Here is a 57,671-nt window from a genome sequence, read left to right as displayed (position 1 = left end):
TCATTGTGGGTACGCGTGCAGAACTTGTCGCTAGCGCAATGCGTGATGTATTAACACAAGGCCCAGTTGCTGCTTATGAAGGAGCGTCTGGTTCAACCGTATCCACTGAAAAAACACCTGTAAAACAAGCTAATGCTAATGCAAAAGTATTACTTGAAATGATTGCGCCTTTTGATGGTGAAGTTGTGGCATTAAAAGATGTGCCTGATGAAGCTTTCTCAAGTGGTATTGTAGGGGATGGCCTTGCGATTAAACCAAACTCTAATATTGTGATGGCACCTGCAACAGGCTCGGTCGTTAAGATTTTTGATACTAACCATGCATTTTGTATTGAAACTGATAATGGCGTTGAAATCATCGTTCATATGGGGATTGATACTGTTGCATTAGGCGGTAAAGGCTTTAAGCGTTTAGTCGAAGAAGGTGCGGACGTTAAAGTCGGTCAACCTATCTTAGAATTAGATCTTGAATATCTGAACGCTAATGCTAAATCGATGATAAGCCCTGTGATTGTTAGCAATATCGATGATTTTGATAAAATTGCTGAACAAGTTACGGGTGAAGTAGTTGGAAATAAAACCGTTATCTACAAAGTATTAAAATAATTTCTATACAGATATTTAATCCTCTATAAAGAGATGGTTAAATGAGACGATAAAACGGGGAGTCTTTTAAACTTCCCGTTTTTTTATCTCTATTTTGATAAATATCTCAGGGGTGTATTTAGCTAAGGTATTTATGAAACCTGCTTATTGGATTATAGTGGGTTAATTATGCGTTTTGCTTTGAGGAAAAAATGACCATGAATGAGGCAGATGCCCGCCCAACTAACTTTATTCGTCAAATAATTGACGAAGATCTGGCAACAGGGAAACATGATAGCGTGCATACGCGTTTCCCACCTGAACCTAATGGCTACCTTCATATCGGCCATGCGAAATCAATTTGTCTGAATTTTGGTATTGCTAAAGATTACCAGGGTAAATGTAATTTACGTTTTGATGATACCAATCCAGTAAAAGAAGATATTGAGTACATCAACTCAATTCAAAAAGATGTTCAGTGGTTAGGTTTCCAATGGGAAGGTAGCGTTCATTACTCCTCGGATTATTTTGATCAACTTTATCAATATGCGATTGAGTTGATTAATAAAGGCTTAGCTTATGTCGATGAGTTGAGCGCTGAAGAAATTCGTGAATATCGCGGCACTTTAAAAGAACCAGGCAGAAACAGTCCTTATCGTTCACGTAGCGTAGAGGAGAACTTAGCGCTATTTGAAAAAATGCGTGCGGGTGGCTTTGAAGAAGGTAAAGCGTGCTTACGCGCGAAAATTGATATGGCATCACCATTTATTGTTATGCGTGATCCTGTGCTTTATCGTATTAAATTCGCTGAACACCACCAAACTGGAAATAAATGGTGCATTTATCCAATGTATGATTTTACCCACTGTATCTCAGATGCTCTGGAAAATATCACTCATTCTTTATGTACGTTAGAATTCCAAGATAACCGTCGTTTATATGATTGGGTGCTGGATAATATCACTATCCCTTGTCATCCTCGTCAATATGAATTCTCTCGTCTTAACCTTGAATACACCGTGATGTCAAAGCGTAAGCTGAATCAGCTTGTGACAGAAAACATCGTCAATGGTTGGGATGATCCTCGTATGCCAACGATTTCAGGCTTACGTCGTCGTGGTTATACTGCTGACTCTATTCGTGAGTTCTGTTTACGTATTGGTGTAACGAAACAAGAAAATAATGTTGAAATGGCTGCATTAGAATCTTGTATTCGTGATGATTTAAACGAAAATGCACCTCGTGCAATGGCTGTTATCGATCCCGTTCGTTTAGTTATTGAAAATATGCCAGAAGGCGAAGAGATTTTAACTGCGCCGAATCACCCAAATAAACCGGAAATGGGTACGCGTGAAGTACCATTTAGCCGTGAAATTTATATTGATCGTGCTGACTTTAAAGAAGAAGCAAATCGTCAATATAAACGTTTGGTGCTAGGTAAAGAAGTTCGTTTACGTAATGCTTATGTTATTAAAGCTGAGCGTGTTGAAAAAGACGAGCAAGGTGAAATCACTACCATTTACTGTACTTATGACGCAGAAACATTAAATAAAGATCCTGCTGATGGGCGTAAAGTAAAAGGTGTTATTCATTGGGTAAGCATTCCACATGCTATTCCTGCTGAAATTCGTCTTTATGACCGTCTATTTAGCGTGCCAAATCCTGGTGCAGAAGATGATTTCTTATCAACAATTAATCCTGAGTCTTTAGTTATTCGTGAAGGTTTTGTTGAACGTAGCTTAAAAGATGCGACTATTGAAAAAGCGTATCAATTTGAGCGTGAAGGCTACTTCTGTGCTGATAAGCTATCAACAGCGGATAAGTTGGTATTTAACCGTACTGTAGGCTTACGTGACACTTGGGCAAAGATTTCTCAACAAGGTTAATTTGAATCATATTTTGATTTGTATTAAGTGCCAAAATTAATAGAATGCTCGGTAATTATTTATCGAGCATTTTTTATCTGTTTTCTTTTTAATATTGTATAATTTTCCATCTATTGATATTCAGTATTTATTTTTTTGGTATCAATCAAGCCCAATTTTTTTCATTTCAAACAATAACTTTTTATTTATTTCATTTGAAATAATTAACTTATTATCACTTTATTCTTCTATTTTTTCATGACATCACACTAAATAAGACTGTAGTAAGGAAAGTGTGATTTAAAGCACATATTTCACACCATTAAAAAAGATTATTTATAAGTACTACTTATTATTCCTTTTAATAAAAACGAAATCTAATATCGTTTAAAGATTGGTCTAAAAAGACATTTTAAATCAATTATTTATATTTATTTTCAATGGATCCTTATAAAAGTAAGAAAATGAAACGATCATTTAGTTATGTGCCCTTGGTCATATTTTGATAAAAATTCTTTTTTTTTGGTTGATAATTCGCGTCGCGAAAAATATGCTGTTTCTAACCTAATTTAGGTTTTTTCCCCACTTGGGGTTTTATATTTGGAAATAAGCATTGTGCTTATTTCTTTTTTAGTCAAAGTCAAAGAGGAAACAATGCTATGGTTATGCAACATGCTAAACCAGGCAGGGTGGCACTTGCCGTTATGGGCGCATTGCTTGTAACTGCACTACCTGCAAAAATGTCTTATGCCGAAGGGTTTATTGATGACTCAACTTTAACGGGTGGTCTTTTTTATTGGCAACGTGATCGTGACAGAAAAGAGTTAACACCTAATAGTCCTGATTACGGCAAATACAAAGCTAACCTACACCATTCTACATTCAACGCTAATTTAGATTTTTCATCAGGTTATTTAGGTGATTTTATTGGTATTGATTTAGCTGCTTTTGGTGCGGCTGAACTTAATAACAGTGGTCCTGCAGCTCCTAATGAAATCGGCTTTAGTGATGCTAAAAGTCGCTGGGATGAAAAATGGACAGGCGATCGCAGTGGTATGAGCGTGTATAAAGCCGCTGCAAAATTCAAATTAGGTAATTTCTGGGCACAAGGTGGATATATTCAACCTAAAGGCCAGAGTTTATTACGTCCACACTGGAGTTTCTTACCGGGAACTTATCGCGGGGCGGAAGTCGGAGCAGTTTTTGATTTCGATAAAAGTGGTGAGTTATCTTTCTCATATATGTGGACAGATGAATATAAAGCACCGTGGTATCGGAATATGTACAACTTCCGTAAAGCTGATCTAGAAACTAATATCAGCTATCTTCACTCTTTTGGCGCTAAATATGACTTTAAAAATAGCTTAGTGTTAGAAGCCGCATTTGGTCAGGCCGATGGTTATATCGACCAATATTTTGGCAAAGTTTCCTATGATTTCCCAATTGCTGATAATGCATTAAGAACGTCTTACCAATTCTATGGTGCTAAAGATAAAGTTACTGGTGGTGGCGTTAATGACGTTTATGATGGGCTGGCATGGCTACAAGCATTAACTTTCGGTTATACCTATAATGTCTTTGATTTCAAAGTAGAAGGAACATGGGTTAAGGCGGAAGGAAATCAAGGGTATTTCCTACAACGCATGACTCCGGGTTGGGCGACATCAAATGGTCGTCTTGATGTTTGGTGGGATGGTCGTTCTGACTTTAACGCCAATGGTGAAAAAGCACTTTATGCGGGTGTGATGTACGATCTGAAAAATTGGGATCTATCTGGCTGGGCGGTAGGTACTTCTTATGTTTATGCATGGGATGCTAAGCCAAGTGGTAAAGCAATTTATGATCAAGGCCAGCGCATCAGAGAAAGTGCATGGAATGCGGATATTATGTATACGGTTCAAGAAGGTCGTGCTAAAGGAACCCTCTTTAAGCTTCATTATACCCGTTATGATAACCATTCTGATATTCCAAGTTATGAGGGTGGTTTTGGTAATATCTTCCAAGATGAAAAAGACGTTAAATTTAACGTAATTATGCCATTTACTATTTTCTAATATCAGTGTGAGGATAAAGTGTATTAATTGCACTTTATCCTGAATAAAAATAAAAAGTTAAATACGATTACGGTAAGTAAAAATAAGTAATAGAAAGAGTGGGAATAAATTAAAAAGAATAAATATTATTCTCATAAATTAGCCTCATTAATAAAGTGAAGTTGTCAGCAGTAGTAAGAAGTAAAAGAGTAGAAGTAAAAAGTAGTAAAGAGTTATTTTAAAATCGCAGTATGTAGTTAAAAGTAATGAAGTAAAGTCGTCATGTCATGTCGTCTGAGATAAATGTGAGTGGGTTATATTTATCTCTTGTGCTTCAGTTATTTCGCAAAATTTGCGTAAGGTATTTACCCTAAAAGGCAGTCAGAGTGGGTATCGTAGTGGGGGGTAAATACCTTTATTTTTAAATCCTTTCTTTTTCGTCCTTTTCGTCCTTGTGCGTTTTTTCATTCTATGGCAAATTTCTTCTCATCAATTTTATCTCTCCTTATTTATTATTCTGCATTTAATACTATTTAATAATGCACGTTTTCAGGAAGAAGCATGTTAAAACGATTGGATGATTTTTTATTAGAACCACCATTAAGGCCTTTTAAAGGTATAAAACGATTTATTGTTGAATTTCTTTTTTTTGGTGTGAAAGAGGCGCGATCTTGTTTATTTGCGGGATTTTTCTTTTTTATTTTATTTGCGACACCAAGCAAAGGAATATTAGGAATACCTCGTTATGACGTTTTACTTATTCTCGCTATTGCTTTCCAATTATGGATGGTATGGGGAAAACTCGAAACATGGGATGAATTAAAAGCGATCTGTTTTTTCCATATTGTAGGTTTTGTTATGGAATTATTTAAAACCTCGGCTGCAATTGGCTCGTGGAAATACCCTGATTTTGCTTATACGAAGTTGTGGGAAGTGCCTTTATTTACAGGATTTATGTATTCTGCTGTGGGGAGTTATTTAATTCAGGCATGGCGCTTTTTAAAAGTACGAATTGAGCATTATCCACCTTATTGGATGGCAACTTTGGTTGCACTTGCGATCTATATTAATTTCTTTTCTCATCATTTTATTGGTGATTATCGTTGGTATTTAACCGCATTTATTTTAGGCCTTTATGCGCGCAGTGTGGTCTATTTTACGCCTTATGATACAGAGCGAAAAATGCCACTATTATTGGCTTTTGTTCTGATTGGTTTCTTTATTTGGCTTGCTGAGAATTTCGGTACATTTTTTGGTGTTTGGCAATATCCTAATCAAATTGGTGCTTGGTCTGCAGTACATGCAGGAAAATGGGGTTCTTGGTCACTGTTGGTTATTGTTACATTTACTATCGTGGTTCATTTAAAACATATTAAACACAGTATCAGCGTGGCTAAGTAGAGTTATTTCATCCTCAAATTTAAGGCAATAAAAAAGGAACTGTGAACAGTTCCTTTTTTTTACTGAGAGATTATCCAGAATGAATTATTTCTCATCATGTGCGTGGCTATCTTCTTTACAATTGCCTTCAGCGCAGTGGCCGTATAAATAAAGGCTATGATTGGAAAGTTTTATACCATGGCGTTCAGCGATGTTTCTTTGGCGCACTTCAATCGCATCATCTGTAAACTCGATAACTTTACCACAATCAAGGCAAATTAAATGATCGTGATGGTGTTGTTGAGTTAATTCAAATACTGATTTACCACCTTCAAAATTATGTCGGGTAACAATACCAGCATCGTCAAATTGGTTTAAGACGCGATACACGGTTGCCAGACCAATCTCTTCACCGATATCGATGAGTTTTTTATAGAGATCTTCAGCACTGACATGATGGCACTCAGGATCCTGGAGCACTTCCAAGATCTTTAAGCGAGGAAGTGTAACTTTTAACCCAGCATTTTTTAACGCTTTATTATTGTCGGTCATGCGGATTTAATCCTGTTGCTAATGGTGAATTTAATTTTTGTGCTCACTAATAGGGTTTATTCATTAACACTCGGGTGAATAAATAACCTTATTGATTATAGGCATGATATTTAAAAATAAACACCCCTACCTATCACACTATCTTAGCACACCATTGAATAATTATCATTCTCAATATTGAGTATTTATTTATCCCAGAATTTCATCTAGGCTCATTTCTTCTTTGATTTGAGCAACCCAAGCATCAACACGCTCTTCGGTTAATTCTGGTTGGCGGTCTTCGTCAATCGCCAAACCGATAAAGTGATTATCATCTGCAAGCCCTTTAGAGGCTTCAAAATGGTAACCTTCTGTTGGCCAGTGACCCACAATCACAGCACCACGAGGTTCGATAATATCGCGGATTGTGCCCATTGCATCACAGAAGTATTCTGCATAGTCCTCTTGGTCGCCACAACCGAACAGTGCAACCAGCTTACCTTCAAAATTAATATCTTCTAGAGTTGGGAAAAAGTCATCCCAATCGCATTGTGCTTCACCATAATACCAAGTAGGAATACCTAGTAACAGAATATCAAATGCTTCGATATCTTCTTTACTGGATTTTGCGATATCATGAACTTCGGCATTATCAGCGCCCAGTCTTTCTTGAAGCATTTTGGCAATATTTTCAGTGTTGCCGGTATCACTGCCGAAGAATATACCTATGATTGCCATAAAGTGAGATAACCTCTTTTATTCTATATTCGTTATACTTCAAATTGTTGCGTTGTTGACTACGTTGATTCGTACTAATCACATACTTTTATATGTGCCAGTAACTCCTTTACTTGCCACCTAGCCACACTTTGAAATAGTTAGAGTATATTTGTCTGTGTTTGAACAATTACTAGTGAAAAATAAGCATCTTGTTTTCATAATAGAAAACTAAAAAACGTATTTTGACGAAAATAGCAGGGTAATTCTGTCGAATTTGTGTGGTTTAGTTGCTAGCTATTCTCATTTTGATGTATTTTCAAGGCGTGATTTTGCGCCAATTGTTCTAGTAATATTTCTTCAATAAGCTCGCTACGGCTAACATTTCTTGCTGTCGCCAACTCATTAAGTGCATTCACAGCGTCTTCATTTAATTTCAACTCAACTCGACGTAAACCATTGACTCTGTCTCGTCTTAATTGGTTGCGTTTATTAATTCTAAGCTGTTCATCCCGAGAAAGCGGGTTTGTTTTAGGTCGCCCAGGTCTGCGTTCATCTGCGAACAAATCCAGTGTGGTGCGATCAGTTTGTTCTTTTGCCATAAATTTTGCTGTGAAAGGGCGTATACCAATGACTAAATTGCGAAACGCCCAATAATACCCCACATAGTGGCGTCCTGCCACTGCTTCCTGAGTTTAACCTATTGTCATTTGGTCTTTTTATCGACAGATTGCGTGATTAAGTACAATAATTATACATTCATAAAAATTATTACTTTATTAATGACGCCACTTTAGGCAATAAATTAAGCTTTGGATAAAAAACGACGAATAGCGTTAATAACAGTGCTAGGTTTTTCTGAATGTACCCAGTGCCCAGTGTTTGCTACGACAAAAGCGCTAGCTTGTGGAAATTGGCGTGCAATATCATTACGATATTCATCTAATATGTAAGGTGATAAACCACCACGAATAAATAGCACTGGATAATTCCAAGCAGGGATTTCTTGCCAGCCAATAATCTCTGAATAGGCATTTTTGATTGCAGATAAATTAAATAGCCATTCACCACTTTTGAATGATTTAAGTAAAAACTGAATAACCCCCTCTTCTTTAATAAAAGGGCTCATAATTTTTACCGCATCTTGACGTCGTGTAACTTGAGCTTTAGTAACGGCTTCAAGTGCCGCAAAAATGTTATCGTGGCGACGAACATTGTAAGCTACTGGTGACATATCTATTACGACAATGCGAGCAATTCGCTCTGGTGCTAATGCCGTCATTGCCATTGCAATTTTCCCCCCCATGGAGTGCCCGATAATGATGGCTTTTGAGATATGTAAACTATCAAGTAATGTGAGGACATCTTGTGCCATATCTTGATAATTCATACTTTCACTATGAGGGGAATGTCCATGATTACGTACATCAATTTGTATCACGGTGTGGTCTTGGCGTAAATCACGTCCTAATACGCCTAAATTATTTAAGTCACCAAAAAGACCGTGGATCAAAACAATAGGTAAATCGGATGCAGGTGCTGTTTCAGGCTGATGTAATTGATAATTTAATAATGTATTGAGTTTCATGTTAATGACCAAAAAAATAAGTGCGATTTTTTCTATGATGACATGCACAAGGTACTAAGCCAACTTATCGTAATAATATGCATGAGTGATTAAGAGTAGAAATAATTGATAAGGGGAATTTATAAAAACCTATATAAATAACATTATATAGATATTTATTCTAAAGTTATTTAAAAAGTTGAAATCTTGATATTGCTCAAAAATAAATATTTAGAATTTTATATTATTCAATGGTTGGTGTGGTGTGAGAAGGCGGTATTTGAAGCAGGCTTTGTTTGAATAAGTTCAAAGAATAGAAGATGATACCGAGATAAACAATAGGATAAATACCAAGCTTAGTTATTGAAATGGCTGGATCTTGTATAGATCTTCTTTAAGTTATTGAAATTTTACCTATTTTGTTTTTAAAGATTATATCTTATAATCCTAATTACTTTTTTTTGAAAACAGTACTGGGTAGCAATGAAAAAGATAGAAATTGATGACGAACTTTACCGCTATATTGCTAGCGAAACTAGACATATCGGTGAAAGCGCTTCAGATATTTTAAGGCGTCTACTGAAGCTTGATGCCAAACAGCCCGTACAACCAGTCGTTGTCACTGAGTCAGTACAAGCACCTGTTATTAAACAGGAAGCTGAACCTAAATCGATTACACCAGCAAAAAATCCGGTCCGTGAAATGCGAGAACTGTTGTTATCTGACAGCTATGCAGAAAAAACAAAATCAGTTGATCGTTTTTTACAGATCCTTTCTACATTATATAGCCTAGATAGCGCTACTTTTACTCAATCTGCTGAAACAGTACATGGACGAACACGCATCTATTTTGCTGGTGATGAACAAACATTACTCGATAGTGGACGTCATACAAAACCGCGCCATATTTCAGGCACGCCATTTTGGGTGATTACTAACTCCAATACAGAGCGTAAAAGAACAATGGTACAAAGCATCATGCAGGATATGCAATTTCCTGCGAATGAGATTGATAAGGTGTGTGGAACTATCTAACCACTATTGTTAATTGATGCATTGCAAAGGCTTTTGTTTAAAGCGTGCTTGTGATGTCAAATAGGAGAAGATTTGTGGCAATTCATCCAAGAGCAGGGCAGCATACTCGCCAAAGTGATCTGATTAATGTGGCGCAATTAACGTCTCAATATTATTCACTTAAACCACAAGCTAGCATTAATGCTCATCGTGTGAAATTCGGTACATCTGGCCATCGCGGAAGTGCAAATCGCCATAGCTTCAATGAAGCCCATATTTTGGCAATTGCACAAGCTATTGCTGAAGTACGTGCAAAAAATGGAGTAACAGGGCCATGTTACGTGGGTAAAGATACCCATGGACTGTCAGAACCTGCATTTATTTCTGTTTTAGAAGTACTCGCTGCTAATAAAGTGAAAGTGATTATTCAAGAAAATAATGGCTATACACCAACGCCAGCAGTCTCTTTTTCTATTTTGACTTACAACGATGCGCATCAAGATATTGCTGATGGTATTGTGATCACGCCATCCCATAATCCACCTGAAGATGGTGGTATTAAATATAATCCATCAAATGGTGGACCAGCTGATACCGATTTAACTTCAGTGATTGAAAAACGTGCCAATGAACTGCTTGAGAATAATTTAGCAGGGATCAATCGTCTTTCTTATGATGAAGCGTTGGCGAGTGGTTATATTGACGCTCAAGACTTAATTATGCCTTATGTCAAAGCGTTAGGTGACGTTGTTGATATGCAAGCAATTAAGAAAGCGGGCTTAAAATTAGGTGTTGACCCATTAGGTGGTTCTGGTATTGAGTACTGGAAACGCATTGGAGAGTATTATGATCTTGATCTTGAATTAGTTAACGATCAAGTCGATCAGACATTCCGTTTTATGACGCTCGATCATGATGGCGTTATTCGTATGGACTGTTCATCACCATGGGCAATGGAAGGTTTATTACAATTACGTGATAAATTTGATTTAGCCTTTGCTAACGATCCTGATTACGATCGCCATGGTATTGTTACACCTTCTGGTTTAATGAATCCTAACCACTACTTAGCGGCTGCGATTAACTACCTTTTCCGTCATCGTCCACAATGGGCTAAAGATGTAAAAGTGGGTAAAACACTGGTTTCAAGTGCAATGATTGACCGTGTTGTAGCAGATTTAGATCGTGAACTAGTTGAAGTGCCTGTTGGCTTTAAATGGTTTGTTCAAGGCTTATTTAGTGGTGAGTTTGGCTTTGGTGGTGAAGAGAGTGCAGGAGCATCTTTCTTACGTTTTAACGGTAAACCATGGTCAACCGATAAAGACGGTATCATTTTATGCTTGTTAGCGGCTGAAATGAAAGCAGTTACAGGCAAAGATCCACAAGAGCATTACAATGAACTAGCGCAGCGTTTTGGCTCACCAAGCTATAACCGTATTCAAGCATCAGCAACCCATGAACAGAAAGCACTGTTGTCACGCTTATCACCAGAAATGGTAACTGCAAGCACGTTAGCGGGCGACCCAATTACTGCTCGTTTAACACATGCTTCAGGTAATGGTGCCTCTATTGGTGGCTTAAAAGTGATGACAGATTACGGCTGGTTTGCAGCTCGTCCATCAGGTACAGAAGAAGCCTATAAAATTTACTGCGAAAGCTTCCGTGGGCCTGAGCATCGTGAGTTAATTGAAAAAGAAGCCATTGAAATAGTAAATAATGTTTTTTCTAACAAATAAGTTAGTGCAATAAACTATTTATATAGAATACATTCTACCTAAAGGTAGAGTGTATTTTTTTAATTATTGAATATTTTTAGATCACAGCATTGATATCCATCATTGAGGTTGATTTAGAATTAAAAATAGAGTGGATAATCAATACAATGCAAAATAATTTTGTTTTACGAAGTGTACGTTACATGCTGGATCTAAGTGATGCGCACGTTGTTGAAATAATGAAACTGGCTGATTTCACAGTCACAAAAGAGTTAGTAAATAGTTGGCTGAAAAAAGACGATGAGCCTGAGTTCGTTGAGTGTGACGATAATGCGATGGGGCATTTTTTAAATGGTCTGATTTTTTATCGTCGTGGCAAGGATGAGAATTTTCCAGCACCTGAAGTTGAAAAGCGTATTACAAATAACATTATCCTAAAAAAACTGCGTGTCGCTTTTGAATTAAAAGATGTGGATATTTTAAAGATTTATGAGCTTGCAGACTTCCGTGTTTCTAAGCCTGAACTCAGTGCTGTATTTCGTAAACCAGGACATAAAAACTACCGTAACTGTGGCGATCAACTGGTGAGATACTTTCTGAAAGGGTTAACTGAAACCTTACGTGGCAAAGGCAAAGCAGTGAAGAAATAAATATGTCTTAATTCAAATTATTCCCTCTAAATAGAAATAGAAGAAATTTTTCAAGAAAATTCTTTATAGTATGAGAACTCGTATTTAATCTTGAATTTTGATGGTGTACATTGTACACTTTCAAATGATGGATTAGAAAGGGAACTTAATGAGTCATGCTATAGAATTTATTGAAACCTCAATATTTACTCAGCAAATCAAACTATTGGCTACAGATAAAGAAATAAGAATACTTCAAAATGAACTTATCAGTAAACCTGATAAAGGCGACTTAATTAAAGGAACAGGTGGATTACGCAAAATAAGAATGGCTGTAGGTAACAAAGGTAAAAGTGGGGGGACTAGAGTTATTTATTTTTTAGCGACTAAAGAAGTTATCTATTTAGTTATGGCGTATCCAAAAACAATAAAAATTAGTTTAACTGATTCAGAAAAGATTGAGTTAAAAAAACTAACAAAAAGACTTAAAGGTGAACGGTGATATGAGTTTCTTCAATGATCTAAAAGCCTCTTTAGAAGAAGCCGTAGAAATTAAAAATGGCGATAAAAAAGCATCGAAAGTGACTCGGTTTGAAGTTGCTGATGTAAAAGCGATTAGGGAGCAACTTAACGTTTCACAAAGTGAATTTGCACATGCATTAGGGACAAGTATCGATACTGTAAAAAGTTGGGAATTAAAAAGACGTAATCCGACAGGGCTTACAGCGAAAGTACTTATTGCTATTCATAAAAACCCTAATTTATTTAAAGAGTTAGCCAATATCTAATTTCTTGTTTACTGCTAAACTTATTTTGTTTAGCAGTAAATCTCATTCTCTGATTTCTCTTTTTTATCATTCACTCGCGAAATTATTTACTATAACCGCCGTAATTCAATAAAGTATTAGTTTGCTTTGTTAATAGGTTTTTGTTTTTGTTTTAATTTTGTTTCATTTTTATTTCTATTGTGAAATTTAATTACACTACAAGCAAAATAAAGGTGATTTTTCGCACAAAATAAGTGGTCTGATCAGTAGTAAAATTTCATCAAATGAGGTAAAATTTCAGCATCAATTCATTTTATGCAGGAGAACACTATGCCAGCTTATAACGAATATACAAAAAAACATGTTTTGGCCCGTCGTACTGGTGCTATTGCGCTAGGTGTTGTGGCATTTCCTGTTATGGTTTTCCATCCTAAACGCGCACAATTTTATAGCTATATACACCGTGTATGGTCTAAAACAAGTGATAAACCAGTTTGGCTGGCAAAATCAGAAGTAGCATTAAATAGCCACAAATAACAGAACATTAAATTAACGCCTGCATAAGTAGGCGTTAATTTTATCCTCTCTTCTTTAAGCATTTTTGCAATGCTACCTTCTCGTTTTTTCTTAACTTCAAATAATCTGCAAATTTTACGTTACAATAAAGAATAATGGTTTATTTAAACGGATGCTTTTAACCTATTGCTATTTATTAGATTGTTATATAAATAGTGGCATTCGTGATAATAGGGAGATGAATGAAATGAAGAATACTGATCTGGAACGAGTGATTAATGAGAAACTAAGCATTGAAAACTTTCAAGATTACGCACCTAATGGCCTTCAAGTTGAAGGACGCCCTCATATTCAAAAAATAGTCACGGGTGTGACCGCCAGCCAAGCTTTACTTGATGAAGCGGTACGTTTAAATGCAGATGCTGTATTAGTTCATCATGGCTATTTTTGGAAAAATGAGCCTGTTGTGATCCGTTCAATGAAGCGTAACCGCTTAAAGACATTACTTTGCAATGACATTAATCTTTTTGGTTATCACTTGCCGTTAGATGCGCACCCAATCTTAGGTAACAATGCTCAATTAGCGTTAAAAATGGGCGTTAAAGTTGAAGGTGAAATATTACCTTTAGTACCTAAAGGCGTGTTTGATTTACCTTTAGCGCCTCTTGAATTAAAAGCACGTTTAGAAAAAGCGTTACAACGCAATGTATTACACTGTGGTGATAATGCACCTGATGTTATTCGCAGTATTGCGTGGTGTACCGGGGGCGGACAGGGCTTTATTCAAGATGCAGCAGAGCAGGGGGTAGATGCTTTTGTGACAGGTGAAGTTTCAGAACAGACCATTCATATTGCAAGAGAAATGGGCGTTCATTTCTTTGCCGCGGGGCACCATGCAACAGAGCGTTATGGCATTAAAGCCTTGGGTGAATGGCTGGCTCAAACACATCATTTAGATGTGACATTTGTTGATATTGATAATCCAGCATAACCCCATTTATTCTTATCTTAAAAGCTATCTCTCTTTAATTAGAGAAATAGCTTTTTCCGTTAATACTAATTACTCGTTAAGTTGAATAGGTAACGGACTTTGCAATTGTTGCAGATTATCACATAGCCAAATTAACTGTAATAACGCCCGTGGATCACGGGAAGTTAATGCCAAATAATAAGCTAATTGCTCAGCAATTAATGTCATCCCCAAATCATCTGCGGTGTGTTTGCTTATCTCTAATTGCTCTTTTTGTATTTCAGAGAGTAATTCCCGTCCAGTACACGCTTGAGCTTCTAATACCGATAAAATAGGGCGACAGAATTTTTGTGTAAGCGTTGGTTCACTGTGATGCATTGTTGTTTGTTGCTTACGCTTAGCCATATATTCTTGAATACGACTAATAAAACCTGATTGTTTTTTCTTACGTGGAAATTGGTCAAAATCGAGATAAAACAGTTCAACGCCTTTCTCTGTTTTGATCCAAATAGTCGTTGGTAACAAATCTATATTGAGATCACGTCGAACTGGTTGCACTGTGATTGCGACAATTTCTAACTCTTTTTGGGTAAGAAAACGCAACTCTTCTAGATTATTTTGTGTTGTTCCTTCCCAATAAAGGCGTAAGAACGCTGAATTTTCATAATTATCTGACACTTCCCAAATTACACATTGCTCTACTTCATACCAAATTAAAGGTTTGTAGTTTTTGATATGCAAAACAAGAGGGGAAAGAAATCCTTCTGTTTGATGGGCGAAGTAATCGGGTAAATCTTGCCAATTATTGATGCCTAGCTCAGTTTGCAAATTGTTGTAGTCCGAAATATCAAGAAAATCCGCTTGATTTTGAGCAAAGCTATCACCAATAGTGGCTAGTTTTCCTTCATCAGAAATACGAGGCTCTTGTAATAAAAAAGGACGACGCATTAATTTATCCGCGGTTTGTTTCCATAATGACAAACTGTTCCAAACACCATAACGATTAAACAAGGTATCGAGCTGATTAGGGCGAGCTTGTGTCGCTTGTAATAGCTGTTTTTCTTCGCTATCCCAAAAGGTAAACGTTGCTCCTAATGCGCCACTTTGCGCTGTCCACCAATTTGCCCCAACAGGAATAAGAGAGAGGCTATTTTTTTTATCATCATATTGACGACGAAGTTGCCCTCGTAACACTTTTAACTGTTCTGGTGTCGCATTAGATAATTGGAATAGATAGGCAGAAATATGAGCTAATAAGCGCAAGACACTACTTTCATCCATGGTGAAATGTCTTTCTGCTAACAGTTTGACTTGAGTACCTAATGTCCGTAAATAAGACGCTAAACGAGGTAAACCTTCTGCCCGAGCAGACATATTCAATAAATGCAACTGCGTTGCACTGCTTAAGCTAATATGTGATAGCCCTTGACGTAATAAATCATAAATAAACTGTTCGATGGTACTAATTAGAACTATTTCTTCATCATTCAGAGGACGTTTTGAAGATTGCACCGCAATTAAATCTTCAGGCCACGTCCAAGGCTTCGTGTGTTGCTCAAATAATTTAGCCACGATAGCGAGATGAAAGGCTTTTTTCTGAGAGTCAGAAAAAGGTGATAACATGCCATCATAACCACTCGCTTGTAAGAAAATAACAGGTTCATCCACATCAGGAAGTTGAATTTTTAACTGAGTTCCAGTGTCTTCTAGATTGAACGTTATATTTTCCCATTGCTCAATTAATTTAATTGCAGTTCGACACGCAGGTTTACCTGCTTTCTTGATAAGTAGCCCAGGATCAAGTGTAAATAAAGTGGGTAACAATGGCGAGATTTCAACAGGTTTGCTAATAGTTTCTGATGATGTTTCAATGCTATTATCACTACTTGAATGATCGACATTATTAGCTTGTAGCCATAAAACGGCGGCTAAAATATGTTTACAGCAACCTGATGCTGGACAATCACAACTAGCTTGTTGAATACCTGCTTCGTGTAGCACGACATTTTGTCCGTCACTACTAAATTGTCCTGTGCTTACATCAGTAAGAGAAACTTTTTCATTATCAACATCTTTTTTTGCGCGTCTTAGTAATCCAGCATTTGCAAAGACCGTTAACGCATCTTCATCGTAATGAAAGTAAACTGTTTGCCAACTCATTGCATTACCTCTGCTAGCCATTGCGCGAAATGTTCTGGTGTTAAGGCGGCAACTTGCATTCCTCTGTCCGCGAGTTTTTGTGCAATCGCAGAGTCATAAGCAGGTTGAGCTTCATCATCAAGTGCTGCAAGCCCTAATAATTTAACTTGTTGGCTATTAAGACGTTGTGTGCAATCTAATAAGCGGCTTAATGAGCCACCTTCTTCAAAGTCACTGATCAGTGAAATAACCGTGCGTTTAGGGTTTTTGACCAAACTCTCACAGTATTGCATTGCACCAGCAATATCAGTACCGCCTCCTAATTGTACGGTCATTAAAACCTCAACAGGATCGTCTGCTAAATGAGATAAATCGACAACTTGAGTATCAAAAACCACTAACGAGATATTAACGGCTGGCAATGAAGCTAAAATGCTGGCACAAACTGCTGCATACATAATGGAACTAGACATTGACGCACTTTGGTCAACGCAGAGAATAACATCCCACGGAAAATGCTGTTGCATCCGTGAATTAAAATAAGGTGTTTCAATGACTAAGCGCCGATTTTGGGTATCGTAATGTTTTAAATTTGCGGCAATAGTTGCGCGCCAATCAAAGTTGCGACTATTAGGCACCAAAGAGCGTCTAAAGCGGTTACGACGTCCCGTTAATGATTGGCGAAAATTATTACGAATTTGACGTAAAATATCTTCAACCACTTTACGAATAATAGTTTTAACCGCATCTCGTGTTTCTTCGCTCATTCGTCCACGCAAACTTAATAGTGTTTTGGCTAACGCTTTTGTGGGCTCCATTGCTTTTAACGTATTGGGATCTTTAAGAAAGCTACTGATTTGATAACGTTCAATGGCTTGTGATTGCATACGTTCAAAGGTGCTATTAGGAAATAGCTTACGTGCTTGATTTAACCAGTTTACCGCAGTAAGTTGTGATGCATCGAGTGAACCATGACGTCCTCGCTCTTGACGAAGCCCTCGGCGCTGATATTCTCGGCGATAGAGAAAGTCGAGTGTACGTTCAACTTTTAAATCATCAGCATTAAAAGTCGCTTGCCCAAGAGCATCATCCGCATATTGACCTAAAATCAGGCGCCAGCGTTTTGCTTGTTGTATTTTATCTTCAGGCATATCGCCATTATGCTGACTCATGGGTATTGTCTCCTTTCTCTGCTTTCTTAGTATCAAACCAAGAAATCATGCCTTGCTCCGTTATACGCTGCTGCAGTTTTTGATTAAGTTTAGTGGCTTCAATCATCTGTTTAGCACTAAATTCTGATTGCCATAATGATAACGCTTGTGTATCTAAACCAATATCGTTGGCAATATATTGTGCAAGTTCTGCATTTTGCTTGGGATTAAGCTGGCTAAATGCAAAACGCAGATCAGGCAAGATCTGAATAAAACGTTCTTCATCCCATTGTTGTAACAAGATATTTAAGTGATCAACTAATAAAGGTAAACGGATCACAAGCTCCGGTGCGGTTCGCATAATTCCTACAAAATAACCAATCGCTTGCTCAGGAGAACTTCCTGTACTAAACGTGGCATTTAATGCGCTTGTTAGTGTGGTTTCATCAATATATGAGCCTAAATAGCGTAATGCATCAACAGCACCTTTTAATAAAGGAACTGTATCTAGTTGACCATCAAGGCGATTAAGTTTCTGATAGAAATCACTTTTGTAATCATGTGGGTTATTGAGTGATGGCATAAATTCAATCAGTTCACGCAAAGAGAGCAAGGCTTGTAAATTACTTTCTTGTTGTTGTTCGTCGCCTTGAGCGAGTTGCTCTAAGCAAAAAAATGCTTGAGGGATAACTTGATGTAGTCGATTTTCCAGTGCCAACTCATCGGTAATATCAAGGTATTGGCGGCCTCGCCATAAATGGATCAATTTATGTCCGCATTGAGTTAATGACTCAAGGCGAAAATCTTGCTGAATATAGCTATCCAACAGTTTAAAGAGTGATGGAATGCGCTGGTGGAGGCCAATTAATGCCGCTTGTGTTAATAAAGAGACTGCATTTTGACTGGAGCGACCTTGGCCTTGCTCTTCAAGCTGTTTTTCCATGGATAACAACTTAGTTAAGGCGATAGCTTCAAGTTGAGAGCCTTTCTCTGATAATGAAATCAGCTCACCTTCCACATTGGGTGTCCAAGCGTATTGCCACTCTTCAAACAATAAATCTAATTGATGACCAGAAAGAAAGTCAGGGCCATTGATTCGATGTGCAAAGTGAATTTCTAAGAAAGCCAATAAATGTAAAAAACGACTTCTTAAGCGATGTTGAGGGTTACGGTACACATCACATTTAGTGGTTTTTGCTAGTGTATCATCAAGTTTAAACCGAAAACCTCTGGCACGTTCATAGGTTTCATTTACCAACGGTGGTGTTGCCGTACCTAATGGAATTTTGCCTAATAGATAGCCTGAAAAACAGGTTTTAATTTCCGTCCATAACTCGCTTTGGCTGTCATCTAAACTGCCTTTAATAAAGGCACTTTGTAAACCATCAAGCAAGTCATAGCGACCCATACCCGTGTGATTTCTAAGTAAAGCAAGACGTAAACTCTGCTCGGCTGCCAGCTTTACGGCTAAATAGCTGGGTGGATTATCAAATTGTTTTTCTCTAATAGATTGAGCCACTGAGCTTAGAAATGCGATCCCCATTTTATTGCGATATATTTGAGTCGGTTGTTTAGTAACACCATTATTTTCTAATTTATCATGATGTTGTTGCATCAAACTTTGCCAAACTTGTTGATAAAAAGCCGGAGATGGCATACCAGAAGCATAGCCATTAAGTGCATCTAATCTGTCAAAACTGTAGCGAATAAGCCAAGCTTGTTCTTTTTCGGCCATTTTTTGCATTTTAGTGAATTGCTTTTGTTCTGTACTAGAAATGGCGAAGGATTGAGATTGTGAATTAGCTAGACCTTCAATTAATGCAAGGGTATGAAATCCCCCTGTCACAACTAAAATTTTGGCATTAGGCTCTTGTTGTTTGATGGTTTGAATATGAGTGAGCATATGTGCTTCACGTTGCGAAGAACCTTCTGATTCAAGTACTTCTGGTTCATAATCAAGACGCGCAAGTGCACACCAAATAAAGGTATCATTGAAGAGGGCTTGCCAATCAGCTAAAGCTTCAATATTGCGTAGCTCAAAAAGATGCTCCCAAACATCATCATGATCACGGCAATGACATTTTTTGGCTAATTGTGCAATAAACTGGCTATGGGCTAAATAACGCTCTTTTTGTAAGCTACGGCTTTGTGAATCGCTATATTCTTCATTATTAACTTGAGCGGCCCAAGGCAAATCGATAAAGCGTGTTTTCGCATTGATGCGTAAACCACCTCGCAATGCTTGCCATTCAGGTGAATATTCACAAAATGGAAAATAAGCAGAGTGCAGTGATTTTTCTCTCTCTTCTTGGTTACCATCATTATGCAAATATTCAGCTTGCCCCATTATAGCAACCGGAGGCAGGGTGTCTTTATCTGTTAGGCTTGGAATAAGCGAATTAAAGGTATCAGGGCCTTCAATTAAAATATAATCAGGTTTTACCGAATCAATTAGTGATAAAACGGCATAAGCACAAGCGGGGCTGTGATGGCGCACAGGGGCAAAATAGAGATGTTGTTGCTGTAACGACGTCCATTTCAGTCGAGCTTGGTCAATTCTTTCTGGTAAAGGTATTGAAGGTAGCGTCACCGTGTCGATCCCTTTTCTGGGTGAAAAGGCAGAGTCAGTGAACTCTGCCTTTAATTGATAAATAACGTATTTTATTGTGTAGCAATGGGTCTCAGCGTGTTATTGCCAAAACTCTTTTGATGCATCAAAGAACGCTTTCCACTCTTTACTGTTTCTTGCGCGTTCTCTAGCTACATTGTCCATGTAATAACGAATACGTTTAATATCATCAGCATTGTCTTTTAATACGACACCGATTAATTGGCGCGCAATAGCACCCGCATTCATCACACCATCACCTAAATAATGAGCTTCTAATGCACAAGCATAAGCAATGTTGACGGCTTCAGCGGTAGACATAACCGCATCAGGTGTTTTGATATTACCGCCATCTTGTGTATTACCTGAACGTAATTCTTGAAATGTAGTTACCAGTAATTCCACTACATCAGCAGGTACCGTCACTTCATTAGCTAAAGAGCCTAATTCATTTTCTAACTGTGATTGAATTAAGCTGATTTCAAATGCCGGATCACGAATAGGTTTTACGGTTTCGAAATTAAAACGACGTTTTAATGCGGCAGACATCTCGTGGACGCCTCGGTCACGTAAGTTTGCTGTACCGATAAGGTTAAACCCAGGTTTTGCACTAATACGTGCACCGTCACCCATTTCAGGGATCATTAACTGTTTTTCTGACATCAAAGAAACCAGTACGTCCTGAATTTCAGGAGGACAACGAGTTATCTCTTCAAAGCGAACAATTTTACCTTGTAACATACCTTGATAAAGTGGCGATCCCACTAAAGCGCGTTCTGTTGGGCCTTCTGCTAATAACAACGCATAGTTCCATGAGTACTTGATGTGATCTTCTGTTGTGCCTGCAGTACCTTGAATAGTTAGCCCTGAATCACCACTGATGGCAGCCGCAAAAAGCTCTGAGAGCATCGATTTTGCTGTACCTGGTTCACCAACTAGCATTAAACCTTGCTTGCCTAATAATGTGACAATTGCGCGATCAACCAAGGCATCATCGCCAAAAAACTTAGGTGTGATGCCTAGCGCATCATCACCTAAAATAAATTGGCGTACAGCACGAGGAGAGCGAAGCCATCCTTGTGGTTTAGGATTATTAACATCTGCTTTTGTTAAACGCTCTAACTCTTGAGCAAATCGAACCTCAGCGCTTTCCCTGATTGCTTGTTGATCTGCGGGTGCTTTTTTAGCCATATTCTTTCCTAGTTATCCCTATTTATTACCAAGGTGTTTTCTTTTCCCATTCAGGATCGAATCCTGCACAAGCTTCGGCGATTTTTAGGTAATCAGCATAGCTTTCTGCTAATAAAATTGGTGGCACTTCTTTTAGCTCAATATTATTGCGATCCCAGTAATCTTGCTGATTTTTCTCAAAACTTAAATCAAATAAGACCGCAGGAATGTTCTCTTCTGGCACATAGCTACCACTGAAACCGATGTTGACATAGTAGTTTAAGCTAGAGAAGAATTTGTAATAGTGAGAGAACGAGCCTCCATCTTCAGCAGGGCCACGCTGATAACCCATTTTGGTCAAAATACCACGTAACGTGAAGGTATCTGTGATCCAGCCTTTTCGATCTTCAACTTCTGTCTGCGTTAGATCTAACTCTGGGATCTTATGCTCCATTTGTGAGAATAAGAACTTCACTTTGTAATCTTTAAAGTGAGCAATCCATGCTTTGCGTTCATCTTCATTAACTAATGCAGCGTGGGCTAGTTGAATAAATGAGTTATTTTGTAAGGTGACTTCGTCATCTTCAATGTTAAGTAATGCACCATCATCAGAAGGGCGGAACGTATTGATCACTTCACCATCTTTAACTTCCTGCCAAACTAATTGTTCAATTAATTTATGCATAATTGGGTGAGCTAAAATATATTCCTGCCAATCTGCACTTAACCATTGGCGTTGAGCACACATGGCTTCATATAAACGTACACTTTGTAATTCAATAACTTGTTTAAGTTCTTTTTTACTTGAAGTGAAAAGTTTTTTCGCTTCTTTAATCAGCTCTGCATCATCATTTTTGCGCGCGGCAGGTAACGCTTTAACTTCTTTACCTTCAGGATTAAATAGAACAAGTTTTTGTTTTGCATCCATTTTTGCAGTGAAAATACGTTCACCATATTCCAGCACTAATGTTCCGGTATCATCAAAACCTGCGGTTGGAATAGTTCTATCGGCTAATTCATCTGCACTCCAGCCATTACGCTCTGCGATTTGCGTAACTAAATTACGAGCTTTCTCCTGAACAGATGCAGTGCGATAACGACGAGATAACGAAAGGAGAAGTTGGATGATAATAGGATCATTGCTTGAAGCAATTGCATCAATCATCGCTTCAATTTGAGCACGACGCTGATAATGATCGCGCATATAGTTACGTAATACAGATACCGCTACATGGCCTTCAATTCCACAGATAAGCGCAAGCATACCTTTATCACTGATTGCTGAGCCTAAATAACGGCGTAATACCTCGTTTTTAATCTCTTCAACCACTTGCTCTAATGTGAAGTTTTCATATTTAGCATAATATTCAGGATAACGTTTAGCCCAGTTTTGATAATTACTTAAACGCCCCGGAGCTTCACGCTGTGCTTCTACCATCGCTTCTTCCAGTGATGGCCCTTTAATATCTTGAGCAACGAAGGTATGTAGAATAAAGCTTGAAAGTTTACGTTGGCTATCTGCAGAAAGCAGGCCAATATAACGTTGTAATAACGCGTTGCCTCCAGGCATTTTTAATTTTACTGCCAGAATAATCCACCAACGAATAATCGCAGGATCAACCGCTTTTTTATTTTCCCATGTGAGTGCGGGGATAGCCTCGAAATTAAACCAAGCAAGGCTTGCTGGCGCTTTGGCTTTAAGGCCTTTTTCAGCTTCTGCTAATAATGTTTTTGGCGATAAATAGCTCGAAATATCTTCACCTAATTGCTCTAATGCAGTGAGTAAAGAGGCCCGTACTACTTCACGTTTCTCTTTTTTCAATAAGGCATTAAGGGCAGGTAAGGAATCGGGATTATTTAAGCGAGCTAACCATTCAATGGCGGTAACACGGATCTCTTGTTTACTAGAGGTTAATCCTTCTTGCGCACTTAAATGAATATTAGGTAGCGTTTCTAATAATTTTTGTGCAGAAACACGGTGTGTTTTATTTTCGCCTAATGCCAATTCCATGATGCGCGGAACAAATTGCGCAGGAATTGTTGGGAAACGACCCAATACTTCAATACCCTGTGATGTTTCAAATTGGCGATAGCGATGTTCGCTTTGGGTTGGCATTAAGTTTAACGCTTCTGCAATATAATCAGTATGTTGAGAGAAGAAAGGCCAAACTTGTTCTGGTTTACGGAAACGGCGTAAGCCATCTTGATAAGATTCTAAGCATAATGCAGCTGTAACACGGGTTGCGCGTTTGAAGCTACATCTTTCTAATGCATTTTCAACTTGTCGTAATTCAATATCACTAAATAAACGATCAGGAATATCGCCATTAAAGTAGTGAGAGGAGAAGTGATCGGCATGTTGGCGGTTGTTGGTTATCACCCGCACTGCATGAAAGAATGTGTATTCTGGTAAATTAGGAATACGATTTTTGTGTTTAATAATTTGGATTTCATTTGACTGAATAGTGCCTTGTCCACTATTGAGTTTATCTACTAACGCACGACATTGTTTTTCATCGATCTTAGATAAATCTTTATAATGACGTTGTGCCCAATTATAAGAGTGTTTTGATGTTTTATTTTCTTCAATTTCGCGTTCAGCATTTTCTTTCGCTTTAGCTAACATCTCATTGAAGTTATTGACCATAATATCACGGGCACTATCGGGTAATGGCGTATCTTCTAATGGCGTAAAATCCGGCGCTTCGATAGCTTCAACGGTATTTGCATTATCAACAACGCTAAAACGTTGTAGGGCACTTTCAATGCTCTTGATGACCGCTTTTGAGGTTTCATGTTTTAAAGCTTCTTCAAGGACATCGCGGTTTTCACCTTGACGAGCAAATAAGTCAGCAGCTTGTGTACGTTGCTTTGGTGTACCATTCATTAAAACATGGGTTAAATTTTCTTTTACGATTTCAGCCGGTAAGGTATTCAATATAGGCTCTGCAGCTTTTTTCACTGTTTTTAAACTACTGGTGGCAAGTAAAACAATAATGTCTGCAAAAGTATCACGTAATATCGTATTTTTATTTAGATAGTTAATTAGCTCGACTAAACCATTTGCTGACAGTTTTTCAATTAATTCTGCTCTAATAAAGTCTTGATGTGAAAGCAGATAATCTTTTAAATCATGAAGTTCATAAATACGCTTAAGATTAGAAACATAATATTCAGAGATATCTTTTCTATCGAATACTGCGAATAATGCATTTTCGCCTGCAATATTGGCCTCTGCTTCGACCATATTGGCGATAAATTCCATACTCCAATGTTTACGATGTTCTAAATTAAGATTACGTGCATTATCATATGTGGTGTAAAACGCATCGACTAACAGGTAGATAACCCAAGTTGGCACTTCAGTTGTTGTCACTTTGATATTGATATCTTGGCATGCAGCTGCAATGACTTTCGCATAACGAGCGACTTGTTCTAAGGAAAAGCTTTCGCCAACTTTAGAGTAGAGCTTATGGCGGGCATTAAGACCTTGGGTGATAACTTTACTATACTTTCCTGTATCAATATTACTGGCATACCACCATTCTAATGTTCCTGCACGATGAAAATAAACAGCTGCTTTTGCTGCATCCAGTTTATTTAATTCAAAAAGAATTTCAGGGTTTGTGCCTCTAAGTACATAATCTAATGCACGTTTAGGTAATCCCTCATCAAATACAGCAAGCAGTACAAGAGATTCTTGGAGATATTTCTCAGTAATATCGACGTCTTTTTTCCCAAAAATAGGGAAAATGTCTAAGATTTTTTTTATCACGCCAGTTCCTTAAGCTATGTATGGATAAACAGTTTTTTTTACCATGAAATAGCGAAACGGACAATTTGATTATTACAGTTGGAAATAAATACAAAACATATCATTTGTTAAATTTATAGATATAAACGCTAAAAAAGCTAACCTAGCTTTATTAATATTCAATTCTGCATTATATAAAACACTATATCAGGAAAAAGTGCTGAAAATGAAGAAGTGATAATAAAGGCATTTTTTGTGGTATTTAAAAAATTTAAGAATTGTCTGTTTAACAAAGTAAGCGTTAACCCTTAGCTAAATTGATTGAAATTAACAGCAAAAACGGAGCTTAATATCGTTAGAATAAATCCCGTACTTTTCATTTAGTACGGGATAAGAAAATCATCAGTGAATAGTGTTTACCAAGGTAATTTCTTTTCCCAATCAGGAGAAAAACCCACGCAAACATCTGCGATTTTTAAGTATTCTGCATAACTTTCTGCTAATAAAATAGGTGGGATATTTTTGATAGCTAATTTATGTCTATCTAATCCACTTTGGCGACCTTTTTCAAAAACTAACTCTAATAATGCGACAGTGACATTCTCTTCAGGCACACAGTTACCACTAAAGTTGATAATGACACTGAGATCTAAGCCAGAAAAATATTTGTGATAACAGTTATAAAATCCAGCATCTTCTACTGAGCCACGTTGATAGCCTAATTTTGTCATTGCGTTTCTTAATGTATAGGCATCTGTTAACCAACCTTTTTTCTCTGCGATCTGAATTTGTTTATCCTCTAATATTGGTATGTCATGTTCTAATTGGGAAAATAAAAACGCCATTTTGTAATCTTTAAAATGTGCTAACCACGCGTGTTTTTCTTCTTCATTTAAAAATACGCTGTGTGCTAAACGAAGAGATGAATCGCTTTGTAATGTGATCTCTTCATCTTCGATATTTAATAAAGCACCATCATTTGAGGGACGAAATGTATTAATGATTTTATCGTCCTTGATTTCTTGCCAAATTAATCGCTCCATCAATTTATGCATAATCGGATTAGTTTGAAGAAACTCTTGCCAATCAGTGCTTAACCATTGACGTTGAACGCACATTGCTTCGTATAAACGTAATGTCTGTGATTCGATAATCTGCTTTAACTCTTTTTTACTTGATGTGAAGTATTTTTTTGTCTCTTTAATTAGTGTGCTGTCATCATTAACACGAGGTGTTGGCAATGTTTTTATCACTTTTCCTTCAGTGTTAAATAGGACAAATTGCAGTTTATCGTTAACTTTTGCAGTGAATGTGCGCTCACCATAATCTAAAGTCAGTACACCTGAGTCATCAAGTCCGGCTGTTGGTATGGTTCTATCTGCCAGTTCATCTTCAGTCCAATTATTGCGTTGTGCTATTTGGGTGATTAATTGCCGTGCTTTAGTTTGAATAGATGCTGCACGATAACGGCGAGAAATAGAAAGTAAAAATTGAATAATAATTGGGTCATTACTTCCACCAATAGCGTCAATCATCGCTTCTATTTGTGCTCGGCGTTCGTAATGGTCACGCATATAATTTCGCAATAAAGGTACAGCGATATAGCCTTCAATTGGAAAAATAAGCCCTAACATACCTTTTTCTTTAATTGCAGACATAGGGGCGGAATAGGATAGTCCTGAACTCAGATAAATTTTATCTTTTGATGGTGTATCGACATCTTGAGTAATAAATTTAACTAACAGAAACTGAGCAAGAGTCTGTTGGCTTTTTAAAGAAAGTAAATTGATATAGTGATGTAATAGTGTATTACCTGCTGGAAGTTTTAATTTTACCGCTAATATTACCCACCATTGAATAATTCTAGGTTCAACGATTTTATTATCTTTCCACGTCAGTTGAGGCATGGCATTAAAATCAAACCAAGATAAATTATCTGGGATCTTATTTTTTAAGCCAATTTCAGCTTCTGCAAGTAAGGTAAGGGGATCGAGGAAATCTGAAATATCTTCGTCAAAATGTTCTAGTGCAGTAATTAATAGTGTACGAATAACTTCATCATTTTCTGTCTTTAATAAGGCGATTAATGCTGGAGTAGCATCATGATTATTGAGTTCAATTAGCCAATTTATTGCAATAATTCGAGCGTTTTTTTTCTTTGATGTCAGACCTTCTTGAATAAATAAGTGAGGCTCTGGGAGTTTTTCAATAAGTTTTTGTGCGTCAAAGCGATAAATTTGTCTATCTCCTAAAGCAAGTTGCAATACTTTAGGAATAAATTGTGATGGAATAATGGGATAGGTTTCTAATACACGAAGTGCATTATCAAGGCTAAATTGGTCATTATCAGTATTACTTTGATTGGGAATAAGTTGTAAGGCTTCTGCGATATATTCAGGATATTGGTAGTAAAAAGGCCAAATTTGCTCTGGTTTTGATAAATGCTCTATACCATACTGTCCCAGAAAAAAGCTGGCGATAATACGTTTCGCATTAGGGTAATTTCTTTGAATTAAGATCTCTTCAATGTGGCGTAATTCGATATGTTCGAAAATATGCTTAGGATCATAATGATTAATTTCATAACTCGATATATGTTTTGGTTTAAGGTCGTCATCTATTGTGCGAATAAGATGAAAAATCGTGAATTCAGGTAAGCTTGTAATTATGTTTTTATACTGAATAATTTCGCGATCTAATTCATTGAGTGAACCTTCAGGCGAATTAAGTTGATTTAAAATATTTTTCAGACTTGTTTCATTATATTGAGATAAGGCTTCATAAGACTCTTGCGCTTTTTTATGAACAAATGAAGAGCGTTTATTCCAATTTTTTTCGTCAATTGCATTTTGCTTCATCTTTTTTAATAATTCTTTATATGAGTGAACTATGTGCTCATAGGTATTATCAGGTAGCAAAGTGTCTTTAAGTTTAGTTAGTTCCGGTACTTCAAGAGGATAAAGATTATTTACGTTATCAAATTTAGCTAATTTCTTTTCAAGATTTTTTTGAGTTGTACTCATTCCATTTGACATATTTTATCCTTATTTGTTTTTTATCAATTAGTTTTATTCCTTTTGATTTTATATAAATATCACAAAATAAAAAGAACCTCTTATTGATATAAGAAGTTCTTTTGAATTTATTATTTTGTCATTTGACGAGAAAAAGAGAGTAGCAATGAACCTAGACTACAAATTAGTAAGGTGATAGCTAAGTCTTGTCCCCATCCTGCTAGTGCAAGCCCGCCACCAATTAACAAATAGTAGAACAAGCCTAATAATGCACCCGCAGTGCCTAAACGATCTTTATACTGTGCTAATGCTGTAGCTAAGATATTTGGAATAGCAATGCCATAAGCAATAACACTCGTCATCATTGGGATAATAAAGCTAATGTGGTTACGTAAAAAATAAACACCCACAGCACTAACTAATGCAATAAAACTGGCGAGTAAAACTAATTTTCCACATTGCCAATGATGGTTTAATAGTGCTTTATTAATATAAGAGCCTATACCTACGCCTATTGCTAACACAATGCCACTATATCCAAAGGTGCTTGCGCTATAACCTTGTTTATCAAACATAAAAGGTGCTAACTGATAATAAGCAAAAAGGCTGATATTAAAAAAGGCAATTAAGAATACGGTTTTAGCAATCTGCTTATCCTTAAGCATTTTTATTGCAGTTTCTCCTAATGGTGCTGTTTTTATTGTTTCAGGGCGACTTTCAGGTAAAGCAAAAGTACTCCATAACAGTAAAATTACAGCAAGAAGTGCTAGGCCGCTAAATACCCCTTGGTAACCTGAATAGCTAACTAATAATGAACCGCTTAGCATACCTATTGCTGGACTTAGTGCGATAGCGGCCCCCATAACTGAGAATACTTTCGCTAACTCATCACCACTATAGACATCACGCATAATGGTTTGTGTACCTACTGAGCCTACCGCAGCACCAAAAGCGGAAAGCATACGCAATCCAAGTAATACTGAAAAATCTTGTGTCATGAAAACACCAAGACAAGCAATAGCATAAATAAACAACCCAGCTAACATTGTCGGACGACGACCAATGACATCACATAACCGACCCCATATAATGACCCCTAATGCAAATGCAAAGAAATAGAGCGAAAGTGTTTGTCCAGCCTCGTTTGCACTGACATGAAAGCCGTTTGCAATATCAGTAAGTGCTGGGCTATAAATGGTTTCTGCAATTTGTGGAAACATCATTAACGCAATTGCTAACCATAAAGAGAGTTTTTTGTTCATCTTTTTATCCTACATCCTTAAATCTTGATGAACAGAATACAGAGATAATGAATGTCTTGTTATAAACATAAAGACATATTATTTTTCAAATAGGACAAGTAATGGCTTGGCTTAATCAATACGACCACTTTGTGCCAGAAGAGCATCTTGCATCAGTTGTGGGTATTGCGGCAGAAATGGGAAAGCACGATTCAGGATTTCATTCTCATGATAGAGGACAATTATTATTTACGCAGTCAGGATGTATGCGAATTACTTTAGCCTCTCGGGTTTCTGTCTTACCTCCCATGAGAATTGCTTGGATCCCTGCAAAATTAGAACATCGAGTCGAAATGTATGCCTCAGTGGGATATCGTTCTGTTTATATTTCCGATAAATATCATGATAAATTTCCAAGTGAGAGTGAGATATTTACGCTTTCTCCTCTTTTGCGAGAAATTCTTGAGCGCATTTCTGTGGCTGATTTTGATACGCAATGGGAGGAAGGGCGTTATGCGAACCTATTAGCTGTTTTCTTTGATGAAATCACCCAAGCTCAACGACAACCCAATCATTTATTTATGCCGAAAGATAGGCGATTAAAGCGTTTATCATTTGATGATTTGCCACCACCGTTACAAGAAATGGCAAAATATGTGGGAGCGAGTGAAAAAACGATCACGCGTTTATTTTATAAAGAAACAGGCTTAAGTTACCAGCAATGGCGTCAGCAGTGGCGGCTAATGAAAGCGATTGAATTATTAGCAACTCATCATCGTTATATAGATATTAGTCAGATATTAGGATTTGCCAGTGATAGTGCTTTTATCACGTTTTTTAAGAAAATGACGGGGCAGACACCACAAGAATATTTAAAAAGCTGATTAATTTTTAGTAACTAAAATTATAAAGCCCCGATTTAAACGGGGCTTAGTAAGATAAACAATTAATAAAAATCAACTATTTCTTTTTAATTTCACTTTTAAAATCACGTTCCTCATAACCAGTATAAAGCTGACGAGGACGTGCAATTTTCAGACCATCTTCGTGCATTTCATTCCAGTGAGCAATCCAGCCAATTGTACGCGCAATTGCAAAAATAACGGTAAACATATTGGATGGAATACCTAACGCTTTAAGAATAATACCAGAATAGAAGTCTACGTTAGGGTATAATTTTTTCTCAATAAAGTACGGGTCGTTTAATGCGATGCGTTCTAATTCCATTGCCACTTCAAGTAAGCTGTCATTGAGGTTTAATTCTTTTAACACTTCATGACAAGTTTCACGCATAACTGTTGCACGAGGATCGTAGTTTTTGTAAACACGATGACCAAAGCCCATTAAACGGAAGGAGTCATTTTTGTCTTTTGCACGTTTAATGAATTCAGGAATGTGTTCAACTGTTTTGATCTCTTCCAGCATACGTAAACACGCTTCGTTTGCACCGCCATGAGCAGGCCCCCAAAGTGACGCGATACCCGCAGCAATACAGGCAAATGGATTTGCACCTGAAGAGCCTGCAGTACGTACTGTAGATGTTGATGCATTTTGTTCGTGATCAGCATGAAGGATGAAAATTCTATCCATAGCACGCTCAAGTACTGGATTGACAACATATTCTTCGCATGGTGTTGCAAACATCATATGCAGGAAGTTACCCGCATAAGAAAGGTCATTTTTTGGATACACAAAAGGTTGGCCAATCGAGTATTTGTAACACATTGCTGCCACAGTTGGCATTTTGGATAACAGACGATAAGCCGTGATATCGCGGTGAACCGGATTACTGACATCCAATGCATCATGATAGAACGCAGCTAAAGCCCCTGTAACACCACACAATACAGCCATTGGGTGTGAGTCACGACGGAACCCATTGAACAGGCGGGTGATTTGTTCATGGATCATGGTGTGACGAGTGACAGTCGTTTTAAAATTATCGTATTGCTCTTGGGTAGGAGCTTCACCGTATAGCAGGATGTAACAGACTTCCAAATATGTTGATTCAGTCGCTAATTGCCCGATAGGGAAACCACGGTGAAGTAAGATACCGTTATCACCATCAATAAAGGTGATTTTTGACTCACAAGAGGCGGTTGAGGTAAAGCCGGGATCATAGGTGTAATAACCTTTGGAGCCGAGAGTACGAATATCAATAACTTTGGAACCGAGTGTAGGGGATAGAACGTCCAAGTCTACAGATGTTTCATCAATCGTTAGCTTAGCTTTGTTATCAGCCATTTATAATCTCCTTAGCGCTTATATGTCTCCTAACAAAGTCGAGGGTATCTCCATAAAGAATAAAGATGCACTTCGATAGTGAAACTATAGTTGATGTAAGGTACCTAGTTGGGTTTTATTTTATGCCCGTCATCTCTAGGTCTATAGTGTGTCACTTATGTTAAGGAGCTTTTGATGTTATGTTTTTTTAGGTGCTTTTTTATGCAATGCACTTAGAATTAGTACTGCCAACACTTTTACATAAGTTTGAGGTTTCTGGAAGCGTGTTTGCGCACAAAAAAAACATAAACATTAAAATTATGCAGTAAATGTAATTAAAATGTTGTACATGTGTCAAAAATGATAATCATTTTTGCATCAGATATATTAAATAGTGATCCTTCTCACTGTTCGAGGCAAATGTCTGGCACACAAGTTGTGTGGTAATTGTAATAAGTTTGTGAAGCACTTATACTGCGCGCAGGTCTCCGGAACCTTTGTTGTATGGAGAACCAGCGTAACGAATCCACAATTTTTGTAAAATAGACGGATTTAACATTTTACTTAAAATGTGCCTTTGTACCCCATTCGCTGTTTGATTTCCATCCAGGTCCGGAGGAAGGAAAAATTATAAAAGCTGTGTGGGCATAAATTGTGAAAAAACAAAGACCTGTCAATCTGGATTTACAGACGATACAGTTTCCACTCCCTGCTATCGCATCGATCTTGCATCGTGTCTCTGGGGTTATCATGTTAGTCGCAGTTGGCATCTTACTGTGGTTACTTGGCACCTCTCTCTCCTCTCCTGAAGGTTTTCAGCAAGCTGCTGAAATAATGACTGGTTTCTTCGCAAAATTTATTTTGTGGGGCATCCTAACGGCATTGGCATACCATATTTGTGGTGGTATTCGTCACATGTTAATGGACTTCGGCTTTATTGATGAAACCTTGATTGTGGGTCGTAATTCTGCGGCTGCATCTATGGTTATTACAGTAATTTTATCAATATTGGCGGGGGTATTAGTATGGTAAGTAATTCTTCTACTTTAGGCCGTACTGGCATACAGGATTGGTTATTTCTGCGTGCCTCAGCCATCATTATCGTTTTATATGTTCTTTATCTTGTGGGTTTTATTGCAACCACAGAAATTACCTATGAAGTATGGCGTGGGTTCTTTAGCTCATCTCTAACCAAAGTGTTCACCATCTTGACGTTGCTTTCTATTCTTATCCACGCGTGGATAGGCATGTGGCAAGTGTTAACGGACTATATTAAACCGCTGGCATTACGCCTGACTTTACAACTGATTATTGTTGTTGCGCTGTTGGTTTATCTTATTTATGGAACAATTGTGGTGTGGGGTGTGTAATGAATCTGCCAGTAAGAGAGTTTGATGCCGTTGTTATTGGTGCTGGTGGCGCGGGTATGCGTGCTGCTTTACAGATTTCCCAAATGGGTTTGTCTTGTGCGCTAATTTCTAAAGTTTTTCCTACTCGTTCTCATACTGTTTCAGCTCAAGGTGGTATTACGGTTGCGCTAGGTAATACCCATGAGGATAACTGGGAATGGCACATGTACGATACGGTAAAAGGTTCCGATTATATCGGTGACCAAGATGCTATCGAATATATGTGTAAAACTGGCCCTGAAGCAATTTTAGAACTGGAACATATGGGGCTTCCATTTTCTCGCTTAGATGATGGCCGTATTTATCAACGTCCGTTTGGTGGTCAGTCTAAGAACTTCGGTGGCGAACAAGCTGCGCGTACTGCAGCTGCTGCTGACCGTACTGGGCACGCATTGTTGCATACCCTATATCAGCAAAATTTAAAAAATCACACAACTATCTTTTCAGAGTGGTATTCACTGGATCTCGTGAAAAACCAAGATGGCGATATTGTTGGGTGTACTGCAATTTGCATCGAAACGGGTGAAGTGGTTTATTTTAAAGCCAATGCCACTATTTTATCCACTGGTGGTGCGGGTCGTATTTATCAGTCTACTACAAATGCGCATATCAACACAGGTGACGGCGTTGGTATGGCGGTTCGTGCAGGTGTTCCACTGCAAGATATGGAAATGTGGCAATTCCACCCAACGGGTATTGCCGGTGCGGGCGTGTTAGTGACCGAAGGTTGTCGTGGTGAAGGCGGATATCTGTTGAATAAAGACGGTGAACGCTTTATGGAACGTTATGCACCTAACGCTAAAGACCTTGCAGGTCGTGACGTAGTGGCTCGTTCAATCATGATTGAAATTCGTGAAGGTCGTGGCTGTGATGGCCCTTGGGGACCTCATGCGAAATTGAAACTCGATCATCTTGGTAAAGAAGTCCTTGAATCACGTTTACCGGGTATTCTTGATCTGTCTCGTACATTCGCACACGTTGATCCTATCAAAGAGCCAATTCCTGTTATACCTACTTGTCACTATATGATGGGAGGTATTCCAACAAAAGTGACGGGTCAAGCTATTCGTGTGAACGAGAAGGGTGAAGATGTTGTTATTCCTGGACTGTTTGCTGTCGGTGAAATTGCCTGTGTATCTGTTCACGGTGCCAACCGTTTAGGTGGTAACTCACTGTTAGACCTCGTTGTATTTGGTCGTTCGGCAGGGGTTCACTTAAAAGAGTCTCTGATGGAGCAAGGCACGATGCGTGATGCAAGCGAGTCGGATGTTGAAGCAGCATTAACACGTTTAAATCGCTGGGAAAACAATCGCTCGGGTGAAGATCCTGTTGAGATCCGTAAAGCTCTGCAATCTTGTATGCAACATAACTTCTCAGTATTCCGTGAAGGCGATGCAATGGCAAAAGGCTTAGAAGAACTAAAAGTCATTCGTGAGCGCTTACAAAATGCACGACTCGATGATAATTCAAGTGAGTTTAATACTCAGCGTATTGAATGCTTAGAATTAGATAACCTGATGGAAACTGCTTATGCCACTGCGGTATCTGCAAATTTCCGCACAGAAAGTCGTGGTGCTCATAGCCGTTTCGATTTCCCAGAACGTGATGATGCGAACTGGTTATGCCATACATTATATCAACCGCAAACCGAAACAATGACACGCCGTGAAGTCAATATGCAGCCGAAACTGCGTGAAGCCTTCCCACCAAAAGTGCGTACCTATTAATTAGCGGTGTTATTGAAGTTGCGGAGACTTAAATATGAAACTTGAATTTTCGATTTATCGTTACAATCCCGACGTTGATAATGCGCCGCATATGCAAGATTACACCCTCGAAGTTCCTGAAGGGCGTGACATGATGCTGTTGGATGCATTAATTCAATTAAAGGAAAAAGATCCTACCTTATCGTTCCGTCGTTCTTGTCGTGAAGGTGTTTGCGGCTCTGATGGCGTGAACATGAATGGTAAAAATGGTTTGGCTTGTATCACACCTATTTCATCTTTACAGAAAGGAAGTAAGAAAATTGTGATCAGACCGTTACCCGGTTTACCAGTAATTCGTGATTTAATAGTGGATATGACTCAGTTCTATACACAGTATGAGAAAATTCGTCCGTATTTAATTAATAATGGCAAAAATCCTCCTGCTCGTGAGAACTTACAGTCCCCAGAACAACGCGAAAAGCTTGATGGTCTTTACGATTGTATCCTTTGTGCTTGTTGTTCAACCTCTTGCCCGTCATTCTGGTGGAATCCAGATAAGTTTATCGGGCCAGCTGGATTGTTAGCTGCTTATCGTTTCTTGATTGATAGTCGTGATACAGAAACAGAATCTCGCCTTGATGATCTTAACGATGCGTTCAGTGTATTCCGTTGTCATGGCATTATGAACTGTGTCAGCGTATGTCCTAAAGGACTCAATCCAACAAAAGCGATTGGCCACATTAAGTCGATGTTGTTAAAACGTAGTGCATAAAATAATAACCGCCCTAAAATAGTTAGGGCGGTTAATGGAAAAACTAAGTTAGACGTTTGCGGTAAATAGTAAGGCACCTTTAAACACTGTTAGACAGTGCTTAAAGGTTCCTTGAGAGCTAAAGCTCCATATTTAAAGAACCTGCGAGATAGCGGGTCATGAGAGAACCTTGCAATCGACACCGTTTAATCACGGTATTAGTTATCCACGGCGAACTAAAGCTGTATAGCTTAAGGGATCATAATGCAGAACGGCGCAATGAAGGACTGGCTAGAATCAACATTTCTAGCAGGAGAGAATCAGTCTTACATAGAAGACATCTATGAAGATTACCTAACTGACCCAAACTCTGTTGACGAAAGTTGGAGAGAGATTTTTCAACAACTGCCCGCAAGTCAAGGCATAGAGCAGTCGCATTCTCAGACTCGCGACTACTTCAGACGCCTCGCAAAAGAATCCACTCGATATCATACCTCGGTAAGCGATCCGGCAACGGACTCAAAACAAGTCAAAGTTTTGCAGCTCATTAATGCCTTTCGTTTTCGTGGCCACCAAAATGCGAACCTAGACCCACTTGGTTTGTGGAAACAAGAATCTGTTCCAGATTTAGATCCAGCTTTCCATAATCTGACTAAAGAAGACTTTGAAGAAACTTTCAACGTCGGTTCTTTCGCCATCGGCAAAGAAACTATGAAATTAAGTGATTTATATGAAGCCCTGAAACGCATTTATTGTGGTTCAATCGGTGCTGAATATATGCATATCACTAACACTGAAGAAAAACGCTGGATCCAACAACGTTTAGAATCAGTTAATGTTGCAGACCAATTTACAAAAGAAGAAAAGTTACGCTTCCTGACAGAGCTGACAGCTGCTGAAGGGTTAGAACGCTATTTAGGTGCGAAATTCCCAGGTGCAAAACGCTTCTCTTTAGAAGGTGGTGATGCATTAGTACCTATGCTAAAAGATTTAATCCGTCATGCAGGTAAACAAGATACTCGTGAAGTGGTTCTTGGTATGGCACACCGTGGACGTTTAAACGTTTTGGTTAATATCCTTGGTAAAAAACCTGCTGATTTATTTGATGAATTTGCGGGGATCCATAAAGAGCATTTGGGAACTGGTGACGTTAAATATCACCAAGGTTTCTCATCCGATTTTGCAACTGAAGGGGCTCAAGTTCACTTAGCATTAGCCTTTAACCCTTCTCACTTAGAGATTGTTAGCCCAGTTGTTATCGGTTCTGTTCGTGCTCGTCGTGATCGTTTAGATGAAGCGCGTAGTAATATGGTTCTTCCTATTACCATTCATGGTGATGCTGCGGTAACTGGTCAAGGTGTTGTTCAAGAAACCTTGAATATGTCGCAAGCGCGTGGTTATGAAGTTGGCGGTACAGTTCGTATTGTTATCAATAACCAAGTTGGTTTTACCACATCAAATCCAAAAGATGCTCGTTCAACACAATACTGTACTGATATTGTGAAAATGGTTCAGGCACCAATTTTCCACGTTAATGCTGATGATCCTGAAGCGGTTGCTTTTGTAACTCGCCTTGCATTGGATTTCCGTAATACCTTTAAACGTGACGTAATGATTGATTTGGTGTGTTATCGCCGCCATGGCCATAACGAAGCGGATGAGCCAAATGCGACTCAGCCTCTGATGTATCAAAAAATCAAGAAACACCCAACGCCACGTAAAATTTATGCGGATAAACTGGTTGCTCAATCACTACTTGATGCCAATGATGTGACTGAACTGGTTAATCTCTATCGTGATGCACTGGATCGTGGTGATTGTGTTGTTGAAGAATACCGTCCAATGGGGCTACATTCTTATACATGGGAACCGTATTTAAATCACGAATGGAATGAAGACTATCCACATAAAGTAGAAAAAACACGTTTACAAGATTTAGCGCGCCGTGTGAGTACTGTTCCTTCAGAAATTGTGATGCAATCCCGTGTTGAGAAAATTTATGCAGACCGTGCTGTCATGGCAGAAGGTGAAAAATTGCTCGACTGGGGTGCCGCGGAAACATTAGCGTATGCAACTTTAGTTGACCAAGGTATTACCATTCGTCTTTCTGGTGAAGATGCTGGTCGTGGTACATTCTTCCACCGTCACGCCGTTATTCATAATCAAACTAATGGTTCTGTTTATGTTCCACTGGCTAATATTCATAATGCTCAAGGGCAATTTAATGTCTGGGACTCTGTATTAACAGAAGAAGCCGTTCTTGCATTTGAATATGGCTATGCAACAACAGAACCTCGTGGACTGACTATTTGGGAAGCGCAATTTGGTGACTTTGCAAACGTTGCTCAAGTAGTTATCGACCAATTTATTAGCTCTGGTGAGCAAAAATGGGGTCGCATGTGTGGTTTAGTGATGTTGTTACCACACGGTTATGAAGGCCAAGGTCCTGAACACTCCTCTGCTCGTTTAGAACGCTATCTGCAACTGTGTGCAGAGCAAAACATGCAGGTTTGTGTACCATCAACACCGGCTCAGGTTTACCATATGTTACGCCGTCAAGCGTTACGTGGTATGCGTCGCCCACTTATCGTAATGTCACCAAAATCACTATTACGTCACCCGTTAGCGGTTTCTGCATTGGATGAATTAGCCAATGGTAAATTCTTACCTGTAATTGGTGAGATGGATGATTTAAAACCAGCTGATGTAAAACGTGTTGTGATGTGTTCAGGTAAGGTTTACTACGATTTATTAGAACAACGTCGTGCTAACGAGCAAAACAACGTTGCCATTATTCGTATTGAACAACTGTACCCATTCCCACACGAAGATATTGCGCAAATTCTGGCATCTTACGCCCATGTGAAAGATTTCGTTTGGTGTCAAGAAGAGCCTCTAAATCAAGGGGCTTGGTATTGTAGTCAGCATAATTTCCGTGATGCTATTCCTACGGGCGCAACATTACGTTATGCAGGACGCCCTGCATCAGCCTCTCCAGCAGTTGGTTATACCTCTGTTCATCAGGAGCAACAAAAAGCTCTGGTTGAAGACGCACTGAAAGTTGAATAAATAAGGATAGAAAATGAGTAGTGTAGACATTCTGGTACCGGATCTCCCTGAATCAGTTGCTGACGCATCGGTCGCAACTTGGCATAAAAAACCTGGTGATAGCATTCAACGCGATGAAGTGCTGGTTGAAATCGAAACAGATAAAGTTGTTTTAGAAGTTCCTGCAAGTGAAGCAGGCGTATTAGAAAGTATCCTTGAAGATGAAGGCGCAACCGTTGGTTCACGCCAATTACTCGGTCGCATTCGTTTAGGTGATAGCACAGGTATTCCTGCTGATGTAAAACCAGCTCAAGATAGCACACCAGCACAGCGTCAAAGTGCTGATATTGCTGAAAAAGGTAATAACGATGCATTAAGCCCAACAGCGCGTCGTTTAGTCGCAGAGCACGATGTTAATCCTGCTGATGTGAAAGGTAGCGGTGTAGGTGGTCGTTTAACTCGCCAAGATATCGAAGGTCATGTTGCAAATAAAACTGCAACGAAACCTGTTGAGGAAGCTCCTCAAGCGCTGTTATCTCACCGTAGCGAAAAACGTGTTCCTATGACTCGTTTACGCAAACGTGTTGCAGAGCGTTTATTAGAAGCGAAAAACACTACCGCAATGTTGACAACGTTTAACGAAATCAACATGCAACCGATCAAAGATTTGCGTGCTCAATATGGTGAAGCTTTCGAAAAACGCCACGGTGTCCGTTTAGGCTTTATGTCTTTCTATATTAAAGCGGTTATTGAAGCACTGAAACGTTATCCAGAAGTGAATGCTTCTATTGATGGCACAGATGTGGTTTATCATAACTATTTCGATATCAGTATTGCAGTATCAACACCTCGTGGTCTGGTAACACCAGTATTACGTGATGCAGATGCAATGAGCATGGCGGATATCGAGAAAAACATCAAAGAATTAGCAGTAAAAGGTCGTGATGGTAAGTTAACTGTTGAAGACTTAACGGGTGGTAACTTTACTATCACAAATGGCGGTGTTTTCGGCTCATTAATGTCAACGCCTATTATCAACCCACCACAAAGTGCCATTTTAGGGATGCATGCTATTAAGGATCGCCCAATGGCCGTTGATGGTCAGGTTGTTATTCTACCAATGATGTATCTGGCTCTGTCTTATGATCACCGTTTAATTGATGGTCGTGAGTCTGTCGGTTTCTTAGTAACCGTTAAAGAGATGCTAGAAGATCCAGCTCGTTTATTACTGGATGTATAAGTAATAAATATTGCTTTTAGGCAGGAGATGCTCCTCCTGCCTTTAGCAACAGACACAAGCATCAAAGAAGTACAGTGTGTTCGTGAAGTCAGATTTCTCTGGCTTATAGTCAAAAAAATAAGAAAGCCCGACTTTCAACAAGATTATGGATAGAACATCATGAATTTACACGAGTATCAGGCAAAACAGCTTTTCACACGGTATGGATTACCAGCACCTGCTGGTTTCGCCTGCTCCACGCCGCGCGAAGCAGAAGAAGCTGCATCAAAAATCGGTCAAGGCCCTTGGGTCGTGAAATGTCAGGTTCACGCGGGTGGACGTGGTAAAGCGGGCGGCGTAAAAGTCGTTAAATCTAAAGAAGAGATCCGCGCATTTGCTGAACAATGGTTAGGCAAACGTTTAGTGACTTATCAAACAGACGCTAATGGTCAGCCTGTTACACAGATTTTGGTTGAAGCGGCAACCGATATTGCTAAAGAGCTTTATCTTGGTGCGGTTATTGACCGTGGTACCCGTCGCGTTGTCTTTATGGCTTCAACTGAAGGTGGCGTAGAAATTGAAAAAGTGGCTGAAGAAACGCCAGAACTTATTCATCGCGCAATTATTGATCCACTGACAGGCCCTATGCCTTATCAGGGAAGAGAGCTCGCCTTTAAGCTGGGTTTAAAAGGCAAGCAAGTTAGTCAATTTGCTAAGATCTTTATGGGATTAGCTACTATTTTCTTAGAGCGTGATCTTGCGCTAATAGAAATTAACCCTCTAGTTATCACTAAAGAAGATGATTTGATTTGTCTTGATGGCAAATTAGGTGTAGATAGCAATGCATTATATCGCCAGCCAGAGATGCGTGAGCTACACGACCCATCACAGGAAGATCCGCGAGAAGCACAAGCTGCACAGTGGGAGCTGAACTACGTTGCATTAGATGGCAATATTGGTTGCATGGTCAATGGTGCTGGTTTAGCAATGGGTACTATGGATATCGTTAAACTTCACGGTGGCGAACCAGCTAACTTCCTCGATGTAGGCGGTGGTGCAACAAAAGAACGTGTAACAGAAGCATTTAAAATTATTTTGTCAGATGAAAATGTTAGTGCTGTATTAGTCAATATTTTCGGCGGTATTGTTCGTTGTGACTTAATCGCAGACGGTATTATTGGCGCAGTTGAAGAAGTTGGCGTTAATGTTCCTGTGGTTGTTCGTCTTGAAGGAAACAATGCAGAGTTAGGCACCAAGAAATTAGCGGATAGTGGATTAAATATTATCGCAGCTAAAAGCTTAACTGATGCCGCGAAACAAGTTGTTGCAGCAGCGGAGGCAAAATAATGTCTATTTTAATCGATAAAAACACCAAAGTAATTTGCCAAGGTTTTACTGGTAGCCAAGGAACATTTCACTCTGAGCAAGCAATTGCTTATGGTACACAAATGGTTGGTGGTGTTACACCGGGTAAAGGTGGCACTACACACTTGGGACTTCCTGTATTTAATACTGTACGCGAAGCAGTTGAGGCAACAGGTGCAACTGCGACAGTTATTTATGTACCTGCGCCATTTTGTAAAGATTCAATCTTAGAAGCGATTGAGGCCGGCATTAAACTCATCATTACTATTACAGAAGGTATTCCTACTTTGGATATGCTAACAGTAAAAGTAAAATTAGATGAAGCGGGCGTGCGTATGATTGGCCCTAACTGCCCAGGTGTAATCACACCGGGTGAATGTAAGATTGGCATTATGCCTGGCCACATTCATTTACCGGGAAAAGTTGGTATCGTATCTCGTTCAGGTACATTAACTTATGAGGCAGTTAAACAGACAACGGATGTTGGCTTAGGCCAATCAACGTGTGTTGGTATTGGTGGCGACCCAATTCCAGGTTCTAACTTTATTGATATTCTGAAGTTATTCCAAGAAGATCCACAAACAGAAGCGATTGTGATGATCGGTGAAATTGGGGGTACAGCAGAAGAAGAAGCAGCGGCTTATATCAAAGATCATGTGACTAAACCGGTTGTAGGTTACATTGCTGGTGTGACGGCCCCTAAAGGCAAACGTATGGGACATGCAGGAGCTATCATTGCGGGTGGTAAAGGTACAGCGGATGAGAAATTTGCTGCACTTGAAGCTGCAGGTGTTAAAACCGTGCGTAGCTTAGCTGATATTGGCGAAGCCATTAAATCAATGATCAAGTAAGTAAAAATACTGTTAATGGTTTCAGTTTGATACTATTTTAAATGCCAGTTTCTTAAAAGGAAACTGGCATTTTTATATCTAGTTTCATTTAAATATTTATATCTATATCGAGTATTGTGATTAATACTTTAAATATCTATATGGATTTATACTAATCATTTGTTTTATATTAAATTTTTCAATTATTGATTTCTATGCAAAAGATCTTTTTTTTCTTTTTCTAAGCTTTTTGCATAAACTAAAAATAATGATGAATGTTGTGTATATTCATTCTTAGTTGTTAAAAACCATATTTTAAATGCATGTTTTAGGTGAGAAACGAGACTAACAAAAGAAAATAAATAGTTATTTTATGTCGACATCATCATGCTCTTTTCTATAAATATCGTAATAATAGTTCCTAATTTCCCCTTTAATATCGCTGTAAGGCCGATTTTTACTAAGAAGATGGTTTTTTAAACATGTTAATGAGTAAGTGAAAAAGAGGGTAGATAAAGAGGCCTATATGAGAAAATATTCTTTTATTATGATAGAGCATTGAAAAGGGGATTAAAGCCGAAACATGGCTCTTTTATACCTATTGAGTGTAATGATGAAATACTTATGGTCGCGGTAAGAAATGTCCCACAAAAATAATAAAATACAATAAAGATGAGCTGGTTTTCTTTTTCAGGGTGTCGAACAGTTTGTTTTTTTATTATATTGATTTTAATGAGTATTTTTAATTTTTTTGAATCATTTATTTGTATTTTAGATCCATAAGATAGATTAATTACAGTTTACTTATCTGAAATAAAAAATAAAATAAACAGCCATTAATATTAAAAATAGACAATCACTATTAGATTTTATTTTTATCTTTATTTGATAAATTAGCTAGATGTTATTTTCTGTATTTACACTTTTGTAAATTTCAACTTGTTAATTAATAAATTATTTTTTTTAAATATTTATTTTTTACCTGCAAAAAAATGATTTTGATATTAAAATTAATAAAACACAACTAAAAGTGTTTATTTTTAGGCCTTTTATGAAAATAAAAAGTTAATTTTATTATGGAAAATATAAGGAGATAAATTACACTTAAAAATAAAAACAACATTGTATTAACACAATGGTAACTATTGGGTAATTTATTCGCAACTAGTTAACATTAAAGTGTTTTTTTGATGTGGGTCAAGTTATTAATTGTGGCAAAAATTTCTGAATATGCTTAAATTGGCACACGATCAAATATGCTGTTACAAACCTAAAAGTCGTATTTTTGACCTAAGCTCAGAATTCAAATCTGGGTCACGCAAAATATATTTATTATATGTAAATATAAGCGTACTATTTGTAAGGTATTGTGTTTTTGGTCTTTAATATTCGTTGTTGTTTTTAGAGGCATTTATTGCTGGTAGTTATGAGGCTTTATAATTTAATAAAGTCGGGTTGCCGCAAGTCGGTGTCTTCCTGCTAGGAGCAAGGAGTCAAGATGTTTGATATTGTCGAACTGTCACGGTTACAGTTTGCCTTAACAGCGATGTATCACTTCCTGTTTGTCCCGTTAACGTTAGGTATGGCGTTTATGCTGGCAATCATGGAAACGATATATGTCCTGTCGGGTAAACAAGTTTACAAAGATATGACAAAGTTCTGGGGTAAGTTATTTGGTATTAACTTTGCTCTGGGTGTCGCAACTGGGTTGACCATGGAGTTCCAATTTGGTACTAACTGGTCATATTTCTCTCATTACGTCGGTGATATCTTCGGTGCGCCTTTAGCAATCGAAGGTCTGATGGCGTTCTTCTTAGAATCAACTTTCGTCGGATTGTTCTTCTTTGGCTGGGATCGCTTAGGTAAGAAGCAGCACTTGATGGTAACTTGGTTAGTTGCTTTCGGTTCTAACTTCTCTGCACTGTGGATCCTTGTTGCGAATGGTTGGATGCAAAACCCTGTCGCTGCAGACTTCAACTTTGAAACCATGCGAATGGAAATGTTGAGTTTTGCTGATCTGGTTTTAAACCCTGTCGCTCAAGTTAAATTTGTTCACACCGTTGCTGCTGGTTACTGTACTGGTGCATTCTTTGTTCTGGGTATTAGCTCTTACTACTTGCTCAAAGGTCGTGACATCGGTTTTGCAAAACGTTCTTTCGCAGTTGCCGCTACTTTTGGTATCGCAGCTGTGTTATCTGTTATCGTACTGGGTGATGAATCTGGTTACGAAATGGGTGACGTACAAAAAACCAAACTGGCTGCAATTGAAGGCGAATGGCATACAGAAGCAGCTCCAGCTGCATTTAATCTGATTGCATTCCCTAATCAAGAAAAAATGGAAAACTCGTTTGCATTACAAATCCCTTATGTCATGGGTATTATTGCAACGCGTTCTTTCGATACGCCTGTATTAGGTCTTAACGATCTAATGAGCCAGCATGAAGTTCGTATTCGTAATGGTATGAAAGCTTACGAATTATTAAGTGAACTGCGTTCAGGTAATACTGATCCTGCTGTTCGTGCGGCGTTTAATGAAGCTAAGCAAGATTTAGGTTATGGCTTATTACTGAAGCGTTATACTGAAAATGTGGTTGATGCAACAGAAGCGCAAATCAAACTTGCTGCAAAAGACACCATTCCTAATGTTGCACCTCTATTCTGGTCATTCCGTATCATGGTTGCCGTTGGCTTCCTAATGTTACTGATTATTGCTGTCTCTTTCTGGACCGTTCTATCAAACCGTATTGGTAACTATAGATGGTTACTGCGTGCTGCGTTACTGGGTATTCCATTACCTTGGATTGCGATTGAAGCAGGTTGGTTTGTTGCGGAATATGGACGTCAACCATGGGCGATTGGTGAAATCTTGCCTACGGCTGTAGCAACATCATCACTGACACAGGCTGATATTCTGGTATCTATGGGTCTTATCTGTGGTCTGTATACTCTGTTCTTAGTTGCCGAAATGTTCCTGATGTTCAAATTTGGTCGCCTTGGGCCGAGTAGCCTGAAGACGGGTCGCTATCACTTTGAACAGAAGAACGCTTCTTCTGCACAAAGTAAGTAACACAGGAGTCCACTATGTTTGATTATGAAGTATTGCGGTTTATTTGGTGGCTACTGATTGGTATCTTACTGATTGGCTTCGCGGTCACTGACGGTTTTGATATGGGTGTCGGTGTGTTACTACGCGTTATCGCGAAAGATGACACTGAACGCCGTATTTTGATTAACTCTGTTGCACCTCACTGGGATGGTAACCAAGTATGGTTAATCACAGCAGGTGGTGCATTATTCGCTGCATGGCCAATGGTTTATGCTGCGGCATTCTCTGGTTTCTATTTTGGTATGATCTTCGTATTGGCGGCATTATTCTTCCGTCCAGTAGGTTTTGACTACCGTTCTAAACTGGAATCTCCAAAATGGCGTGGTATGTGGGATTGGGGTATCTTTATTGGTAGCTTCGTTCCACCATTAGTTATCGGTGTTGCTTTTGGTAACCTGTTACAAGGTGTTCCATTAGAAGTCGATAGCATGCAGCGTGTATCTTATAACGGTACGACTAACGCGCTGATTAACCTGTTAAGTCTATTAAACCCATACGGTTTATTAGCAGGTGTAATTAGCTTAATGATGATTGTTGCACACGGTGCAAGTTATCTTCAAATGCGTACTACCGGTGAATTACATGAGCGTACTCGTAAAACAACTTACATTACCTCATTAATTACTTTCATCGCATTCGCATTAGCAGGTGTATGGTTAATCTATGGTATCGATGGCTTTATTATTACAAGCACTATTGATACAGCCGGTCCATCATCTCCACTATTGAAAACCGTTTCTCATGAAGCGGGTGCTTGGATGACTAATTACAACAATTATCCAGTATTATGGGCATTGCCGGCCTTAGGCCTGTTATCTCCATTACTGGCGATTGTTGCTACTAAAGCAAATAAAGGTGGTTGGGCATTCCTGTTCACTTCACTGACAATTGCTTGTGTTATCCTAACTTGTGGTGTGACTATGTTCCCATTTGTGATGCCTTCGAGCACATTCCCAGATGTGAGCTTAACAATGTGGGATGCAACTTCTAGCTTGTTTACTCTGCAAGTCATGACAGTTGTTGCGATTATCTTTGTACCTATCGTTCTCCTTTACACCATCTGGTGTTACTGGAAAATGCATGGTCGCCTTGATAAGAAATTTATCGAAGGCAATAATCATACTCTTTACTAAGGAGCATAGAGAATGTGGTATTTTGCATGGCTTCTCGGCACACTCTTCGCTTGTAGTATTGCGGTGATCGCAGGACTAGCTTACGAGCACGCTGAAGCTAAAAAAACTTCAGAAAGTGAAGAATAATGTTGGATAAAAGCTACCAACTACTCGACAAGGGCCCTATACGGGCTCTTGTTTTAATCATGGCGTTGGTGATGGCATTTTGTATTATGTGGGACCCTAGCCGTTTTGCAGCGAACACAAGTTCATTGGCAATTTGGCAAGGCATATTACTGATTTGGTCAGTGTGTGCAGGGGCTACTTTTGGTCTTGCATTTCGCCCTAAACATGTTGTTGCAAAATGTTTATTACATCCAATCCCTGCAATTATTATTCTAGTTGTTGGGTTAAGTTATTTCTTCTTCTAAAAAAATACCTTATTTCTACTCATGTAATGATAAAGAAATAAGGTATTTTATTATCTACTCACTTATCCAAAATATTCTTATCTTTTTGTTTTATAATTGAATATTCTCTTTTAAGAAATCAATAAATAGGCGTGTTTTTCTTGGAATATGTTCACTATATGGAAAAATAATATTAACGGATTGCGTTAAAAGTGAATATTCAGGAAACAGCACAACCAATTGGTCTTCTAATAACTCTTGACGAATATACCAATGTGGCAAAATAGTCATCCCAGAATGCGCAAGCGCCATCTTTTTTAATGCGGCTATGGTGTTAGTTTCAAAATAGGCATCTTGGGCTAATTGAGAAAGAAGGGTATTAAACTGCGCAGAAATTGAAAGTTTACTTTGGCGCAAATTACTATTTGCTAAATAAGGAATAGCGCTTAAGTCAGTGATGGTTTTTATCGAGAATTTCTGCAATAAATCAGGTGAAATAACTAAACTTATCTCATAACCTGCCAATTTTGTAGAGCGATAATTACTGTCTTTTAATGTGCCAAGACGAACCGCTAAATCAAGTTTATGATTTATTAAGTCCTCAATAGAAGAATTAAAGGCGTACTGTACTTTTAGTTTTGGGTGTAATTGCATAAATTGACTAAGTAACGGCAAAATATAATATTCACCAAATTCAGCCGTTGAACCTAACCGTAATGAACCTTGTAATTCTTGTTGGCCCAACCGCGCTTTATCTAATGTTTGCTCTAACTGAATGAGTACCTGTCGAAAATCTTGATAAAGCATTTCACCTGTCTCTGTCAGTGAGAATCGACGAGTATTACGATTGAGCAGTGAGACATTTAATTCTGTTTCTAACGCTTTGATATGAATACTTACCATCGATTTACTTAAGCGTAAATATTTTGCTGCTTGAGTAAAAGATCCTGTATCAACAACAGCAATAAAAGAGCGAATTCGATCAATTTGATTTTGCATGATTGTTTACTCTGATTAAACAATAAGTTCTATTTTGTCAGATAGACGAAATTCGTCAATCTTCCGTACTCTATGTGCGGAGGATTTTTATGACTTACCGTTATCGTATTGCATCTATATTTCTGCTGGGCTTTTTTATAGATTGTATTAATATTTTTATGTCAGCTATTGCATTACCTGCTATTGCTGATGATATGCAGATCTCTATCGTTTCCGTCACGTGGGTTTCAAATAGCTATATCTTAGGATTAACATTAATTATTCCATTAAGCCATTGGCTATCTGAACGTTTTGGTATTAAGGCATTGATGGTGACATCAATGTTAATGTTTAGTGTGTCTGTGGCTTTGGTGGGATATTCCCACTCTTTTAGTGAACTTATTTTCTGGCGTTTTGTTCAAGGCGTGAGTGGTGGATTATTGATCCCAATTGGGCAAGCGTTAACTTTTCAATATTTTCAAGGGCATGAAAGAAGTAAAATTTCAACATTGATTATGGCAATAGCCCTGATAGCTCCAGCAATATCCCCAACCCTAGGCGGATTTATTGTTGATGTCGTTTCTTGGCGTTGGGTATTTTATAGCAATATTCCATTTTCCTTACTGACGGCATTTCTCGCTTTTATCTGGGTAAAAGAGCCTTTGCCTAAAGAAAATACCATACCTGATATTAAAGGCATTATTCTTATTAGTTTGATTATCGTTTTTGGATTATTTGCTTTATCGGCTTATGGTGAGTATCACTCAACATTACTTGCATTAATCATAGCGATATTATCGGCCTGTTTTGCAATACTTTATTATTATCATTATCGACATCATGCATCGCCTGTTATTAATTTGGCACTATTAAAAAATAGAAACTTATCACTCTCTATTTTTATTTATTACTGTATTCCTGGTGTCTTTACTGGGGTAAATATTCTCGCTATTTTCTATTTACAACAATATTTAAAATTCACAGCTCAAGGTACAGGTATTTTTATGCTGCTGTATGCATTAGGTGCCTTTATTTCAATGACAATAAGCGGTGCGCTTTATAATAAATTAGGTATGAAACGCTTATTTATTTTTGCTTTATTATTGCACAGTGTTGGCATTGCCTTATTAACATTTGTGAATAGTAATACAGATGTTCTACTGTTAATTGTCGCTTATTTAGTTATTGGGGTTGGCGGAGGAATAGGTGCAAACACGGCACAAACAACAGCATTATATGATTTTAGTTCACAAAAATTAGTTCAAGCGAGTGTTATCTGGAATATTAATAGACAAGTCGTTTTTAGTATCGGTGCAACACTTGTTGCTATGCTATTTAATATTCTTTCTCTTTTTTGTTTACCACAAACAGCTTATAGCATGACGTTTTTAATATGCGCTTTAATTGGCGTATTGCCTCTGACCTTATTATTTACGTTGAAAAAGAAAACTATTACACAGGAAATACAAGATGAATCTTAATACCGATTTAATTATCGAAAGCATTAAATCTTTGCATGATGAGATTGAAGCTGTTTTTACACAATTTCCACTTTCTGTTGATGCAATAACTAAGATAGAAAATCTTTTATCTAGTGAATTTTCGATGGTCGGGATCAACGGAAAAGCAGTGAGTTATGATGATGTTATTGCAATGTTCAGACAAAATGCAGGGAAAAGAAATGGTCTGAAAATAAAAACGGATGATTATAAAATAATTTATCAATCAGATTGTTTGGTGGTTGTCAGATATCGAGAAACCCACACTGAAAATGAGAAAATTCTTATACGAGAGTCGGTGGCGTTATTGAGACGCAATTCTCATGAAATGGATTGGCAGTGGCACTACCTTCATGAGACTCCAATCATAAATAATTAATTGATTTATATGAAAAACCAGTTTTTTAGCTGGTTTTTTCTGCCATTAAAAATAATACTAATAAATAAGGCAATCTATGAATTTCTAATTAGCAAGCATTTTTATGCTGCCTTAATGAAAATATTTTTTGTATTCAGAGCACAAAGCATATTGCGTGTTGCAAAGAAGAGTTTATGATTGGCGCCTGAAAACTGTGTTTTCTATTCTTTACGTTACTATGATTCCCTTAGAGCTACCTCTTAAGTATAGTTAAGTGACTTATAGCTTAATTATTTATGGACTTAACTCGGAAAATGTAAGGAAGATATTATGCAGTTTCTTTGGCCTGTTCGTGTTTATTATGAAGATACTGATGCCGGTGGTGTGGTCTATCACGCCAGCTATCTAAAATATTTTGAACGCGCTCGAACAGAATTACTCAGAGAAAAAGGTTTTCATCAGCATGATTTACGGGAGTATGATCATGTTGTATTTGTTGTACGTAAATTATCAATAGAATATATTGCACCCGCTCGACTTGATGAGCTTTTACAAGTAGAAAGTGAAATTACCACATTACGTGGTGCCTCAATGACATTTTCTCAAAAGCTTATTAATCAAGATGGTTGTGTTTTGTGTAGCGCAGATGTGCTCGTTGTCTGCGTAGATTCATTAAAAATGAAGCCTGTAGCGCTTCCTAAGTCCATTATCGCGGAGTTTAAGTAGTGGCTGACATGAATGTTATCGATCTCTTTCTAAAAGCAGGGCTTTTAGTTAAGTTGATCATGTTGATTTTAATCGGATTTTCTATTGCATCTTGGGCGATTATTATTCAGCGAACCAAAGTTCTGAATGCCGCCGATCGTGAAGCCGCAGATTTTGAAGATAAATTCTGGTCAGGTACTGACTTGGCTCGTTTATATAAAGAGAGCCAAGCTCGTCGTGATGAATTATCAGGCTCTGAGCAAATTTTTCATTCCGGTTTTAAAGAGTTTGCTCGTTTACACCAAGCAAGCGTTCATGCGCCTGATGCGGTTGTTAATGGTGCATCAAGAGCAATGCGTGTCTCTTTTAATCGTGAATTAGAATCACTAGAAACTCACATTCCTTTCCTAGGTACTGTTGGTTCTATCAGCCCATATATTGGTCTGTTTGGTACAGTATGGGGGATTATGCATGCATTTATTGCATTAGGTAGTGTTAAACAAGCAACATTACAAATGGTCGCACCCGGCATTGCTGAAGCGTTGATTGCAACAGCTATCGGTTTATTTGCGGCGATCCCCGCAGTTATGGCTTATAACCGGTTTACGCAGCGTGTAACTAAACTGGAACAAAGTTACGATAACTTTATGGAAGAGTTCCTGACGATTTTACATCGCCAAGCTTTTGCCTCAGCAGAAAAGAAATAGTTAACGCAGAAGGAGATAGCTGATGGCACGAGGTCGCAGTAACCGCCGAGGCGTAAAGTCAGAGATTAACATTGTTCCTTTGCTTGACGTATTGTTAGTACTTTTGCTTATTTTTATGGCAACAGCACCTATCATTTCGCAAAGTGTTGAAGTTGATCTTCCTGAAGCAACAGATACACAAACTGTTTCAACTAGTGATAATCCCCCGGTGATTGTCGAGGTTGCAGGAATTGGGCAATATAATATTCGAGTTGATCAAGAAGTATTAGAATTATTGCCTCAAGAACAGATTATGGCTGAAGCTAAACGACAATTGGAAAAAAATCCGAAAGTTATATTTCTGATTGGCGGTGCTAAAGATGTTCCTTATGATGAGATAATTAAAGCTCTCAACATGTTACGTCAAGCAGGTGTTAAATCTGTAGGTTTAATGACTCAGCCTATGTAATAGGTTGAAATAAGTTTGGATAATAGCGTGGGAAAGAAGACGAAGCCAATCCGAAGTAAATTGAGCCGTTCAGTTATCTTGTCTACTGCCTTGCATTTGCTTGTTATCGCATTGCTTATCTGGGGGTCATTAACTCAGAAGTGGGATTTAGGTGGTGGCGGTGGTGAAGACGGGCAAGTTATTGATGCTATTATGGTCGATCCTAATGCTGTAGTACAACAGTATAACCAGCAAAAAGCGCAACAAGCTAACGTCCAAAAAGCAGAGCAAGAACGTAAAGCGCGAGCTGAGCAACAAGAAGAAGAGTTGCGTCAGCAGCAAATGAAAGAACAAGAACGTTTGAAGACATTAGAAATTGAACGTTTACAAGCAAAAGAGGCAGCAGAAGCTCAAAAACGAGAAGCTACGTTAGCTGCCACTAAAGCGAAAGAAGAACAAAAAGTGGCAGAAGAAGCGGCTGCACAAGCGAAAGCAGAGCGTGATCGCATCTTAAAAGAACAAGCGGATGCTAAAAAACAAGCAGAAGCTGAAGCGAAAAAACAAGCTGAATTAGTCGCGAAGCAAAAAGCAGAAGAAGCTAAAGCGAAAGCAGAGGCAGATGCAAAAGCGAAAGCTGAAGCAGATGCTAAAGCAAAAGCCGAAGCAGATGCTAAAGCAAAAGCAGCCGCAGAGGCTAAAGCCAAAGCTGCCGCAGAAGCTAAAGCGAAAGCAGCTGCTCAGCAGCAGAGTAAAGCCGTTGATAGTTTACTTGATGGTTTAATGGCTGATGGTAATAAACAAAGTGGAGCCTCTGCAGCAGGGCAAGGTGGTGGAAATCGCACTGGTGCAAATGGTGAAGGTGTAGATCGCTATAAAGGCCAACTGAAAGTTGCAATAGAACAGAAGTTCATTGATCCAGAGTTATACAAAGGTAAAACTTGTGAACTAAGAATTAGTATTGCACCTGATGGGATGTTAATTAATGCGAAGATTTCCGGTGGTGATCCTGCATTATGCCAAGTGGCATTACGTGCAGCGAATACTGCTAAATTACCTAAACCACCAAAAGATGTTTATGAACAAGTAAAATCATCGACAATTGAGTTTAAGCCATAAAACTGTCTGATAGTAGGAAAACATACACTAATTTATAGCTATTTTAGAATGTTATTGATGTGTTGTATGGTGTTGTTGAAAAGCGTTTGTTACTATTCTGTGCGTTATTGCGTAATAACCGCAATAATAAAAGGGAGACATGATGAAGCAGGCATTAAATGTTATCTTCGGACTTTTAATTTTATGCGTAACCACTCTGGCTAACGCTGAAGTTCGAATTGAAATTACACAAGGGGTGAATACTGCACGCCCTATCGGTGTCGTTCCTTTTAAATGGGAAGGCACTGGTCAAATGCCAGAAGATATCGCTGGTGTGATTGCAGCTGATTTACGTAATAGCGGAAAGTTTAATCCTATTGATGTGTCACGTATACCTCAACAGCCGGTCACGGCTTCTGAAGTTCAACCTGCACTATGGACCGCATTAGGGATTGATTCTGTTGTTGTTGGACGCGTACAACCGTCAGCAGATGGCCAATATTTAGTAAGCTATCAGTTAGTTGACGTTGCTGGCTCTCCAGGCGCAGTTTTATCTCAAAGTGAGTTTAAAGTTCCATCTAAATGGCTACGTTATTCTGCACACACTGCCAGTGATGAAGTATTTGAAAAACTGACAGGTATTCGTGGCGCATTCCGTACACGTATTGCTTATGTTGTTGTGACTAACGGTGGCGCATATCCTTATGAATTGCGCGTTTCTGACTATGATGGATTTAACCAAGATCGTGTTTATCGTTCATCACAGCCATTAATGTCACCAGCATGGTCACCAGATGGTGCTAAACTGGCTTATGTAACTTTTGAAAGTGGTCAATCTGCTTTAGTGGTACAAACATTAGCAACAGGTGAAATTCGCCAAATTGCATCATTCCCAAGACATAATGGTGCACCTTCATTTTCACCAGATGGCTCTAAACTTGCCTTTGCTCTTTCTAAGAGTGGTAGCTTAAATCTATATGTTATGGATTTAGCAAGTGGGAATATGACACAGGTAACCAATGGTAGAAGCAATAATACTGAGCCAAATTGGATGCCAGATGGACAAACCTTAGTCTATACTTCAGATCAAGGTGGACGTCCACAAATATACAAAGTTAATATTAACGGTGGAACGCCAGAGCGTATTACGTGGGAAGGTAAACAAAACCAAAATCCTGCGGTAAGCCCAGATGGTAGTTTCTTAGTTATGGTGAGTTCTGAAAGCGGTAGGCAACATATCGCTAAGCAGGATCTGGAAACGAATTCCGTACAATATCTAACAGATACGTTTCTGGATGAAACGCCAAGCATCGCGCCTAACGGCACAATGGTTATTTATAGCTCTACACAAGGCTTAGGCACCATTTTGCAGCTAGTATCGACTGATGGACGTTTCAAAGCGCGTCTTCCGGCGACTGATGGTCAGGTTAAATCACCTGCCTGGTCACCGTTTATGTGATGCATAAAAATTATGTATGGCAAACAAAATAAAGGAACAAATAGAGATGCAATTAAACAAAGTGTTTAAAGGGTTGATGTTAGCATTACCACTCGTTGCTGTTGCAGCATGTAGCTCAAACAAAAACGAAGATCAAACTGATACAAGCAATGTACCCGTTGTTGAACAAGGTCCTACTGCTGAAGAATTAGCACGTCAGCAATTAGAACAACTGAAACAACAAAACATCGTTTACTTCGGTTTTGACAAATATGACATTAGCTCAGACTACGCTAACCTGTTAGATGCACACGCTGCATTCCTACGTGCTAACCCTTCAGTACGTATCACTGTAGAAGGTCACGCTGACGAACGCGGTACTCCAGAATACAACATCGCTCTGGGCGAACGTCGTGCTAACGCTGTGAAAATGTACCTACAAGGTAAAGGCGTATCTGCTGATCAACTGTCAATCGTATCTTTCGGTAAAGAAAAACCAGCTGTACTGGGTCATGACGAAGCCGCTTATGCGAAAAACCGTCGTGCAGTACTGGATTACTAAGAGAACGGCATGAACAACAGTAACTTCAGACCTTTCTTGATGAGTCTGTTGTTACTGGTTGGCGTAGCGGCTCCTGTAGCCGCTATTGCCCAAGCGCCAATCAGTAATATCGGTTCAGGTTCGACCGATGAACGACTCGCCCAACTTGAGCGTTTTTCAAATGCTCATAGCCAGCTTTTGACCCAATTACAGCAACAACTTGCTGATTCTCAGCGTGATATTGATATGTTACGTGGTCAAATTCAGGAAAACCAATACCAGCTAAATCAAGTTGTCGAACGCCAACGCAATATCTATCAACAATTAGATAGCCTTGGTGGCGGAGCTTCCACACCAACAGAAGCCACACAATCTGATAATGCTACTTCTTCAACACCTTCTGCTACAACTAATTCTGGGCAAGGTGATGAGAAGGCCGATTATAATGCAGCAATTGATATCGTATTGAATTCAAAAGATTACGATAAGGCAATTGTTGAATTAAACAACTTTATCAATAACTATCCGAAGTCTAGCTATCAATCAAATGCACATTTTTGGTTGGGTCAGATGTATTACTTAAAAGGTAATAAGGATCAGGCAGCAAGTACATTTGCTATTGTTGTTAAAAACTATCCGAAATCTCAAAAAGCAAGTGAAGCCTTTTATAAAATTGGCCTGATCATGCAAGAGAAAGGGCAAAAGGATAATGCTAAAGCTATTTATCAACAAGTGATTAAGCAATATCCAAATAGTGCGGGCGCTAAATTAGCGCAAAAGCAGTTAGCAGCACTCTAATTATTGACCCCGTAATGTAAAATATTGCATTTTCGGGGTTAAATGATTGTTTTTTAAACGCTTGATTGTTTTTTTGAAAAAAAACATTGCACAAAAACATTAAATCAGTATTATTACCCGCCGTTGCCACAGAGAATGTGGCGGATTCGAAAAAGGGTCGTTAGCTCAGTCGGTAGAGCAGTTGACTTTTAATCAATTGGTCGGGCGTTCGAATCGCCCACGACCCACCATTTTCGAATACCAATCCGTTTTTATTGAAATGGGTCGTTAGCTCAGTCGGTAGAGCAGTTGACTTTTAATCAATTGGTCGGGCGTTCGAATCGCCCACGACCCACCATTTCAAACTCCTCCTTGATTATTTACCATCGTTTTAATGCCTCGCTAGATTATCAATTAATGTCTCTCCAATTATCTTCTGATAACACTACCTAATCACCAGATTGAGTAATTACGATAGTTTTCTCAAAATTGAAAAAACTACCTCGCTTTAATTAAAAATCACGTTGAAATCAGTAATGGCAAATAATTGATGACGTAATTTGGGTATATTCATTTTCAGTCAAAAATTCATTGTCAATGAGCCAATTACTCACTAGCTCTTGGGTTTTTTTTGCGGTATCAAGGGAATAATCGAGCCGTTGTGATGCATCAATAAAAAAAGCCATCATAATCGAAAGGGCTGCAGCTGATTCATAAGGTGTACTCATTGCAAGTGTACTTTCTAATGAGCGTAAAGAATAAAATTTAGGTAACCACTCTTTTAGGTTTTTCCCTTGATACCAAACATCTTGTATTGATGTACTCAGCGCAACTTGTTCAAGCAACGCGATTAGCCATTCACGCATATCGTTCATGCGATAGTTAGCAAACCAAAATTCATGGCGTAAAATAGCTATAGCGACCTGTGACGCTTCAAACCAGAATTCTTGAGCATTATTGTAAGCTTGCTCTTTGGTGAGCGTAGGTGGCGTTATAGTGCTAATTTCAGGAAGTCCGTCACATAAACCTGTTTTATCAAGTAAGATTTGGTATCCACGCTGGTAAACTGGGCTAAGGCCCTCTGTTTTCATGTTAAAAATACGTTCAGGCTCTGCCATCATAATGTCCAGTTTGCGACCTTGAGCCAAAACATGTAGGTAGATAGGCCAAAACTTACCTTTAGGATCTTCACACTCCAATTGTAAGCTGACAAGGCCATCACCAAATTGTGATAGCCAATGTTGGTTTTTTGCGAGCTCTGTCGCGCCATAACCGATAAGCTCTATATCAATATCAGAATAACTGTCTATCTTTTTATTACGCCCTAATGATCCTGTCAGTATCACAGCTTCAATTCTAGGATCAAGGAGAGCAAAAGATAGTGTGCGATCGATTAAGCGTGTTGTTGGCTCCATATTTCTCTCTAATAATTAAAAGGTATAAAATTATTTGTCGTTTTTATTGTTTAAAGCGTAAATCAGAATAATTTGTTTACTGTGTAAAACATTTTTTTGTTATGTTTATAGCTCAGCAATACAATGTTTAGTATTGAAAACTAAGTACCATTATAAATATGAATTTATAATATATCTTTACTACTTTGCAAAGATGTCGCAATAACCCATATTTTCTTTGTTTTTTTCTATGATTAAGTCGGGGTTGTAAAATGGATGTCATGAGTTGGTTTAGTATCAATAATATTTTAGTCAACATTCCTCTGGGGCAGGGTGGGTACCCACTTTCGTGGATTGAAGCTGTGGGCACAATAGCAGGTCTCTTGTGTATATGGCTTGCAAGTCAGGAAAAAATTATTAATTACTTATTTGGACTCATTAATGTCACCTTATTTGCCATTATCTTTTTCCAAATTCAGTTATATGCGAGCCTATTGCTTCAAATTTTCTTCTTTGCTGCCAATATTTATGGATGGTATGCATGGAGTAGAGTAAATGACTTTGAGCAAGCTGAATTAAGAATTCGTTGGTTAAAACCAAGCCATCGCCTCCTTTTAATTATTGCTTCAATTGCTGCTATTGTCGCTTTGACCTTTAATATTGATGCTGTATTTGGTTATTTAGCCGTTGTTGCAGTTGATATATTAAATATTTTTGGTGCAAATTTAGCTACGCCAATTCTTGAACCTGATGCTTACCCATTCTGGGACTCTACAATGACCGTCCTTTCGATTGTGGCAATGATTTTAATGACACGTAAATTAGTTGAAAACTGGCTAGTTTGGTCAGTGATCAACGTGATTAGTGTCGTTATATTTTACAAGCAAGGTGTTTATGCCATGTCGGTTGAATATATTATTTTATTGGCCATCGCTATTAACGGTTCTCGTTTGTGGATCAAAACAGCAAAACGCTCTAGCAAAAATAATTATCTCTCCTAATAAAAAAGGCTGGTAGAGTTATCTTTCTCTCCAGCCTTACTATTCATTGTTTTTATTCTTATCTTTAACGCAATTTTGAATCATTATTTTGCTTAAATACGCTATTTCCATCTTTGACGATTTTTTAGAAAGGTGACTATAGATGCTTTAGGGTGAAAGAGTGTTTACAGATAGAAAACGAATGGTTAGATTGGGAAAGCAATAATA

Annotated in this window: 48 protein-coding genes and 2 tRNA genes (1 of these 50 only partly in view); 36 read left to right on the top strand and 14 right to left on the bottom strand. The window is 38.3% G+C overall.

The genetic code is table 11. The annotated features are described in order from the left end of the window. From nagE to JEP40_RS07115, 4 genes are all read left to right on the top strand, one after another. A protein-coding gene (nagE, locus tag JEP40_RS07130; protein WP_198622994.1) for an N-acetylglucosamine-specific PTS transporter subunit IIBC crosses the window boundary here: on the top strand, nucleotides 1–605 show its 3' end. Its footprint begins 1,438 nt before the window's first position; only the last 605 of its 2,043 coding nucleotides appear in the window; the start codon falls outside the window, past its left edge; the stop codon is at nucleotides 603–605. Nucleotides 606–802: 197 nt separating this feature from the next. Then, the gene (gene glnS / locus JEP40_RS07125) at nucleotides 803–2,470 is read left to right on the top strand and encodes a glutamine--tRNA ligase (RefSeq protein WP_198622993.1); all 1,668 of its coding nucleotides are present in this window, start codon (nucleotides 803–805) and stop codon (nucleotides 2,468–2,470) included. 638 nt (nucleotides 2,471–3,108) lie between these two features. After that, nucleotides 3,109–4,503 carry a chitoporin ChiP gene (gene chiP, locus JEP40_RS07120; protein ID WP_198622992.1) on the top strand — a complete coding sequence of 465 codons (1,395 nt, stop codon included), beginning with the start codon at nucleotides 3,109–3,111 and terminating at the stop codon, nucleotides 4,501–4,503. A gap of 540 nt (nucleotides 4,504–5,043) precedes the next feature. Continuing rightward, entirely contained in the window at nucleotides 5,044–5,883 is an 840-nt protein-coding gene (locus JEP40_RS07115) for a DUF817 domain-containing protein (RefSeq protein WP_198622991.1), read from the top strand. A gap of 84 nt (nucleotides 5,884–5,967) precedes the next feature. On the opposite strand, the gene fur is transcribed toward JEP40_RS07115, so the two are convergent. From fur to ybfF, 4 genes are all read right to left on the bottom strand, one after another. Then, nucleotides 5,968–6,414 carry a ferric iron uptake transcriptional regulator gene (gene fur, locus JEP40_RS07110; RefSeq protein WP_006537692.1) on the bottom strand — a complete coding sequence of 149 codons (447 nt, stop codon included), beginning with the start codon at nucleotides 6,412–6,414 and terminating at the stop codon, nucleotides 5,968–5,970. Between the two features lie 189 nt (nucleotides 6,415–6,603). Then, nucleotides 6,604–7,131 (bottom strand): flavodoxin FldA, encoded by a 528-nt coding sequence (gene fldA / locus JEP40_RS07105; RefSeq protein ID WP_115351382.1) that lies wholly within the window; start codon nucleotides 7,129–7,131, stop codon nucleotides 6,604–6,606. Between the two features lie 272 nt (nucleotides 7,132–7,403). Then, nucleotides 7,404–7,712 (bottom strand): LexA regulated protein, encoded by a 309-nt coding sequence (ybfE, locus tag JEP40_RS07100; protein ID WP_109410031.1) that lies wholly within the window; start codon nucleotides 7,710–7,712, stop codon nucleotides 7,404–7,406. A gap of 203 nt (nucleotides 7,713–7,915) precedes the next feature. After that, entirely contained in the window at nucleotides 7,916–8,698 is a 783-nt protein-coding gene (gene ybfF, locus JEP40_RS07095; protein WP_198622990.1) for an esterase, read from the bottom strand. Nucleotides 8,699–9,160: 462 nt separating this feature from the next. Between ybfF and seqA the strand changes: the two genes are divergently transcribed. The 7 genes from seqA to JEP40_RS07060 all read left to right on the top strand — a co-directional run bounded on the left by seqA (nucleotide 9,161) and on the right by JEP40_RS07060 (nucleotide 14,309). Continuing rightward, nucleotides 9,161–9,712, top strand: coding sequence for a replication initiation negative regulator SeqA (gene seqA / locus JEP40_RS07090; RefSeq protein WP_072070220.1), 552 nt, complete (start codon nucleotides 9,161–9,163; stop codon nucleotides 9,710–9,712). A gap of 74 nt (nucleotides 9,713–9,786) precedes the next feature. Further along, a complete protein-coding gene (gene pgm / locus JEP40_RS07085) occupies nucleotides 9,787–11,427 on the top strand; it encodes a phosphoglucomutase (alpha-D-glucose-1,6-bisphosphate-dependent) (protein ID WP_198622989.1) in 1,641 nt (546 codons plus the stop codon). 146 nt (nucleotides 11,428–11,573) lie between these two features. Next, complete coding sequence (locus tag JEP40_RS07080) at nucleotides 11,574–12,056, top strand: DUF1456 family protein (protein WP_075671621.1); 483 nt, start codon at nucleotides 11,574–11,576, stop codon at nucleotides 12,054–12,056. 148 nt (nucleotides 12,057–12,204) lie between these two features. Next, complete coding sequence (locus tag JEP40_RS07075) at nucleotides 12,205–12,537, top strand: type II toxin-antitoxin system RelE/ParE family toxin (protein ID WP_036919972.1); 333 nt, start codon at nucleotides 12,205–12,207, stop codon at nucleotides 12,535–12,537. A 1-nt stretch (nucleotide 12,538) separates the two neighbouring features. Continuing rightward, nucleotides 12,539–12,823, top strand: coding sequence for a NadS family protein (gene nadS, locus JEP40_RS07070; RefSeq protein ID WP_012367660.1), 285 nt, complete (start codon nucleotides 12,539–12,541; stop codon nucleotides 12,821–12,823). Nucleotides 12,824–13,132: 309 nt separating this feature from the next. Then, nucleotides 13,133–13,339 carry a YbfA family protein gene (locus JEP40_RS07065; RefSeq protein WP_198622988.1) on the top strand — a complete coding sequence of 69 codons (207 nt, stop codon included), beginning with the start codon at nucleotides 13,133–13,135 and terminating at the stop codon, nucleotides 13,337–13,339. Between the two features lie 226 nt (nucleotides 13,340–13,565). Further along, on the top strand, nucleotides 13,566–14,309 hold the full coding sequence (locus tag JEP40_RS07060; protein WP_198622987.1) for a type 2 GTP cyclohydrolase I: 744 nt from the start codon (nucleotides 13,566–13,568) through the stop codon (nucleotides 14,307–14,309). 69 nt (nucleotides 14,310–14,378) lie between these two features. On the opposite strand, the gene JEP40_RS07055 is transcribed toward JEP40_RS07060, so the two are convergent. From JEP40_RS07055 to JEP40_RS07025, 7 genes are all read right to left on the bottom strand, one after another. Continuing rightward, nucleotides 14,379–16,448, bottom strand: a complete 2,070-nt coding sequence (locus tag JEP40_RS07055) for an SWIM zinc finger family protein (RefSeq protein ID WP_198622986.1) — start codon at nucleotides 16,446–16,448, stop codon at nucleotides 14,379–14,381. Further along, nucleotides 16,445–17,599: a VWA domain-containing protein gene (locus tag JEP40_RS07050; RefSeq protein WP_198622985.1), complete on the bottom strand. Its 1,155-nt coding sequence runs from the start codon at nucleotides 17,597–17,599 to the stop codon at nucleotides 16,445–16,447. The genes JEP40_RS07055 and JEP40_RS07050 overlap by 4 nt, the downstream gene beginning before the upstream one ends. Next, nucleotides 17,586–20,168, bottom strand: a complete 2,583-nt coding sequence (locus JEP40_RS07045; RefSeq protein ID WP_198622984.1) for a DUF5682 family protein — start codon at nucleotides 20,166–20,168, stop codon at nucleotides 17,586–17,588. The genes JEP40_RS07050 and JEP40_RS07045 overlap by 14 nt, the downstream gene beginning before the upstream one ends. Before the next feature lie 99 nt (nucleotides 20,169–20,267). After that, nucleotides 20,268–21,377: an ATP-binding protein gene (locus JEP40_RS07040; RefSeq protein ID WP_198622983.1), complete on the bottom strand. Its 1,110-nt coding sequence runs from the start codon at nucleotides 21,375–21,377 to the stop codon at nucleotides 20,268–20,270. A gap of 25 nt (nucleotides 21,378–21,402) precedes the next feature. Continuing rightward, entirely contained in the window at nucleotides 21,403–25,131 is a 3,729-nt protein-coding gene (locus JEP40_RS07035) for a DUF4132 domain-containing protein (protein WP_198622982.1), read from the bottom strand. Between the two features lie 395 nt (nucleotides 25,132–25,526). After that, entirely contained in the window at nucleotides 25,527–28,145 is a 2,619-nt protein-coding gene (locus tag JEP40_RS07030) for a DUF4132 domain-containing protein (protein WP_198622981.1), read from the bottom strand. A gap of 110 nt (nucleotides 28,146–28,255) precedes the next feature. Beyond that, nucleotides 28,256–29,386 carry a multidrug effflux MFS transporter gene (locus JEP40_RS07025; protein ID WP_198622980.1) on the bottom strand — a complete coding sequence of 377 codons (1,131 nt, stop codon included), beginning with the start codon at nucleotides 29,384–29,386 and terminating at the stop codon, nucleotides 28,256–28,258. Between the two features lie 101 nt (nucleotides 29,387–29,487). Here JEP40_RS07025 and JEP40_RS07020 point away from each other — a divergent pair, with 101 nt between their 5' ends. Then, complete coding sequence (locus JEP40_RS07020; RefSeq protein ID WP_006537667.1) at nucleotides 29,488–30,249, top strand: AraC family transcriptional regulator; 762 nt, start codon at nucleotides 29,488–29,490, stop codon at nucleotides 30,247–30,249. A 76-nt stretch (nucleotides 30,250–30,325) separates the two neighbouring features. On the opposite strand, the gene JEP40_RS07015 is transcribed toward JEP40_RS07020, so the two are convergent. Next, complete coding sequence (locus tag JEP40_RS07015) at nucleotides 30,326–31,609, bottom strand: citrate synthase (RefSeq protein ID WP_198622979.1); 1,284 nt, start codon at nucleotides 31,607–31,609, stop codon at nucleotides 30,326–30,328. Between the two features lie 630 nt (nucleotides 31,610–32,239). Here JEP40_RS07015 and sdhC point away from each other — a divergent pair. From sdhC to ybgE, 12 genes are all read left to right on the top strand, one after another. Further along, nucleotides 32,240–32,620 (top strand): succinate dehydrogenase cytochrome b556 subunit, encoded by a 381-nt coding sequence (gene sdhC / locus JEP40_RS07010; RefSeq protein ID WP_129586864.1) that lies wholly within the window; start codon nucleotides 32,240–32,242, stop codon nucleotides 32,618–32,620. After that, entirely contained in the window at nucleotides 32,614–32,958 is a 345-nt protein-coding gene (sdhD, locus tag JEP40_RS07005) for a succinate dehydrogenase membrane anchor subunit (protein WP_006537664.1), read from the top strand. The genes sdhC and sdhD overlap by 7 nt, the downstream gene beginning before the upstream one ends. Then, nucleotides 32,958–34,724: a succinate dehydrogenase flavoprotein subunit gene (gene sdhA, locus JEP40_RS07000; RefSeq protein WP_198622978.1), complete on the top strand. Its 1,767-nt coding sequence runs from the start codon at nucleotides 32,958–32,960 to the stop codon at nucleotides 34,722–34,724. Before sdhD ends, sdhA begins: the two co-directional genes overlap by 1 nt. Before the next feature lie 34 nt (nucleotides 34,725–34,758). Beyond that, entirely contained in the window at nucleotides 34,759–35,475 is a 717-nt protein-coding gene (locus tag JEP40_RS06995; RefSeq protein WP_006537662.1) for a succinate dehydrogenase iron-sulfur subunit, read from the top strand. A 243-nt stretch (nucleotides 35,476–35,718) separates the two neighbouring features. After that, on the top strand, nucleotides 35,719–38,523 hold the full coding sequence (gene sucA / locus JEP40_RS06990; RefSeq protein ID WP_198622977.1) for a 2-oxoglutarate dehydrogenase E1 component: 2,805 nt from the start codon (nucleotides 35,719–35,721) through the stop codon (nucleotides 38,521–38,523). Nucleotides 38,524–38,536: 13 nt separating this feature from the next. After that, nucleotides 38,537–39,742 (top strand): 2-oxoglutarate dehydrogenase complex dihydrolipoyllysine-residue succinyltransferase, encoded by a 1,206-nt coding sequence (odhB, locus tag JEP40_RS06985; protein ID WP_198622976.1) that lies wholly within the window; start codon nucleotides 38,537–38,539, stop codon nucleotides 39,740–39,742. A gap of 159 nt (nucleotides 39,743–39,901) precedes the next feature. Further along, nucleotides 39,902–41,068 (top strand): ADP-forming succinate--CoA ligase subunit beta, encoded by a 1,167-nt coding sequence (gene sucC, locus JEP40_RS06980; RefSeq protein ID WP_072070203.1) that lies wholly within the window; start codon nucleotides 39,902–39,904, stop codon nucleotides 41,066–41,068. Then, entirely contained in the window at nucleotides 41,068–41,937 is an 870-nt protein-coding gene (sucD, locus tag JEP40_RS06975; protein WP_072070202.1) for a succinate--CoA ligase subunit alpha, read from the top strand. Before sucC ends, sucD begins: the two co-directional genes overlap by 1 nt. A 1,477-nt stretch (nucleotides 41,938–43,414) precedes the next feature. Continuing rightward, complete coding sequence (gene cydA / locus JEP40_RS06970; RefSeq protein ID WP_193017136.1) at nucleotides 43,415–44,983, top strand: cytochrome ubiquinol oxidase subunit I; 1,569 nt, start codon at nucleotides 43,415–43,417, stop codon at nucleotides 44,981–44,983. A 14-nt stretch (nucleotides 44,984–44,997) separates the two neighbouring features. Next, nucleotides 44,998–46,155, top strand: a complete 1,158-nt coding sequence (cydB, locus tag JEP40_RS06965) for a cytochrome d ubiquinol oxidase subunit II (RefSeq protein WP_198622975.1) — start codon at nucleotides 44,998–45,000, stop codon at nucleotides 46,153–46,155. 12 nt (nucleotides 46,156–46,167) lie between these two features. Further along, entirely contained in the window at nucleotides 46,168–46,281 is a 114-nt protein-coding gene (cydX, locus tag JEP40_RS06960) for a cytochrome bd-I oxidase subunit CydX (RefSeq protein WP_004244425.1), read from the top strand. Next, nucleotides 46,281–46,565: a cyd operon protein YbgE gene (gene ybgE / locus JEP40_RS06955; RefSeq protein ID WP_193017138.1), complete on the top strand. Its 285-nt coding sequence runs from the start codon at nucleotides 46,281–46,283 to the stop codon at nucleotides 46,563–46,565. Before cydX ends, ybgE begins: the two co-directional genes overlap by 1 nt. Nucleotides 46,566–46,655: 90 nt before the next feature. Here ybgE and JEP40_RS06950 read toward each other — a convergent pair whose 3' ends face one another. Next, on the bottom strand, nucleotides 46,656–47,543 hold the full coding sequence (locus JEP40_RS06950; RefSeq protein WP_198622974.1) for a LysR family transcriptional regulator: 888 nt from the start codon (nucleotides 47,541–47,543) through the stop codon (nucleotides 46,656–46,658). A gap of 89 nt (nucleotides 47,544–47,632) precedes the next feature. On the opposite strand from JEP40_RS06950, the gene JEP40_RS06945 reads away from it, so the two are divergent. The 11 genes from JEP40_RS06945 to JEP40_RS06895 all read left to right on the top strand — a co-directional run bounded on the left by JEP40_RS06945 (nucleotide 47,633) and on the right by JEP40_RS06895 (nucleotide 55,427). Next, nucleotides 47,633–49,003 (top strand): MFS transporter, encoded by a 1,371-nt coding sequence (locus tag JEP40_RS06945; RefSeq protein ID WP_198622973.1) that lies wholly within the window; start codon nucleotides 47,633–47,635, stop codon nucleotides 49,001–49,003. Continuing rightward, entirely contained in the window at nucleotides 48,993–49,400 is a 408-nt protein-coding gene (locus JEP40_RS06940) for a DUF4440 domain-containing protein (protein WP_198622972.1), read from the top strand. The genes JEP40_RS06945 and JEP40_RS06940 overlap by 11 nt, the downstream gene beginning before the upstream one ends. Nucleotides 49,401–49,709: 309 nt before the next feature. Further along, complete coding sequence (gene ybgC / locus JEP40_RS06935; RefSeq protein WP_166541040.1) at nucleotides 49,710–50,105, top strand: tol-pal system-associated acyl-CoA thioesterase; 396 nt, start codon at nucleotides 49,710–49,712, stop codon at nucleotides 50,103–50,105. Beyond that, nucleotides 50,105–50,791: a Tol-Pal system protein TolQ gene (tolQ, locus tag JEP40_RS06930; RefSeq protein ID WP_198622971.1), complete on the top strand. Its 687-nt coding sequence runs from the start codon at nucleotides 50,105–50,107 to the stop codon at nucleotides 50,789–50,791. The genes ybgC and tolQ overlap by 1 nt, the downstream gene beginning before the upstream one ends. 22 nt (nucleotides 50,792–50,813) lie before the next feature. Then, the gene (gene tolR, locus JEP40_RS06925) at nucleotides 50,814–51,239 is read left to right on the top strand and encodes a colicin uptake protein TolR (protein ID WP_072070589.1); all 426 of its coding nucleotides are present in this window, start codon (nucleotides 50,814–50,816) and stop codon (nucleotides 51,237–51,239) included. A gap of 27 nt (nucleotides 51,240–51,266) precedes the next feature. Further along, entirely contained in the window at nucleotides 51,267–52,334 is a 1,068-nt protein-coding gene (tolA, locus tag JEP40_RS06920; RefSeq protein WP_198622970.1) for a cell envelope integrity protein TolA, read from the top strand. A gap of 142 nt (nucleotides 52,335–52,476) precedes the next feature. Continuing rightward, a complete protein-coding gene (gene tolB, locus JEP40_RS06915) occupies nucleotides 52,477–53,772 on the top strand; it encodes a Tol-Pal system beta propeller repeat protein TolB (RefSeq protein ID WP_023581196.1) in 1,296 nt (431 codons plus the stop codon). A 46-nt stretch (nucleotides 53,773–53,818) separates the two neighbouring features. Beyond that, the gene (gene pal, locus JEP40_RS06910; RefSeq protein ID WP_198622969.1) at nucleotides 53,819–54,313 is read left to right on the top strand and encodes a peptidoglycan-associated lipoprotein Pal; all 495 of its coding nucleotides are present in this window, start codon (nucleotides 53,819–53,821) and stop codon (nucleotides 54,311–54,313) included. A 9-nt stretch (nucleotides 54,314–54,322) separates the two neighbouring features. Continuing rightward, nucleotides 54,323–55,090 (top strand): cell division protein CpoB, encoded by a 768-nt coding sequence (cpoB, locus tag JEP40_RS06905; protein WP_198622968.1) that lies wholly within the window; start codon nucleotides 54,323–54,325, stop codon nucleotides 55,088–55,090. A gap of 154 nt (nucleotides 55,091–55,244) precedes the next feature. Then, a tRNA-Lys gene (locus JEP40_RS06900) sits at nucleotides 55,245–55,320 on the top strand. Nucleotides 55,321–55,351: 31 nt separating this feature from the next. Further along, nucleotides 55,352–55,427: transfer RNA gene (locus JEP40_RS06895), tRNA-Lys, on the top strand. 172 nt (nucleotides 55,428–55,599) lie between these two features. Here JEP40_RS06895 and JEP40_RS06890 read toward each other — a convergent pair. Further along, nucleotides 55,600–56,484: an aminoglycoside 6-adenylyltransferase gene (locus JEP40_RS06890; RefSeq protein WP_198622967.1), complete on the bottom strand. Its 885-nt coding sequence runs from the start codon at nucleotides 56,482–56,484 to the stop codon at nucleotides 55,600–55,602. Between the two features lie 251 nt (nucleotides 56,485–56,735). On the opposite strand from JEP40_RS06890, the gene pnuC reads away from it, so the two are divergent. Continuing rightward, the gene (pnuC, locus tag JEP40_RS06885) at nucleotides 56,736–57,464 is read left to right on the top strand and encodes a nicotinamide riboside transporter PnuC (RefSeq protein ID WP_269814757.1); all 729 of its coding nucleotides are present in this window, start codon (nucleotides 56,736–56,738) and stop codon (nucleotides 57,462–57,464) included. Nucleotides 57,465–57,671 lie beyond the last annotated feature (207 nt).

Source organism: Proteus vulgaris, from assembly GCF_016239305.1.
GTDB classification, from domain to species: Bacteria; Pseudomonadota; Gammaproteobacteria; order Enterobacterales; family Enterobacteriaceae; genus Proteus; species Proteus vulgaris_C.
The sequence above is the reverse complement of the archived record's forward strand: the minus strand, read 5'-3'. Positions and strand labels throughout refer to the sequence as shown.

Bases quoted from the DNA above. Each gene is read 5' to 3' on its own strand.
- chiP (WP_198622992.1), top strand. From the start codon at position 3,109: ATGGTTATGCAACATGCTAAACCAGGCAGGGTGGCACTTGCCGTTATG.
- cydX (WP_004244425.1), top strand. From the start codon at position 46,168: ATGTGGTATTTTGCATGGCTTCTCGGCACACTCTTCGCTTGTAGTATT.
- cydB (WP_198622975.1), top strand. From the start codon at position 44,998: ATGTTTGATTATGAAGTATTGCGGTTTATTTGGTGGCTACTGATTGGT.
- JEP40_RS06890 (WP_198622967.1), bottom strand. From the start codon at position 56,484: ATGGAGCCAACAACACGCTTAATCGATCGCACACTATCTTTTGCTCTC.
- odhB (WP_198622976.1), top strand. From the start codon at position 38,537: ATGAGTAGTGTAGACATTCTGGTACCGGATCTCCCTGAATCAGTTGCT.
- sucC (WP_072070203.1), top strand. From the start codon at position 39,902: ATGAATTTACACGAGTATCAGGCAAAACAGCTTTTCACACGGTATGGA.
- JEP40_RS07080 (WP_075671621.1), top strand. From the start codon at position 11,574: ATGCAAAATAATTTTGTTTTACGAAGTGTACGTTACATGCTGGATCTA.
- glnS (WP_198622993.1), top strand. From the start codon at position 803: ATGAATGAGGCAGATGCCCGCCCAACTAACTTTATTCGTCAAATAATT.
- ybgE (WP_193017138.1), top strand. From the start codon at position 46,281: ATGTTGGATAAAAGCTACCAACTACTCGACAAGGGCCCTATACGGGCT.
- JEP40_RS07055 (WP_198622986.1), bottom strand. From the start codon at position 16,448: ATGAGTTGGCAAACAGTTTACTTTCATTACGATGAAGATGCGTTAACG.
- JEP40_RS06940 (WP_198622972.1), top strand. From the start codon at position 48,993: ATGAATCTTAATACCGATTTAATTATCGAAAGCATTAAATCTTTGCAT.
- JEP40_RS07060 (WP_198622987.1), top strand. From the start codon at position 13,566: ATGAAGAATACTGATCTGGAACGAGTGATTAATGAGAAACTAAGCATT.
- JEP40_RS06945 (WP_198622973.1), top strand. From the start codon at position 47,633: ATGACTTACCGTTATCGTATTGCATCTATATTTCTGCTGGGCTTTTTT.
- JEP40_RS07030 (WP_198622981.1), bottom strand. From the start codon at position 28,145: ATGTCAAATGGAATGAGTACAACTCAAAAAAATCTTGAAAAGAAATTA.
- pnuC (WP_269814757.1), top strand. From the start codon at position 56,736: ATGGATGTCATGAGTTGGTTTAGTATCAATAATATTTTAGTCAACATT.
- fur (WP_006537692.1), bottom strand. From the start codon at position 6,414: ATGACCGACAATAATAAAGCGTTAAAAAATGCTGGGTTAAAAGTTACA.
- tolR (WP_072070589.1), top strand. From the start codon at position 50,814: ATGGCACGAGGTCGCAGTAACCGCCGAGGCGTAAAGTCAGAGATTAAC.
- JEP40_RS07065 (WP_198622988.1), top strand. From the start codon at position 13,133: ATGCCAGCTTATAACGAATATACAAAAAAACATGTTTTGGCCCGTCGT.
- JEP40_RS07040 (WP_198622983.1), bottom strand. From the start codon at position 21,377: ATGGCTAAAAAAGCACCCGCAGATCAACAAGCAATCAGGGAAAGCGCT.
- ybgC (WP_166541040.1), top strand. From the start codon at position 49,710: ATGCAGTTTCTTTGGCCTGTTCGTGTTTATTATGAAGATACTGATGCC.
- ybfE (WP_109410031.1), bottom strand. From the start codon at position 7,712: ATGGCAAAAGAACAAACTGATCGCACCACACTGGATTTGTTCGCAGAT.
- JEP40_RS07115 (WP_198622991.1), top strand. From the start codon at position 5,044: ATGTTAAAACGATTGGATGATTTTTTATTAGAACCACCATTAAGGCCT.
- JEP40_RS07050 (WP_198622985.1), bottom strand. From the start codon at position 17,599: ATGAGTCAGCATAATGGCGATATGCCTGAAGATAAAATACAACAAGCA.
- JEP40_RS07015 (WP_198622979.1), bottom strand. From the start codon at position 31,609: ATGGCTGATAACAAAGCTAAGCTAACGATTGATGAAACATCTGTAGAC.
- sdhA (WP_198622978.1), top strand. From the start codon at position 32,958: ATGAATCTGCCAGTAAGAGAGTTTGATGCCGTTGTTATTGGTGCTGGT.
- JEP40_RS07075 (WP_036919972.1), top strand. From the start codon at position 12,205: ATGAGTCATGCTATAGAATTTATTGAAACCTCAATATTTACTCAGCAA.
- sdhD (WP_006537664.1), top strand. From the start codon at position 32,614: ATGGTAAGTAATTCTTCTACTTTAGGCCGTACTGGCATACAGGATTGG.
- cydA (WP_193017136.1), top strand. From the start codon at position 43,415: ATGTTTGATATTGTCGAACTGTCACGGTTACAGTTTGCCTTAACAGCG.
- seqA (WP_072070220.1), top strand. From the start codon at position 9,161: ATGAAAAAGATAGAAATTGATGACGAACTTTACCGCTATATTGCTAGC.
- sucA (WP_198622977.1), top strand. From the start codon at position 35,719: ATGCAGAACGGCGCAATGAAGGACTGGCTAGAATCAACATTTCTAGCA.
- cpoB (WP_198622968.1), top strand. From the start codon at position 54,323: ATGAACAACAGTAACTTCAGACCTTTCTTGATGAGTCTGTTGTTACTG.
- sucD (WP_072070202.1), top strand. From the start codon at position 41,068: ATGTCTATTTTAATCGATAAAAACACCAAAGTAATTTGCCAAGGTTTT.
- pal (WP_198622969.1), top strand. From the start codon at position 53,819: ATGCAATTAAACAAAGTGTTTAAAGGGTTGATGTTAGCATTACCACTC.
- fldA (WP_115351382.1), bottom strand. From the start codon at position 7,131: ATGGCAATCATAGGTATATTCTTCGGCAGTGATACCGGCAACACTGAA.
- JEP40_RS06995 (WP_006537662.1), top strand. From the start codon at position 34,759: ATGAAACTTGAATTTTCGATTTATCGTTACAATCCCGACGTTGATAAT.
- nadS (WP_012367660.1), top strand. From the start codon at position 12,539: ATGAGTTTCTTCAATGATCTAAAAGCCTCTTTAGAAGAAGCCGTAGAA.
- JEP40_RS07025 (WP_198622980.1), bottom strand. From the start codon at position 29,386: ATGAACAAAAAACTCTCTTTATGGTTAGCAATTGCGTTAATGATGTTT.
- JEP40_RS07020 (WP_006537667.1), top strand. From the start codon at position 29,488: ATGGCTTGGCTTAATCAATACGACCACTTTGTGCCAGAAGAGCATCTT.
- JEP40_RS06950 (WP_198622974.1), bottom strand. From the start codon at position 47,543: ATGCAAAATCAAATTGATCGAATTCGCTCTTTTATTGCTGTTGTTGAT.
- tolB (WP_023581196.1), top strand. From the start codon at position 52,477: ATGAAGCAGGCATTAAATGTTATCTTCGGACTTTTAATTTTATGCGTA.
- ybfF (WP_198622990.1), bottom strand. From the start codon at position 8,698: ATGAAACTCAATACATTATTAAATTATCAATTACATCAGCCTGAAACA.